Annotated in this window: 51 protein-coding genes; 32 read left to right on the forward strand and 19 right to left on the reverse strand. The window is 64.4% G+C overall.

What is annotated here, in order from left to right; genetic code table 11:
* The 4 genes from GR328_RS20265 to GR328_RS20280 form a co-directional block, all read right to left on the reverse strand.
* A partial coding sequence (locus GR328_RS20265; protein WP_160886137.1) for a single-stranded DNA-binding protein occupies nt 1-110 on the reverse strand: 110 nt, incomplete at its 3' end.
* 232 nt (nt 111-342) lie between these two features.
* Nucleotides 343-618, reverse strand: coding sequence for a hypothetical protein (locus tag GR328_RS20270; RefSeq protein WP_160887056.1), 276 nt, complete (start codon nt 616-618; stop codon nt 343-345).
* Between the two features lie 32 nt (nt 619-650).
* Complete coding sequence (locus GR328_RS20275; RefSeq protein ID WP_160887058.1) at nt 651-1,064, reverse strand: hypothetical protein; 414 nt, start codon at nt 1,062-1,064, stop codon at nt 651-653.
* Nucleotides 1,065-1,069: 5 nt separating this feature from the next.
* Nucleotides 1,070-1,687 (reverse strand): hypothetical protein, encoded by a 618-nt coding sequence (locus GR328_RS20280; RefSeq protein ID WP_160887060.1) that lies wholly within the window; start codon nt 1,685-1,687, stop codon nt 1,070-1,072.
* A 289-nt stretch (nt 1,688-1,976) separates the two neighbouring features.
* On the opposite strand from GR328_RS20280, the gene GR328_RS20285 reads away from it, so the two are divergent.
* Genes GR328_RS20285 through GR328_RS20295 form a run of 3 tightly spaced genes read left to right on the forward strand, consistent with a single transcriptional unit; the run spans nt 1,977 to nt 5,097 of the window.
* Complete coding sequence (locus tag GR328_RS20285) at nt 1,977-2,273, forward strand: hypothetical protein (protein WP_160887062.1); 297 nt, start codon at nt 1,977-1,979, stop codon at nt 2,271-2,273.
* The gene (locus GR328_RS20290) at nt 2,270-4,102 is read left to right on the forward strand and encodes an AAA family ATPase (RefSeq protein ID WP_246216006.1); all 1,833 of its coding nucleotides are present in this window, start codon (nt 2,270-2,272) and stop codon (nt 4,100-4,102) included. Before GR328_RS20285 ends, GR328_RS20290 begins: the two co-directional genes overlap by 4 nt.
* On the forward strand, nt 4,099-5,097 hold the full coding sequence (locus GR328_RS20295; RefSeq protein ID WP_160887064.1) for a metallophosphoesterase: 999 nt from the start codon (nt 4,099-4,101) through the stop codon (nt 5,095-5,097). The genes GR328_RS20290 and GR328_RS20295 overlap by 4 nt, the downstream gene beginning before the upstream one ends.
* Before the next feature lie 187 nt (nt 5,098-5,284).
* On the opposite strand, the gene GR328_RS20300 is transcribed toward GR328_RS20295, so the two are convergent.
* Nucleotides 5,285-5,935: a hypothetical protein gene (locus GR328_RS20300; protein WP_160887066.1), complete on the reverse strand. Its 651-nt coding sequence runs from the start codon at nt 5,933-5,935 to the stop codon at nt 5,285-5,287.
* 359 nt (nt 5,936-6,294) lie between these two features.
* On the opposite strand from GR328_RS20300, the gene GR328_RS20305 reads away from it, so the two are divergent.
* Together GR328_RS20305 and GR328_RS26720 are read left to right on the forward strand one after the other, a co-directional pair.
* Nucleotides 6,295-6,963 (forward strand): trna delta -isopentenylpyrophosphate transferase, encoded by a 669-nt coding sequence (locus tag GR328_RS20305; protein WP_160887068.1) that lies wholly within the window; start codon nt 6,295-6,297, stop codon nt 6,961-6,963.
* A gap of 93 nt (nt 6,964-7,056) precedes the next feature.
* Nucleotides 7,057-7,224, forward strand: a complete 168-nt coding sequence (locus GR328_RS26720; RefSeq protein ID WP_170304147.1) for a hypothetical protein — start codon at nt 7,057-7,059, stop codon at nt 7,222-7,224.
* On the opposite strand, the gene GR328_RS20310 is transcribed toward GR328_RS26720, so the two are convergent.
* Nucleotides 7,184-9,043 (reverse strand): glycosyltransferase, encoded by a 1,860-nt coding sequence (locus GR328_RS20310; RefSeq protein ID WP_160887070.1) that lies wholly within the window; start codon nt 9,041-9,043, stop codon nt 7,184-7,186. The genes GR328_RS26720 and GR328_RS20310 overlap by 41 nt on opposite strands.
* A 68-nt stretch (nt 9,044-9,111) precedes the next feature.
* Here GR328_RS20310 and GR328_RS20315 point away from each other — a divergent pair, with 68 nt between their 5' ends.
* Together GR328_RS20315 and GR328_RS20320 are read left to right on the forward strand one after the other, a co-directional pair.
* On the forward strand, nt 9,112-9,996 hold the full coding sequence (locus GR328_RS20315) for a transporter substrate-binding domain-containing protein (RefSeq protein WP_160887072.1): 885 nt from the start codon (nt 9,112-9,114) through the stop codon (nt 9,994-9,996).
* A 118-nt stretch (nt 9,997-10,114) separates the two neighbouring features.
* Nucleotides 10,115-11,836: a lysine--tRNA ligase gene (locus GR328_RS20320; protein WP_160887074.1), complete on the forward strand. Its 1,722-nt coding sequence runs from the start codon at nt 10,115-10,117 to the stop codon at nt 11,834-11,836.
* A gap of 51 nt (nt 11,837-11,887) precedes the next feature.
* Here the strand turns inward: GR328_RS20320 and GR328_RS20325 are convergent, their stop codons facing one another.
* Nucleotides 11,888-12,520 (reverse strand): S24 family peptidase, encoded by a 633-nt coding sequence (locus GR328_RS20325; RefSeq protein WP_160887076.1) that lies wholly within the window; start codon nt 12,518-12,520, stop codon nt 11,888-11,890.
* A gap of 154 nt (nt 12,521-12,674) precedes the next feature.
* On the opposite strand from GR328_RS20325, the gene GR328_RS20330 reads away from it, so the two are divergent.
* On the forward strand, nt 12,675-13,019 hold the full coding sequence (locus GR328_RS20330; protein WP_160887078.1) for a DUF952 domain-containing protein: 345 nt from the start codon (nt 12,675-12,677) through the stop codon (nt 13,017-13,019).
* Complete coding sequence (locus GR328_RS20335) at nt 13,016-14,101, forward strand: quinone-dependent dihydroorotate dehydrogenase (protein WP_160887080.1); 1,086 nt, start codon at nt 13,016-13,018, stop codon at nt 14,099-14,101. Before GR328_RS20330 ends, GR328_RS20335 begins: the two co-directional genes overlap by 4 nt.
* Before the next feature lie 11 nt (nt 14,102-14,112).
* On the opposite strand, the gene GR328_RS20340 is transcribed toward GR328_RS20335, so the two are convergent.
* Nucleotides 14,113-15,450 carry an MATE family efflux transporter gene (locus GR328_RS20340; RefSeq protein ID WP_160887082.1) on the reverse strand — a complete coding sequence of 446 codons (1,338 nt, stop codon included), beginning with the start codon at nt 15,448-15,450 and terminating at the stop codon, nt 14,113-14,115.
* 4 nt (nt 15,451-15,454) lie between these two features.
* Nucleotides 15,455-15,715, reverse strand: a complete 261-nt coding sequence (locus GR328_RS20345) for a DUF6460 domain-containing protein (protein ID WP_160887084.1) — start codon at nt 15,713-15,715, stop codon at nt 15,455-15,457.
* Nucleotides 15,716-15,810: 95 nt separating this feature from the next.
* On the opposite strand from GR328_RS20345, the gene GR328_RS20350 reads away from it, so the two are divergent.
* Nucleotides 15,811-16,752, forward strand: a complete 942-nt coding sequence (locus tag GR328_RS20350) for an alpha/beta hydrolase (protein WP_160887175.1) — start codon at nt 15,811-15,813, stop codon at nt 16,750-16,752.
* A 74-nt stretch (nt 16,753-16,826) separates the two neighbouring features.
* Here GR328_RS20350 and GR328_RS20355 read toward each other — a convergent pair whose 3' ends face one another.
* The 4 genes from GR328_RS20355 to GR328_RS20370 form a co-directional block, all read right to left on the reverse strand.
* Entirely contained in the window at nt 16,827-17,498 is a 672-nt protein-coding gene (locus GR328_RS20355; RefSeq protein WP_160887086.1) for a response regulator, read from the reverse strand.
* Between the two features lie 135 nt (nt 17,499-17,633).
* On the reverse strand, nt 17,634-18,086 hold the full coding sequence (locus tag GR328_RS20360) for a secondary thiamine-phosphate synthase enzyme YjbQ (RefSeq protein WP_160887088.1): 453 nt from the start codon (nt 18,084-18,086) through the stop codon (nt 17,634-17,636).
* Between the two features lie 2 nt (nt 18,087-18,088).
* Nucleotides 18,089-19,810 (reverse strand): cisplatin damage response ATP-dependent DNA ligase, encoded by a 1,722-nt coding sequence (locus tag GR328_RS20365; RefSeq protein WP_160887089.1) that lies wholly within the window; start codon nt 19,808-19,810, stop codon nt 18,089-18,091.
* The gene (locus tag GR328_RS20370; RefSeq protein WP_160887091.1) at nt 19,807-20,850 is read right to left on the reverse strand and encodes a ligase-associated DNA damage response exonuclease; all 1,044 of its coding nucleotides are present in this window, start codon (nt 20,848-20,850) and stop codon (nt 19,807-19,809) included. The genes GR328_RS20365 and GR328_RS20370 overlap by 4 nt, the downstream gene beginning before the upstream one ends.
* 138 nt (nt 20,851-20,988) lie before the next feature.
* Here GR328_RS20370 and GR328_RS20375 point away from each other — a divergent pair, with 138 nt between their 5' ends.
* Together GR328_RS20375 and GR328_RS20380 are read left to right on the forward strand one after the other, a co-directional pair.
* Nucleotides 20,989-21,939 carry a zinc-dependent alcohol dehydrogenase family protein gene (locus GR328_RS20375; protein ID WP_160887093.1) on the forward strand — a complete coding sequence of 317 codons (951 nt, stop codon included), beginning with the start codon at nt 20,989-20,991 and terminating at the stop codon, nt 21,937-21,939.
* Nucleotides 21,940-22,014: 75 nt separating this feature from the next.
* Entirely contained in the window at nt 22,015-22,938 is a 924-nt protein-coding gene (locus tag GR328_RS20380) for a class I SAM-dependent DNA methyltransferase (protein WP_425487058.1), read from the forward strand.
* Between the two features lie 4 nt (nt 22,939-22,942).
* Here the strand turns inward: GR328_RS20380 and GR328_RS20385 are convergent, their stop codons facing one another.
* A complete protein-coding gene (locus tag GR328_RS20385; protein WP_160887097.1) occupies nt 22,943-23,761 on the reverse strand; it encodes an SDR family oxidoreductase in 819 nt (272 codons plus the stop codon).
* Nucleotides 23,762-23,900: 139 nt separating this feature from the next.
* On the opposite strand from GR328_RS20385, the gene GR328_RS20390 reads away from it, so the two are divergent.
* A complete protein-coding gene (locus GR328_RS20390) occupies nt 23,901-26,414 on the forward strand; it encodes a ligase-associated DNA damage response DEXH box helicase (RefSeq protein ID WP_160887099.1) in 2,514 nt (837 codons plus the stop codon).
* Nucleotides 26,411-27,112, forward strand: a complete 702-nt coding sequence (gene pdeM / locus GR328_RS20395) for a ligase-associated DNA damage response endonuclease PdeM (protein ID WP_160887101.1) — start codon at nt 26,411-26,413, stop codon at nt 27,110-27,112. Before GR328_RS20390 ends, pdeM begins: the two co-directional genes overlap by 4 nt.
* 4 nt (nt 27,113-27,116) lie before the next feature.
* Here pdeM and GR328_RS20400 read toward each other — a convergent pair whose 3' ends face one another.
* The 3 genes from GR328_RS20400 to GR328_RS20410 all read right to left on the reverse strand — a co-directional run bounded on the left by GR328_RS20400 (nt 27,117) and on the right by GR328_RS20410 (nt 32,015).
* Nucleotides 27,117-27,881 (reverse strand): TIGR02186 family protein, encoded by a 765-nt coding sequence (locus tag GR328_RS20400; protein WP_160887103.1) that lies wholly within the window; start codon nt 27,879-27,881, stop codon nt 27,117-27,119.
* Entirely contained in the window at nt 27,878-28,807 is a 930-nt protein-coding gene (locus GR328_RS20405; protein ID WP_160887105.1) for a sulfite exporter TauE/SafE family protein, read from the reverse strand. Before GR328_RS20405 ends, GR328_RS20400 begins: the two co-directional genes overlap by 4 nt.
* 97 nt (nt 28,808-28,904) lie before the next feature.
* Nucleotides 28,905-32,015: a tetratricopeptide repeat protein gene (locus GR328_RS20410; protein ID WP_160887107.1), complete on the reverse strand. Its 3,111-nt coding sequence runs from the start codon at nt 32,013-32,015 to the stop codon at nt 28,905-28,907.
* A 356-nt stretch (nt 32,016-32,371) separates the two neighbouring features.
* Between GR328_RS20410 and GR328_RS20415 the strand changes: the two genes are divergently transcribed.
* The 7 genes from GR328_RS20415 to GR328_RS20440 all read left to right on the forward strand — a co-directional run bounded on the left by GR328_RS20415 (nt 32,372) and on the right by GR328_RS20440 (nt 39,828).
* Nucleotides 32,372-32,785 carry a MerR family transcriptional regulator gene (locus GR328_RS20415; RefSeq protein WP_160887109.1) on the forward strand — a complete coding sequence of 138 codons (414 nt, stop codon included), beginning with the start codon at nt 32,372-32,374 and terminating at the stop codon, nt 32,783-32,785.
* Between the two features lie 315 nt (nt 32,786-33,100).
* Complete coding sequence (locus GR328_RS20420; protein WP_160887111.1) at nt 33,101-34,894, forward strand: acyl-CoA dehydrogenase C-terminal domain-containing protein; 1,794 nt, start codon at nt 33,101-33,103, stop codon at nt 34,892-34,894.
* 135 nt (nt 34,895-35,029) lie between these two features.
* Nucleotides 35,030-36,238, forward strand: a complete 1,209-nt coding sequence (locus tag GR328_RS20425) for an acetyl-CoA C-acetyltransferase (RefSeq protein WP_160887113.1) — start codon at nt 35,030-35,032, stop codon at nt 36,236-36,238.
* 25 nt (nt 36,239-36,263) lie between these two features.
* The gene (locus tag GR328_RS20430) at nt 36,264-38,471 is read left to right on the forward strand and encodes an FAD-dependent oxidoreductase (protein ID WP_160887115.1); all 2,208 of its coding nucleotides are present in this window, start codon (nt 36,264-36,266) and stop codon (nt 38,469-38,471) included.
* A 132-nt stretch (nt 38,472-38,603) separates the two neighbouring features.
* The gene (locus tag GR328_RS27615) at nt 38,604-38,828 is read left to right on the forward strand and encodes an acyl-CoA thioesterase family protein (protein ID WP_246216007.1); all 225 of its coding nucleotides are present in this window, start codon (nt 38,604-38,606) and stop codon (nt 38,826-38,828) included.
* Nucleotides 38,829-39,152, forward strand: a complete 324-nt coding sequence (locus GR328_RS27620) for a thioesterase family protein (protein ID WP_343039438.1) — start codon at nt 38,829-38,831, stop codon at nt 39,150-39,152.
* 52 nt (nt 39,153-39,204) lie between these two features.
* On the forward strand, nt 39,205-39,828 hold the full coding sequence (locus GR328_RS20440) for a 2-hydroxychromene-2-carboxylate isomerase (protein ID WP_160887117.1): 624 nt from the start codon (nt 39,205-39,207) through the stop codon (nt 39,826-39,828).
* Between the two features lie 166 nt (nt 39,829-39,994).
* On the opposite strand, the gene GR328_RS20445 is transcribed toward GR328_RS20440, so the two are convergent.
* On the reverse strand, nt 39,995-43,504 hold the full coding sequence (locus GR328_RS20445; protein WP_160887119.1) for a PAS domain-containing hybrid sensor histidine kinase/response regulator: 3,510 nt from the start codon (nt 43,502-43,504) through the stop codon (nt 39,995-39,997).
* Nucleotides 43,505-43,890: 386 nt separating this feature from the next.
* On the opposite strand from GR328_RS20445, the gene GR328_RS20450 reads away from it, so the two are divergent.
* The 5 genes from GR328_RS20450 (at nt 43,891) to GR328_RS20470 (ending at nt 47,824) form a co-directional block, all read left to right on the forward strand.
* A complete protein-coding gene (locus tag GR328_RS20450) occupies nt 43,891-44,325 on the forward strand; it encodes a DoxX family protein (protein WP_160887121.1) in 435 nt (144 codons plus the stop codon).
* A gap of 11 nt (nt 44,326-44,336) precedes the next feature.
* Nucleotides 44,337-44,864, forward strand: a complete 528-nt coding sequence (locus tag GR328_RS20455) for a VOC family protein (protein ID WP_160887123.1) — start codon at nt 44,337-44,339, stop codon at nt 44,862-44,864.
* Nucleotides 44,865-44,925: 61 nt separating this feature from the next.
* Nucleotides 44,926-45,360 carry a large conductance mechanosensitive channel protein MscL gene (gene mscL, locus GR328_RS20460; RefSeq protein WP_160887125.1) on the forward strand — a complete coding sequence of 145 codons (435 nt, stop codon included), beginning with the start codon at nt 44,926-44,928 and terminating at the stop codon, nt 45,358-45,360.
* 117 nt (nt 45,361-45,477) lie between these two features.
* Nucleotides 45,478-46,680, forward strand: a complete 1,203-nt coding sequence (locus tag GR328_RS20465) for a pyridoxal phosphate-dependent aminotransferase (protein WP_160887127.1) — start codon at nt 45,478-45,480, stop codon at nt 46,678-46,680.
* A 109-nt stretch (nt 46,681-46,789) separates the two neighbouring features.
* Nucleotides 46,790-47,824 carry an AbrB family transcriptional regulator gene (locus tag GR328_RS20470; protein WP_160887129.1) on the forward strand — a complete coding sequence of 345 codons (1,035 nt, stop codon included), beginning with the start codon at nt 46,790-46,792 and terminating at the stop codon, nt 47,822-47,824.
* A gap of 105 nt (nt 47,825-47,929) precedes the next feature.
* Here the strand turns inward: GR328_RS20470 and GR328_RS20475 are convergent, their stop codons facing one another.
* On the reverse strand, nt 47,930-48,802 hold the full coding sequence (locus tag GR328_RS20475; RefSeq protein ID WP_160887131.1) for a MurR/RpiR family transcriptional regulator: 873 nt from the start codon (nt 48,800-48,802) through the stop codon (nt 47,930-47,932).
* 136 nt (nt 48,803-48,938) lie between these two features.
* On the opposite strand from GR328_RS20475, the gene GR328_RS20480 reads away from it, so the two are divergent.
* The 6 genes from GR328_RS20480 (at nt 48,939) to GR328_RS20505 (ending at nt 56,015) form a co-directional block, all read left to right on the forward strand.
* On the forward strand, nt 48,939-49,742 hold the full coding sequence (locus GR328_RS20480) for an N-formylglutamate amidohydrolase (protein ID WP_160887133.1): 804 nt from the start codon (nt 48,939-48,941) through the stop codon (nt 49,740-49,742).
* 64 nt (nt 49,743-49,806) lie between these two features.
* A complete protein-coding gene (locus GR328_RS20485; RefSeq protein WP_160887135.1) occupies nt 49,807-51,342 on the forward strand; it encodes an amino acid permease in 1,536 nt (511 codons plus the stop codon).
* A 63-nt stretch (nt 51,343-51,405) separates the two neighbouring features.
* A complete protein-coding gene (locus GR328_RS20490; protein WP_160887137.1) occupies nt 51,406-52,776 on the forward strand; it encodes a glutamine synthetase family protein in 1,371 nt (456 codons plus the stop codon).
* Between the two features lie 291 nt (nt 52,777-53,067).
* A complete protein-coding gene (locus tag GR328_RS20495) occupies nt 53,068-54,459 on the forward strand; it encodes an aldehyde dehydrogenase family protein (RefSeq protein WP_160887139.1) in 1,392 nt (463 codons plus the stop codon).
* 11 nt (nt 54,460-54,470) lie between these two features.
* Nucleotides 54,471-55,634, forward strand: coding sequence for an iron-containing alcohol dehydrogenase (locus GR328_RS20500; RefSeq protein WP_160887141.1), 1,164 nt, complete (start codon nt 54,471-54,473; stop codon nt 55,632-55,634).
* A 39-nt stretch (nt 55,635-55,673) separates the two neighbouring features.
* The gene (locus GR328_RS20505) at nt 55,674-56,015 is read left to right on the forward strand and encodes a cupin domain-containing protein (RefSeq protein ID WP_205790178.1); all 342 of its coding nucleotides are present in this window, start codon (nt 55,674-55,676) and stop codon (nt 56,013-56,015) included.
* Nucleotides 56,016-56,191 lie beyond the last annotated feature (176 nt).

The following is a 56,191-nucleotide window of genomic DNA, read 5'->3' on the forward strand; positions in this document are numbered from 1 at the left end:
GAGGTCGCCAGCCGCAGGTTCACCACCGGCTCGCCGTTGTTGAGGCGGCGCACCTCCGGGTCGCGCCCCAGATTGCCCACCAAAATCACCTTGTTCACGCTGCCCGCCATCGGACCATCTCCTGTTCGTCTCTCCCGAACCTGGTTCGGGTCTGCTGCGCTCTCCTGCCCGGACGGGCATCACCTTATGTTCTATATTTGTTCCGAGAAAAATTCAAGAGCGAAGGGGGGCGGCCGTGGCGGTCGGGCGCATCGCCAATCGAGAGGCTCCGAATGCGCGGAAAGGGCGATGCAGCCCATACGAAAAGAGCGGCGATGAAACGCCGCTCGTCGGGTCTTGCCGTCACTCGGCGGCCTGGAGATAGACCACCTTGGATTGCTCGCTCTGAACCTCCCGCAGGGTGCGGGCCATATAGATCAGCTGCTCAATGGCCTTGTCGAGATCGGCCCTCGTGCCCTGACTGAGATCATAAGCCTGGCGTCCGCGGTAGAGGCGGTTGACTTGGCTTTCCATATCGACGGCGGCTTCGCGGATGCGATGGACGAGATTATCGGCGATTAGGTTCGCATTGCCGTCGACAACGCAGAAGCCGACATCGCTTGCACGGACCTTGGACATGGGGTGAACCTCTTCTTCTTGTTGTTTCTTTCTCAAGCAACGGCCTTGTCGCGAGGCTCGCCGTACAGGCCGAGACGGCGCGCCAGGGAATGTTTCGTCACCGGCCCGATCCAGGGAAGCGTGCTCAAGAAACGCAGCTTGTCGGAGCTTGCCGTGTAGTCTCGAAAGAGCTGTTCGCGCTCCCGCCAGATCTGATCGATGGCGGCAGCCTTGGCCGGATGGCGAAAGCCGGAGCGAGATGCCGAGCCGAGCATGAGCGCGCGCATGCAGCGCTCGAATGTGCGGCGGCCGACACTCGGCGCGACACTCGCGTGGCAGATGGCGGCGATCACGATCTCCGCGAACTCATCCGCCGTTCCGGGCGCCGAGACATCCAGGCTGGACGCATTGCCGTGCAGAGCGCTCCAACCAGAAAAGGATCTCTCATCGTGCCCTATGCTTGGCATTCACATCACCGTATGTTCCAAGCTGCCTGCAGCAGCCGAACGAGCTTCGTTCCGGTCCTGCGAATTCGATACGGCGCCTGCCATGCGAGAGCCGGAGCCTTCTCCATGGTGTAGCGTGCAGAACGGATACGTGTGGTTGTCGAAAAGGGGCGCGCGCTCGGTTGACTGCGCATGCGCGAGCTATTGTCAGGCTTGCGAAAACCCTCGTCCAGCAAGGATTTCTCCGAAAAACCCGACTCCACGAAGATGGGTGTTCGAGCCTCGTTTCGCAAGGTCGGCGACATCGCGGGAGCGGGATTTCGCGAGGTCCGGCCGAGGGGTTGATTTACCTGCGGCCAAGCTGCGATCTCGCGGCGCGCCACCTTGAACGTCTGTGCGAGTTCCGCGCCCGCTTCGACGTCGTAGACGGAGACCGCGCAGGAGAACGCTTCAGCAAACGGCGTCATTGCGCACCAGCTTTTCTCGGCCATGTGCAGCGGCCAAGCCCATAGACCGTCGCCGCGACGTTGGCCGAGACTCTCGCGCTCGATGAAATAGCCGTTCGTCTTGTGCTCGAGCCCTTCCTCCGTCACGAGCCATTCCTCGTTCTCGAAGATCGGGCGAACATCCGTCATGGCGCTCATACCATCATCCTTCCGACGCGGGGGCGCTTGGCCCAGGGGCAGCACGCACGAGACAGCATGTGCTTGATGCGCGAACAAAACAAGAACATAATGCCGCCCGACACGGTGTCAAGCAAAGTTCGTTGTCTGGGACTGTAATCTTGGAGTAACAGGCATTATGTGGTGGTTCGGGCGGCAGGATTGGAGAGATCGTCCTCAATCCAGGGCGAAATAAGGCAAAGAAGATGCGACGAAATATCGCCGTTCTAAACTGAAGCTCGACCATTCATCTGCAGCGGAGCCATTCCCCATGACGAGCCAGACACGCCTGGAAACGGACAGCCTCAGGCGTCTCGAAGAGCTGCGCAGGACATTCGACAAGCTCCGCGCAGAGCGGATCCGTGCGGAAGGCGAGGTCGAACGTCTGGCGCGCGAGCTCGAGGAGGCGAAGGCGCTCGCCAAGGCTGAGCTCGGCACCGACGATGAGGCGGAGATCCGCGCCCTCATCGAGGCTGCCACTGCGCAGAATGCAAAGCTCGTCGAGGAGTTCGACGCCGCGCTGCGCGATGTGGAGACGAACCTGCGGCAGCTCGGAGAAGAGCGTTGACGGACCGATCCATCGCGCACGATCTCGCCCGGGTCGAATCTTCTCTCGCGCGGCTGGAGGGGCGGCGCGATGCAATGGCGCTGCGCCTCGCGGAGTTGACGCGCGAGATCGAGCTCGCGAAGGGGCGGCTTGCGGTCAAGGATCAGGTCGAGGCCTTCATCGAGGCGGTGCACGGCAGCGCCAGCCGCCGCAACCTTGCCGCCTTCGAGACGCTGCTGACGGCGCTCGTGCAGGAAGTGCTGCCGGGCGAGAAGCCCGTCGCCTTGGAACTTTCGACCGAGCGCGGCTTGGCCTCTCTGGACATCTGCGTGCGCCGTCCGGATGGAACGCTCGAGGACGTGCTGGAGGACAATGGCGGCGCGCTCACCAACGTGATCGGCATGGCGCTGCGGCTCATCGCCGTCGTCAAGGCGGATGTCGCGCGCTTTCTTGCCCTGGACGAGGCCGATTGCTGGATCGCGCCGGATCGGGTCTCCTCCTTCTACAGAGTTCTGGAGGACGGAGCGGCCCGCCTCGGCGTGCAGTGCTTCGTCGTATCCCACCACGACCTGTCCCAGTTCTCGGACAAATTCCACGTTGCCCGTATCGTCGGCGAGCCCGTCGACGGCGTCGACGTGCAATCCGCCGACTGCAGTGGGGTATGGGACGACACGCGGCCGGGCCTGCGCTTCATTCGCCTCGTCAACGTTCAGGCCTACAGGGATGCAACGCTTTCCTTGAGCCCCGGCGTCAACGCGCTGATCGGACCCAACAACCGCGGCAAATCCACCTTCATCCGCGCGCTGCGGGCTGTCTTCTATGGCGAGGCGCGCGACAGCTTGGTGCGCGCCGGGGCGAAATCCGCCATTGTCGAGATCGGCGTTGCGGGCAAGAGGACCTTGCGTTTCACACGTCAGCCACGGCGTTCGCCGGTCAACATCTGGTCTCTGCACGAGGCGGATGGATCCGTCGCGGAAGAGAAGGGCATGCGCTACGAAACCGGCGGGCGCAGCGTGCCCGACTGGGTCGGCGATCTCATGCGCATCACCAAGGTGGAGGACCTCGACGTCCATATCGCGCATCAGAAATTTCCGGTGTTCCTGCTGGGCGAAACCGCTTCCCGTCGCTCTGCCGTCCTCTCCATCGGGCAGGAGGCGAGCTATATCCGCGACATGCTTGTGATCCACCGCGAGCGATGCACCCGCGACAACGCGACCGTCCGCAATGGCGAGCGGGAACTGGCCTCTCTGCAGGAGACCCTCGCGAGGTTCGGGGCGCTCGGCGCTCTGAAGGATCGATTGAGTGCTCTTCTCCAGCAGGCGCGGCAGATCGAGGCCACATCCAGCCGCCTGCAGAGCCTGCAGGAGCATGCGTTGCGCCTGGCGCATCTCACGCGACAGCTCGGAACGGCCCAGGCCCGTGTGCGGGCGACTCGTGCTCTGCCTCCGCCGGAGCGGATCGCGGATCTCACGCGCAGGATCGAGCATGCGCGCGAGCGGGAGCGCATCGGACGCCAGGTTCTTCAACTTGGCGAGCGGCTGGCATCCGGCAAGGTGCGTCTCGCGGCGCTCCGGTCCTTGCCCGTCGACGTGCCTACTCTTCAAAACACGGCTCATGCGCAGAGCATGACGAAGCGCCTTGCCGATCTTCGCAGTGCCGCTCTCATTGCTAGACGCCGTGTGGCCCAGATAGACGAAGGCATCAAGTCCATGCAGGCCGAGATGGCGCGCTTCATGGAGGAGACCGGAGGGCTCTGCCCGACCTGCGGCTCCCCCGCCAGCGCGGAGAGCCTCCTGGACCACCACGCCCATTCCTCTCATTCCTTGCCGTCGGAGCGGCTAATCGCATGATCCTGTCCGGAGATCGTCTTCCACCCGTTTCCTGCAACGGGCTTCTCGTGATCGGTGACCCCCATGTGGGGTCGAGGCGTCCGGGGCGGCGCAAGGATGCGGTGTGGCCCCAGGCCGTGCTCACAAAGCTCGACCGTTGCGCGGCAATCGCGAACGAGCGCGGTCTCGCGCCCGTCATCCTGGGCGATCTCTTCGACCGGCCCGTGGAGCCCGACGAGGCGCTAAAGAACCAGCTCATCCGCATTCTCAAGAGCTTTCGTCACCGGCCGCTCGTGAACGTGGGCAACCACGACATCCAGCACACGACGCTGACGGACGGCGATACTCTGTCCCTGCTGGGCATTTGCGATGTGGTCGATGTGGTGGCCACGTCCGCCCCCGTGGCCGAGTTCCATATCGGCGGACGGCGTTTGGGCGTAGGCATGACACCCTACGGCCAAGCGATCCCCACGGATACGCGCGGCTCCTTCACCGGGGCGGATCTGCATGCCTGGTTCACCCATCACGACATCGCCTTCGACGGCGGCTATCCGGGAGCGGTGCCGCCCTTCGCGGTGGAAGGCTGCGACGTGCTTGTCAACGGGCACATTCACAAGACGCAGAAATCCGTGCTGGCCGGGCGCACGCGCTGGCTCAATCCCGGCAACATCAACCGTCAGTCGGTGGATCTCGCCGACCATGTTCCGCGGGCCTGGATCCTCGAGGGGAGCGGGGAGCTGGAAGCCCAGGAGCTGCCGCACGAGCGCGACGTGTTCGATCTCACGGGGCGCATCGTGGAGGCGGCCGACGGCGGCGTCGTGGCGCGGGAGGTGGAGAGTGCCTTCGTTACGCTGCTGCAGGCGGAATCCTCGACGGAGCTGAAGCGCAGCGGCGACGGCTCTATCGTACGGGATGAAATCGAATCGAAGTTCGCGGAGGACAACACGCCGGATGCCGTGCGCGCCATCGTGCGCTCGCTCCTGAGCGAGGCGGTGGAGCGGCATGCAGACTCTTAAGACTCCCTCATAAGGCTTCCTGCCGCCTCACAGTACGCTCTCGTCAGCGCACCCTGTCATGGCCGTGACGAGCACGGCCATCGATGTCCTGGCAAACGCCACGGTCGGAATTTGAAGAGCGCGTCCTTCCCTGCGGAAAATCGGGGCCCCTTTTCGCTGACGCGGCCCTCTTGGTCCGCACGATGCTCTAGAACGCGAAAGGGTCCGCGTAAGGCAGGCGCCGCCTGCGGACCTGTGTTTCGGGCAGGATCGGGCGGCTGATATCGACCGCGATCAACCCCTCGCACGCCAGGGCCAGAACGGCCGCGACTCCGTCCTGCGTGTTCATGACCGCGCCTGCGCAATCCACCAGCCGCATGGCGCCGACTTCGTCGAGCTGATGGAGAACCCGGACCCGGTCACCAGCCGTCACGGGCGTACGCTTGCAGGCCGTGATGAGACGCACGGTCGTGAAGCGCGGCTCGGCACGGATACTGGCAGCTGTCTCGATGGAAAAGTGGCGCCCGTCCTCGGAGGAGAGGCCGTGGATCGCCGCTGTGCGAAGCGGGTGGGTGAGGAGATCCTCTTCCGTCAGGACATCGACGAGAAAGGACTGCCCGTCCCGGACGATCTCGAAATCCGCGATATGCTCAATGGTGCGCTCTCCGATCCTGAACTCCGCAGGATCGGCCGGCGCGCGCAAGGCCTCGATCTCGGAATCGAGCTCGCAGATCGCGAGAAAATCGACAATGAGGCTGTTGCGGGTAAGCGGCGCCGTGGGGCGCTTCTGCGCGCGGCGAGCCCCCTGGCGCCGTTCGGAACGGCGGTCGGACAAGTCGAGGATCGCTGGCGCGGACATCGGGCCTCCTGGTGAATGACGGCGCGGCAGGAGAGTGGGTACGCCATTTGCGCCCTGTCAAATCCTGCCCCTTGATATGGAACAAATAAGGAACAAAGACTCGCAAGTCAAATTATGAGGGGGCGGTCCGATCCATCAAAAGCCGTACCGCAAAGGTCGAACAGCGAGATACTGGGACAAAATGACGCTTTGGGTAAGTTGCTGACGATGAAAGCACTTTTTTCCCTCAGCAGAGCCCGTGCATTGGACCTGCAGGGCATAATCTGGTATAGAACAAATAACGAACGAAGCAGCCTTTCGAGGGTGGCCTCAAGAAGAGTGCGAAACTGGTTTGCGGGCATGTGAGAGATAGGAACGAGATGAATACAGCAGATAAAAAGATTGCCGAGGTGCTTGCAAAATTCGACGAGCCGATAGCCGGCAATGTCTGGCGCGTCCAGGGCACGGCAGTGATCTATCACAAGACCCTCGAGCGCATTGCCGCCCAAGCCAAGATCAGCTTCGAGGAACCGAAGATCATCCGCGCCGAGCGCGACGAGGCCGTCATCCAGGTGACCGGCCGCATGGGCGAACGCGTGGAATGGTCGATCGGCGAGGCCCTGGTCGGCGTGAACTATCGCGTGTCCGGCAAGCAGGCGGCCTATGTCTATGCCATGGCCGAGAAGCGCGCGAAGGACCGCGTCATTCTCAAGCTCATCGAACTCCATGGCTTCGTCTATTCGGAGGAGGAAGCCGACGAGTTCAAGCAGAGCCGTCCCGGTTATGCCGAGCAGCCTGCCGAGATCGAGCGCTCTGAGACCGAGAAGACCAAGGTCGAGGTCACGGCCGACGGCCGTGCGGAGGACGAGCTGAAGCAGAAGATCAAGAAGGCGAAAACGATCAACGCCGTGACCGATCTCATGCTCCATGCAGACACGCAGAAGCTGCTGTCGGGTCTGCCCGAAGGCATTCGCGACGAAATCCGCGATTTCGCCAAGGCGCGCCTCGTGGAACTCGGCTGGCCGACCAAGAAGGCGGCTGCGGCTTAAATCTGTCCATCCAGTGAGGCGGCATCGTCCGCCTCGCCTTTGATGCGCATTCGGCTTATGATCACGGTCCTGACAAGTGAGGGCGGATCCCGAATGAGCATTGGCACGGAGCAACCCACCACCTCGGAACGGCGCGCGGGCGTTGCTCTCGTCGCAGTCGCGATCATCTGCCTCGCGGCGTCGGGCGGTCTGCTCTGGTGGCGTTACGGCGGCGTCATCTTCAACGATATGGTCTCGGCCGCACTGGCTTGGTGTTTCTGAACGCGCCGGACCGAGACGTGCGCGCAAGGCCATGGCTCGTCTTGTTCCATCGAAAAGGTGCAATGCCGAGCTCCCATAAGCCGCGCCAGGCCGCGAGGCTGACGAGGCCGTAATAGAGCGGCAGGAGGGCGACCCAGGGAAGGAGCCGCCACAGGCCGCGGCGGTGCAGCGCTACGCATGCCGGAATGAAGATGGACGCCAGGCCCGCGAGGAACAGCGTCAGGCTTCCCGCATACCAGATCTCCTCCAATTGGGAGCGCGGTCCGTCGGACAGCCACAGCACCACGAAGAGCCCGGTGCAAAAAGGATAGACGAGCGCGCTCAGCACCCCCCCGGCGGTCAAGGACATTCCGGCATAAAACCTCCAGAAGCCGAATTGCGAAAGGCCTGACCGAAGATTGCGTGAATGGCTGATGCCGGTCTGCAGAAAGCCCTTCATCCAACGGGTGCGCTGCCGCAGCCAAGCTCTTGTGGTGCTCGGCGCCTCCTCGAGTGTCGAGGAAGGAAGATCGGCGACGCGATAACCGAAGCGTGCCAGACGGATGCCGAGATCCGCATCTTCCGTTACGTTCCAGGCATCCCATCCGCACAAACTTCTGAGAACCGTCGTGCGGAAGTGATTGGACGTGCCGCCAAGCGGGATCGGACTTCCGATCTCCGCTAGGCCCGGATTCAACACATCGAACAAAGCCGCGTATTCGATGGTGAAAAGGCGCGTGAGCCAGGAATCGTCCGTGTTGTCGATGGTCAGGCGTGCCTGAAGGCAGGCTACGTCCGCAGGCATGCGCGCGAATGCGGAAACCGCCATCCGCAGCTGCTCGCGATCCGGCACGTCCTCCGCGTCGTAGACGACGGTGAAGCGGCCGCGGGCGAGCGGCAGGGCAACGTTGAGAGCGCGAGGCTTGGTGCGGGGGTGCCCCGGGGGAGCGATGATGATCTCGATATTTCCCGGTAGCCTTATCCCCGCGAGGGCCGCCATGGTCTCGCGATCGTCCGCTTCAAGCACGAGTTTGATGTCGAGCTTGGCGGCAGGGTAATCCAGCCGGTCGAGCGCTGCGACAAGGCGTGAGGCGACACGCTTCTCCCGGTAGAGTGCGACGATGACCGTATAGACCGGCAGTGACGCGTCATCCGCTCGTTCGGGGGACAGGGGCGGATGCAAGGGATTGCGAAGAAGCGAAGCCGCCAAGCGCAGCACAACGATGCAGAGAAACAGCGGACTTGCGAGCGAAGCGAACAGGGCAACGGCCTTGGAGGGGCTCACGACGATGCCGAAAGAGGCGATCAGTGCAAAGAGGAAGCCTGTCGCCATCTGCGGAACGCTCGCCCCGCCATAAATGGACAGGCCCGGCGCCCCATGGGGCAGATCGAGGGCCGCGCGATGGGCGATCAGACGGCCTTGAGCCTGCAGGACGGATCGTCTCAAGGAGGATGGCGTGGTAATCGCAAGGGCGCGCGGCGGCCGGAGGTCCTTGAGAAGCCGAACCAGCTTCTCCCCTTGAGGTGCCGCCACGAAGCCCCCGCCTCGGGCCAGCGGGGCAAGGCCCGCCAGGATGCTCTCCGGAAAAGGGGCGCCCGGCGACAGGCGAGGGGCGGCAAGGAAGGGGAGGCGCAACTCTGCGGCAAGAGCCCGGTAGAAGACCGGCTCCTCGACGAGACCATGTTTGAGAAGCGCCTCGTCGGCCGTAACTCCCGTCAGATCGGCGACCATGACGGCGTCGCGTAAGGCGGCGGGTGGGAGGCCGTAGCGGGCCAGAAAACCGATCTCGACCGGAAGCGCGGTTGACTGGCGGGTTTGCTCCGCTAGACCCTGCCTCATGCGCGACGAACGTCTCTGCGGCGTTTTCGTGAGAGTGGCGAAGCGAAAAACAAGAGAGTATCGTCTTCATGATGCGTTATTTCATATCAATGATGACCCGCTTCCTGCGCAAGATCAAGGCTGCCTCATGGGCATGGGGTCCGGCCCTCCTGCTGTGTCTCGGCGGGGGGGGTCAAGCCCAGACCGTCAGGGTGCCCAATTTCTGGGATTCGAAAGCGCAACTTGAGCGCCCCGACATCCCAGCGACCCGGACGGTCCGCTTCCTCGTGGACGATGACTTTCCTCCCCTGCATTTTCCGGGCCTCGACGGCACGCCTACGGGTTTTTCGGTAGAGCTCGCACGGGCGGCATGCGAACGGCTGACCCTGCCCTGCACCGTCCAAGTCCGCCGGTTCGACACCCTGCTCGACGCCTTGGCCGACAGGCAGGGGGACGTGGTTGCGGCCGCGATCCCGATCACCGCGGATCTGCGCAGACGCTTCGCGGTCACGGCTCCTTATTTCAAGATCCCGGCGCGGCTCGCCGTGAAGCCGGCCCAGATCAGCGACATGCCGGTGTTCTCGCCCAAGGCTCTCCAGGGCAAAACCATCGGCGTCGTCGAAGGGACGGCGCACGAGGCCTTCGCCAAGGCCTTCATGCAATCCTCCACCCTCAAGCCCTATCCGGAACTCACGGCCGCCCAGACGGACCTCAAGGCGGGAGGGATCGATTACGTCTTTGCCGACGGGCTCGGCCTTGCCCTCTGGATCGGCGGGCAGGAGGCGGATGGGTGCTGCGTCTTCGCAGGCGGGCCTTATCTCGAGAGCCGGTTCTTCGGAGAAGGCATCGGCTTCGTACTGCGCAGCGAAGACGACAATCTGCGCCGCGCCCTGGACTATGCCCTGCAGCAGCTCTGGAGGGAGGGCAAATACGCCGAGCTCTACCTGCGGTTCTTCCCGATCAGCCCATTCTAGAGGCGCGGCTCCGCTCCCGGAGCCTTCGGTCGGATGAGCCCCGAAAGTGCATTCCACTTTCGGGTCCGATGCTCTAGTGTGCCGCGCTTCTGGAAGCGTTTTCCTCAAAGCAAGGCCCATGTCCCGACCTGTTTCTCTCGATCCCGCCCTTATTGAAGCCGCTCAGACTGCGACCGCCTGGCCTTTCGAAGAGGCCCGCAAACTCGTGGAGCGTCTCAAACGGACGGGCAAGACGGAGGCGCTGTTCGAGACGGGGTACGGTCCCTCGGGGTTGCCGCATATCGGCACGTTCGGTGAGGTAGCCCGTACCACTATGGTGCGCCATGCCTTCCGTGTGCTGACGGGAGACAGCATTCCGACCCGCCTCGTCGCCTTCTCGGACGACATGGACGGTCTGCGCAAGGTTCCGGACAACATCCCGAACAAGGAGCTGGTGGCGTCCGCCCTCGGCAAGCCTCTGACCCAGGTGCCGGATCCGTTCGGCACGCATGAGAGCTTCGCCCATCACAACAACGCGCGCCTGCGCGAATTCCTCGATGCCTTCGGATTCGACTATGAGTTCAAGTCGGCCACCGAGTGCTACAAGTCCGGCGTTTTCGACAAGACGCTGCTCACGGTGCTTGAGCGCTACGAGGCGGTGATGGCCATCATGCTGCCGTCGCTGCGGGAGGAGCGCCAGCAATCCTACTCGCCGTTCCTGCCGATCCATCCGAAGACCGGCATCGTGATGCAGGTGGCGATCGACGAGTGCAAGCGCGATGCCGGCACCATCGTCTGGCGCGATCCGGAAACGGGCGAGCGTTTCGAGACGCCGGTCACGGGCGGCCACGTCAAGCTGCAGTGGAAGCCCGATTGGGCCATGCGCTGGGTCGCGCTCGGGGTCGATTACGAGATGGCCGGCAAGGATCTCATTGACAGCGTGAAGCTCTCGGGCGAGATCGCCAAGGCGCTCGGCGGGCAGCCGCCGGAGGGCTTCAACTACGAGCTTTTCCTCGACGAGAAGGGCCAGAAGATCTCGAAGTCCAAGGGTAATGGCCTGACCATCGACGAGTGGCTGACCTATGGTACACCGGACAGTCTCGCGCTCTTCATGTTCAACAAGCCGCGCGAGGCGAAGAAGCTCTATTTCGACGTGATCCCGCGTCAGGTGGACGATTACCTGACCTTCCTCGAGAAGTATCCGGCGCAGGATTCCAAGGCGCGTCTGATGAATCCGGTCTGGCATATCCACACGGGCGAGCCCCCGGCGCCGGAGCTGGTGTCGTCCGGCGGGGCCAATCAGCCCGGCACGACGATTTCGTTTTCGATGCTCCTCAACCTCGTGGCGGTGGCGAATTCGGAAGACCCGGCGGTGCTCTGGGGCTTCATTCGTCGCTATGCGCCGGGCGTGTCTCCCGAGACGCATCCGCGCCTCGACAGCCTCGTGAAGCGTGCCGTGCGCTACTTCGAGGATTTCGTGAAGCCGCAGAAGACCTATCGCCTGCCCGACGAGGTGGAGGCCGCTTCCCTGCAGCGTCTGAGCGTTGTGCTGGCCTCGTTCGAAAGCGGGGAGCGTCCCGCGACCGCGGAGGCGATCCAGGACGAAATCTACAACGTGGGCCGCGCCGAGCCTCGCTATCAGGACCTCAAGGCCAAGGGAGCCACGCCTGAGCGCCCGGGCGTGTCCATCGAGTGGTTCAACACGATTTATCAGGTGCTGCTCGGCGAGCCGCGCGGCCCTCGCTTCGGCTCTTTCGTGGCGCTCTACGGCGTGAAGGAAACGCGTGCGCTCATCGCAAGGGCGCTGGCGGGCGACCTCGTGCGCGAGCACGAGGCCTTCCTGAAATCCCGCGCGGCTTGAGGGATCGGTCGCGAGGAAGAGGGAGCCGGACCGATCCGTCGGAAGGGAGCCTCATTGGCGGGCCCACATGATGCGTGCGATCCAGGCGATCTCCTCCATGGGGATCACCCGATCTTCACTGTCCTTCGTCAACGACGACAGCTCCAGAGTCTTGGCGGAGCGGCGTTTGAGCTCCTGAGCGACGATTTCGCCGCCGTTGGTGCACACCACCACACGGTCGCCTTTGCGCAGGCTCGCGGTCGGTGAGACGATGAGCACATCGCCGTCGCGATAGAGCGGCGCCATCGTGTCGCCCGTTACCTCGAGGGCAAACACTTTCTCCTGGCCGAAATCCGGGAATTCGATCTCGTCCCAGCCCGGCCCACCCGTGGGAAGGCCCTCATCCGTGAGGATCTTGCCGGTGCTGGCCTGCGTCATGCCGATCATCGGGAGCATGGAGCGGCGCAGCGATCCGGAAGGCTCGACGAGGCGCAGGAAATCCTCCAGCGTCGCTCCCGTGGCGCGGAGGATCTTGGAAATGGATTCAGTTGACGGCCAGCGCTCCCGGCCCTCAGGGCTGACCCGTTTCGACTTGTTGAAACTGGTGGCATCGAGGCCGGCTTTGCGCGCCAGCCCGGATGCAGTCATTCCATGGCGGGCGGCAAGTGCATCGATGGCAGCCCAGACGCGCTCGTGAGATAACATCGTACAAACCTTCGCGAGGAAGCGAAAAAGCTTAAAGCGAACTTATGCCTAGGAATTAAGGTTGTTCTATGGCCCTTGCAACCTGCAAGACACGAGCGGGACACAATGTCTAATAAGGGTTGCTCCCGAAGCGGAGTCGAGGCACAGGAATCCCATGCACATCATCTACAAAATTTGCCCCGAAAGCCTCTGGCATGAAGCGGAAGCTGCCGATTCCTTCAAGGGAGCGCCCATCGATAGACAGGATGGATACCTCCATTTTTCCACGGCAAAGCAGGTCAAGGAAACTGCGGATAGGCACTTCGCAGGACAACGCGATCTTCTGTTGATTGCCGTAGACGCCGACAGACTCGGTCCGGCTCTGCGATACGAGCCATCCCGGGGGGGCGATCTTTTCCCGCATCTTTATGCATCGCTTGCCTTAACCGATGTCCTGTGGGTAAAGCCGCTGCCGATCGGCCCCGATGGCCGCCATGTTTTTCCGGACCTCGATTCATGATTGGTGCGCTCTTCTCTTTGGCAAAACCCGCATTGCATGCCCTTGATGCGGAGACGGCGCACCAGCTGACGATCCGCTCACTCTCCGTCATGCCCACAGCGCCCGCACCGAAGGACGATCCGCGATTGGCGGTCGACGTGTTCGGTCGCCGCTTCCCCAATCCCGTGGGACTGGCGGCAGGCTTCGACAAGCAATGCGAGGTGCCCGATCAGCTTCTGTCCCTCGGATTCGGTTTCGTGGAGCTCGGCGGCGTCGTGCCGAAGCCTCAGGAGGGCAATCCACGCCCGCGCGTTTTCCGGCTCGTGCAGGACGAGGCCGTCATCAACCGCTTCGGGTTGAACAGTGATGGGCTGGAGGCTGTGCGCGGGCGTCTGTCCCGCCGTCTCGGACGTCCCGGCGTGGTGGGCGTGAATATCGGCGCCAACAAGGATTCGACGGATCGCATCGCCGATTACGTCACCTGCATCGAGGCACTCTGCGGCCTCGTCGACTTCCTCACCATCAACGTGTCCTCGCCCAATACGCCCGGCCTGCGTGACCTGCAGGGAGAAGCGTTTCTCGACGATCTGCTCGCCCGTAGCGTCGAGGCGCGCGGCAAGGCCGATGAGGGGCGCAAGAAGACGACCATTCTCCTCAAGATCGCGCCGGATATCTCGCTCGAGACACTCGATGCCATCGTGGCGACGGCGCTCAAGCGCGGCATCGACGGGCTCACGGTTTCCAACACCACGATCGCACGTCCCGGGTCCCTGAAGGAAAAGGCCCTTGCCGCCGAATCCGGAGGTCTGTCCGGCAAGCCGCTCTTCGTGCCTTCCACCAGGATTCTCGCGGAAGCCTTCTTGCGGGTCGAGCGCAGAATCCCCCTCATCGGCGTCGGCGGCGTGGATTCCGCCGAGGCGGCATGGGCCAAGATCCGCGCGGGCGCGAGCCTCGTTCAGCTCTACTCCGCGATGGTCTATAAGGGTCCGGGTCTGATCGGCGACATCAAGCGTGGGCTTGTGCAAAAGCTCGCGCAGGAGCATATCACGCTGGCAGACGTCACCGGCCGCGACGCGTCTGCGATCGCGCAGGGACGCTTCTGAGCCCTCTTGTCTTAAGGGAAGGCGTCAAAGGTCCTCCTCGCCAGCTTCGGATAGAGTGCGGCTTGTCCGATGCTGCGCGTACCCAGGAAGATGAGCAGCGCAATCCAGAGTGCGGTGTTGCCGAGGCTTTCCGCGGCCAGCAGGATGGCTCCATAGAAAGCGAAGGCAATCACCATGAGATCGCGCATCGCCTTGGTCCATGTGGCCCCGGTATAGATGCCGTCGAACGCAAAGGCCGCGGCGCCGACGAAAGGCGTAAGGGCGGCGAAGACCAGATACTCGCGAGCATAGGCGCGCACATCCGCATTGGTCGAGACGAAGTCGATGAACAATCCGCCGCCGATCAGGAAGAGCGCCGAGACGGCAAGGCCAAACCCGAGGCTCCAGCCGAGGCTGAGTTGAATGGCGCGGCGGAAACCGCGTTCGTCCCGGGCACCGATGCTCTGGCCGCAGAGGGTCTCGGCGGCGGTGGCGAAGCCGTCGAGGAAATACCCCCCGATCAGGAACATGTTGTAGAGCACCGCATTCGCGGCGAGCGTCACGTCGCCGGAGCGGGCGCCCAGGGCGCTGAAGATCGAGAAGGCCAGGATCAGCGCCACGTTGCGGATCATGATGTCCCGGTTCATGGCGAGGGTCTCAAGGATCGCGGAGCGGTTCAGTACCTCGGTCCATGTCACCGCCAGCGGGTTCGAGCCGAGGCGGCGCAGCACCAGGATGCCGAGGCCCGCGCCCAGCACTTCCGATACCGCCGTCCCAATGGCGGCGCCCGCGATGCTCAGGTCGAGGACCAGCACCAATCCGGCCGTGAGCAGGATATTGACGGCATTGATCGCCACCTGCAGGAGCAGGCCGAGATCGGTCCGTCCGCGCCCCAGGGTCGAGCCGAGAATGACGTAGTTCGCCAGCGTGAACGGCGCTGCCCAAATACGGATGAAGAAATAGGTGGAGAGGGCGCCCGTCGCCGCTTCGCTCGCCCCCGCGAACGAAAAGGCGATCGCCGCGATGGGCCATTGCAGCAGGATCAGCAGGAGGCCCGTGATGCCTGCGACCAGGAGTGCGCGGGCGAGCGTCAGATCGACCTCATGCCGGTTGCCGGCGCCGGTGGCCTGCGCGGTGAGGCCTGCGGTCGCCATGCGCAAGGAGCCGAAGCTCCAGAATACGAAGTCGAAGATCACGGCGCCTAAGGCCACCGCTCCTAGAAGGTGGGCTTCGCCGAGCCGCCCGATCACCGTCGCATCGACGAGCCCCAGCAGAGGCGTCGTCACGTGCGACAGGGTCATGGGCAGGGCGAGCGCCAGGATCCGCCGGTGGGAGATCTCAGGGCGCCGGGCGTTCAGGGAGCCGTCCATCCGATCAGCGCTGGCCGAAAATCCGGGTCAGGATCCAGAGGGGCACCACGATCACGGCTCCGTAGACGATCCAGAGGCCCACCTCCTTCACCGTGTCCAGGCTCAGGTCGAGAACGGAACTGATCCAGTCGAACAGGCCCTCGATCAGCCCGAGCGGCGTGATGTCGAGGTAGTGCATGAAGGCGCCGACGAGGAGCGACAGGAAAATGAGCTTGGCCAGTACGGAGCCGGGCGAGCCGCCAAGAAACCGGGTCAGGTTGGACATATCGTCAATCTCGTCAGAAAGCGTCACTGGACGCGGAAAGTCGCGTGTGCTTCATCGCAAGGGCCGATGATGAACGCAACCCTGTCGAGCAGCCCATGATCGATCCCGCTCTCTTCGACCCCGCCGTCGTCAGCAACGAGATCCGCGCCCAGAACGCGGATATCGTTGCCAAGCTCGCGGATCTTCCCGATCCCATGTCCGTGCCTCCGTCCGTCGTGCGGGAGCGCCGCCGGCAGGGGCTCGGGCCATTTCCGCTGATGCCGTCGAGCCCTAAGGCGAGGGTGATCGAGATCGACGGTCCCGGGGGGGCGATTCCCCTGCGGATCATCGCGCCCGAGAAGCCGCGGGGCGTCTATCTCCATATCCATGGCGGCGGCTGGACCTGGGGCGCCGCCGACGAGCAGGATCCCTGGCTCGACCGTTTGGCGGATCGCTGCGGTCTGGCCGTCGTGTCCGTCGAATACAGGCTCGCGCCCGAGAATCCTTATCCCGCCGGGCCGGACGATTGCGAGGCGGCCGCCCTGTGGGTCGTCCGCGAAGCGGAGAGCCGCTTCGGCACATCCCGCCTGTTCATCGGCGGTGAATCGGCCGGGGGCCATCTCGCCGCGGTGACTCTCCTGCGCCTGCGCGACAGGCATGGCCTCAGGCCTTTCCGCGGCGCGAACCTGTTCGCCGGCTGCTACGACCTGAACCTCACGCCGAGCGTGCGGCAATGGGGGGGCGAGCGGCTGATCCTTAACACCAACGATGTGCGGGTCTTCGCCGACAATTTCGTCAGTCACATGAGCGACCGGACCGATCCGGACATCTCGCCTCTCCATGCGGACCTGAGCGGCCTTCCGCCGGCCCTGTTCTCCGTAGGCACGAAGGACATACTGCTCGACGACACGCTCTTCATGGCATCCCGCTATGCGGCGGCGGGCAATGGAACCGATCTCGCCCTCTGGCCGGGTGGATGCCACGTATTCATCCGCTTCGACAGCGTCCTGAGCGAACAGGCCCTGTCCCGGATCGACGCCTTCATCGAGACGCTTTGAGCCGGGCCTGAAACATTGCCCTCGTCCTGCCTGTCGGGATGAGGGTTGCGGGGTTCGAGCCGGAGCTCACCGCCTCAATCCGCCCCGGCCGGGGAGGGGCGCTGGGTCACGCCGATCTTGGAGGCCGCGATCACGGCCTGGGTGCGGCTGTCGACGCCGAGCTTGTCGAGAATGGCGGAAACGTGGGCCTTCACGGTCGCTTCGGACACGCCGAGCTCGTAGGCGATCTGCTTGTTGAGAAGGCCTTCCGACAGCATGGTGAGCACGCGCACTTGCTGCGGGGTCAAGGTGCCCAGACGCCGGACCAGATCGGCGGTTTCCACGTCCTCCGTGGCGGAGAGGTCCACATCCGGCGGAGTCCAGGTGTCGCCCGCCAGCACCGCCTGGATCGCGCCGCCGATATTGTCGATGTCGATGGATTTCGGAATGAACCCCGAGGCGCCGAAATCCATGGCCCGGCGGATCACGTTGGGCTCCTCCGTGGCGGAGACGATGACGACCGGCAATTCGGGATACTGGGCCCTCAGGGACATGAGGCCGGAAAAGCCCTGAACACCCGGCATCGTCAGATCGAGCAGGATCAGGTCGACGTCCCGCTCCTGGGCCAGGGAAGCATTGAGGTCATCCATGCCGCTGGCCTCGATCACCCGGGCCTCGGGCATGATGGATGCGACGGCCTGTCTCAGCGCGCCGCGAAACAGCGGGTGGTCATCGGCGATGATGATCGTGGTGTTTTGACCCTGCACTGCTGCCTTCTCCCACGAGAGCTTTTGTGAGCCTTAGCCGCATCTTTCATGAAATAGCAAGGCGGCAATCGGAGGCCGCGTCCATTCTACCGGGAAAGAGCAGCGGATAATATATGGAAACATAGAGCAGGCGGGTTATGCTCCGATGAGATGGAGAATGATATCCCGCCGGTGGGGCCTGTCCCGGTGTTCGGCAAGGTACAGCCCCTGCCAGGTGCCGAGGGTCATCTGCCCCTCCATGACGGGAATGCTCAGGGAAACACCCGAGAGAATGGTGCGAATATGGGCGGGCATGTCGTCCGGGCCCTCGGTCGAGTGGATGTAGGCCGCATCCCGTGGCGCAAGCCGGTCGAATGCCGCCATCAGGTCGAGGCGCACATCCGGATCGGCGTTCTCCTGGATGAGCAGGGAGGCCGAGGTATGGCGGCAGAACACGGTCAGCAGGCCGTGAAGAATGCCGGTGCCGAAGATCCAACGGGAGACCGCGTCGGTGATTTCGATCAATCCCTGTCCTTCGGTCTCGACCAGGAGCCGCCCGTTGACCTGCTGGGTCACGCTGCCTTCGGAAAGGGTTTCCACGTTCAGCATCGTCAGGTCTCCTGCTCCTTGAGAGGGTGAATCTCCCTTTCGCCCCGTTCCAGGATCTTTTCCAGGGTCTCGATCCGGTCGGCTTCGGCCGCGGGCTTGTCCCAGCGGATGCGGCTGATGCGGGGAAAGCGCATGGCCAAGCCCGACTTGTGCCGCGTCGAACGCTGCAGGCCCTCGAAGGCGACCTCGAGCACGAGCCCGCGATCCTTACCGTATTCCACCTCCCGCACGGGGCCGAAGCGCTTGACCGTATGGTTGCGGACATAGCGGTCGAGCCTCACCAGTTCCTCGTCGGTGAAGCCGTGATAGGCCTTGCCCACGGGCACCAGCTCCTCCCCGTTTGGCCCGTCTCGCCAGACGCCAAAGGTATAGTCGGAATAGAAGGAGGAGCGCTTTCCGTGCCCGCGCTGACCGTACATCATCACTGCGTCGACGAGGTAGGGATCCCGCTTCCACTTGTACCAATAGCCCTTGGGACGCCCGGGAAGATAGGGGCTGTTCGCCCGCTTCACCATGCAGCCCTCGATCGCGTCCGCGTCGGGGCCCGCGCCGACGGAGGCCGGATCCGCGCGGGCGGCGGCCAGATCCTCCCAGGTTTCGAACGGCACCATGGGGGACAGTTCGATGCGGGGATCGCCGATGCGGGCGACGAGCGCCTCCAGACGCTTGCGCCGCTCGGTAAACGGCAGATCGCGCAGATCCTCGTCGCCTTCCGTGAGAATGTCGTAGACGCGCAGGTGCACCGGAAAATCGGCGACGAGCCTCGGCGTCACGGCCTTACGGTTGAGGCGCTGCTGCAGCACGTTGAAGCTCTGCACCAGGCCCTCGCGCACGATCAGCAGCTCGCCGTCGATGGCGCCCTCGAAGTCCAAGGCTTCCAGCAGATCGGGAAAGGCGCGCGAGACATCCTCGCCCGTGCGCGAATAGATGCGCCGCACCGGGCGTCCGTGGCTGTCATGCCCTGAAACCGCCTGCAGGCGAATGCCGTCCCATTTCCATTCGGCAAGGAAATCGCCGGCGTCGAGTTTTTCGAAATCCTCCTCCTCCAAAGGATGGGACAGCATCGGGGGACGGAACGGCGCGGGATTGCCGGATTCCGGCTTGGGACCGCGGCCTTCGACCCAGGCGAAGAGGCTTTCATAGGGCGCCTCCAGGCCGTGCCAGATCAGCTCGATCTCGTCCGGTTCGATGCCGCCGAGCTGCGCCACGGCGGTTTTCGCCAGCCGGGCCGAAACCCCCACGCGAAGCTCCCGCGTGATGAGTTTCAACAGCGCCCAGCGCCCCGTTTCGTCGAGGGCATCGAGCCAGCCCGCGACTTTCGCAGGCAGATCGCTCTTGCCCGCGGTGGCGAGCGTCTCGACGACTTCGGTGAGGGAGGGCACATGAGGTGGCGGGTTGTTGTGGCCGATAGCGGGTATGCCGGAGGCGACGGGCGCCACGCTCTCGTGCCCGGGCGCCGGCCAGATGAGGGCCACCGTTTCGGCGAGATCGCCCACATAGTGATAGGACATGCGGAAGAGTTCGGGATCCGTGCGCTCTTCCACGAGGCCGCGGATCAGGCCGGGCTTCGCTTCCTTGAACATCAGCGCATTGGTCATGGCGGCGAGCGCATAGCCGCGCTCGGGATCGGGCGCATGGCGGAAGTAATCCATGATCAGCCGCAGCTTCGCGTTGCGGCGCGGCTCATAGGCCAACCGGTCGAGGAGGGCGGCGAAGCGGTTCATGCCTCACCTCCCGAACGTGGGGCTTCTTCCGCTTCGCCTTCGTCGCCATAGCCGAGCATGTGGAGCGGGCGCGCCCTGATGCCGTGGGTGGCGCACCAATGGACGAGGGCGTCCTCCTGGCCGTGCGTGACCCAGACTTCACCTGCGCCGGTCTCCCGGATCGTCCGGCACAGATCGTCCCAATCGGCATGATCGGAGATCACGAGCGGCAGCTCCACGCCCTTCTGGCGCGCCCGCGCCCGCACGCGCATCCAGCCCGAAGCGAAACAGGTCACGGGATCGGGAAAGCGGCGGGACCAGAGGTCCTGGATGGAGGAGGGCGGACAGATGACGATGGCGCCCGCGAGTTTCGACCGCTCGGAAGCCACGACCTTCGGCGTCTCCCCGAGAGAGATGCCTTCCGACTTGTAGAGTTCCGTCAGGCGCTCCATGGCCCCGTGCAGATGGATCGGTTGGTCGTAGCCTTCCTCCCGCAGCAGCGCCATGACACGCTGCGCCTTGCCCAGCGCATAGGCGCCGACGATGTGGGTGCGCTCGGGAAAGAGCGCGACGGAGTCGAGGAGCTTGCGCACCTCGGCCCTCGTGTCGGGATGGCGGAAGACGGGAAGGCCGAAGGTGGCCTCCGTGATGAAGACGTCACAGGGCACGAGCTCGTAGGGGAGGCAGGTGGGGTCCTCGGCGCGCTTGTAGTCGCCCGACACCACCACACGGGTGCCGCCCGCTTCGATGGCGATCTGCGCGGAGCCGAGCACGTGTCCGGCCGGGGTGAAGCGCACGGTCGCGTCGCCGAGCCGCATGCTCTCGCCGAGCGGGGCTTCCTGCGAGCTTCCGGCAAAATCCTCGCCGTAGCGCACCCCCATGATGCGCAGGGTTTCGCCGGTCGCCAGCACGGCACTGTGCCCGGAGCGGGCATGGTCGGAATGGCCATGGGTGATGAGCGCCCGTTTCACGGGCCGGACCGGATCGATGTGAAAGTCGCCGAGGGGGCAGTAGAGCCCTTGCGGGGTCTGGGTGAGGATATCGGTGGAGCGCAGAGCCATGGATGAGAATATAGTGTTCGATCCACTGTTGTCAGGTTGAATGCCGGTCAGAGGTCCTCCCGCGCTTCGCAGCCGAGCGTGCCTTGATCGACGCCTGTCGGAAACCCACATGGCAGGCGCTGCAAAGAGGAGCGAGGCATGCGCGCGATGGTGATCACACGGTTCGGCGGCCCCGATGTCCTCGAGCTCCAGGATCGGGCGCGCCCCGAACCAGGCCCCGGCCAGGTGCTGGTGCGGGTTGTCGCCTCCGGAACCAATCCGGTCGATGCCAAGGTCCGGCAGGCCGGGTCCTGGGCGCAGATCCCTTTCCCGGCCGTTCTCGGCTATGACGTTTCCGGTGTCGTCGAGGCGCTCGGTCCCGGCGTGACCGAGTTCAACATAGGCGACGAGGTGTTCTACACGCCGGAGATCTTTGGCAATCCGCACGGCAGTTATGCGGAATATACCGTCGCCTTCGCCGGCATCGTCGCCCGCAAGCCGGCGAATCTGAGCCATGTCGAGGCCGCCGGGATCCCGTTGGCCGGCGGTACGGCCTGGGAGGCGGTCATACGCCGTCTGAACATCAGGCCGGGCGAGACGATCCTCATTCACGGCGGCGCCGGCGGAGTCGGCTCCTTCGCCATCCAGTTCGCCAAGGCTGCGGGGGCGCATGTGATCGCGACTGCCAGCAGAGCCAACCATTCCGCTCTGCAGGAGTTGGGAGCGGACGTTGCCATCGATCACCGCGACCCCGATGCGGCCGACCGGATCGTGACGGAGACCGGCGGTCGGGGCGTCGACGCGTCGTTCGACACGTCTGGCGGCAACGTCCCCATGAGCACCCTGGTGACACGGCCCTTCGGGCGGATCGCCACCATTCTTCCGCCCAATGGGGAGCTCGACGCCCTCTATACGAAGAACCAGACTCTCTTCGGCACCTTCCTGACGCGCGAGGGCGCGCGGCTGCGCGAGATGACGCCGCTGTTCGAGCGTGGGCATGCCAGAGTCGTCGTGGACTCCGTCCTTCCCCTCGAGGAGGTGGCGAAGGCCCATGAACGGCTGGATTCGGGCCATGGCAGGGGCAAAGTGATCCTCCAGGTCGGGCCGTAGGGAAGCTGGCGAGGGAAGGGCCCAAGCATCGGCATTGACAGTCCCTCGTCTCTCCCCCATGGCAAGGCAATGCTGTTGCCTCCTTCTTTCCGCTCCTCCGGCGATGTCTTGGCCGACCGCCGCTACGAATATGCCAGCGCCGCTTTCGATGAGCGCGATTTCGAGGCTGCCGCGGATCTGGCCCGGCAGGTGCTGGAGCTTGCGCCGCGCTTCGCCCCGGCTCATGCCCTCCTGGGGCGAGCACTGGCCGAGCTTGGATCGAAGGGTGAGGCGGTGGAGGCCCTGTGCCGGGCTCTCGATCTCGAGCCGGAGGACGTTCTTGGCGTGCGCCTCGACCTCGCCCGCCTGGGCGCGCTCCCGGCGGACGAGGCGATGTCAGGCGGTTACGTGCGGGCGTTGTTCGATGAATACGCCCCTAAATTCGAGCGGCATCTCACGAAGAGCCTGGCCTATTGCGGACCGGAGCTCATCGCCGATGGGCTGCGTCGCGCCTGCTCCAGGCGGGTCAGGGATTACCGGTTCGGGCCGACATTGGATCTCGGCTGCGGCACGGGGCTGATGGGTCAGGCACTCGATGGATTGTGCGCGTCGCTCGTGGGGGTCGATCTCTCGCCGCGCATGCTCGAGAAAGCGGAAAGGACGAAGCTTTACGAAAGCCTCCACGAAACGGATCTCGTCTCGTTCCTCAAGCGGTGTGCGGATGCCGAGGCCGACCTCGTCGTGGCGGCTGACGTGTTCGTCTATATGGCGGCGCTCGACGATGTCTTCCGCGAGACCCATCGCGTATTGAGGCGCGAGGGTCTCTTCGCCTTCACGGTGCAGGCGCATGAAGGCGAAGGATTCGTTCTCGGCGCGGATGCGCGCTATGCGCATGGCGAGCGCTATCTGCGCGAGCTCGCCGACGCGAATGCGTTCACGACGGTGATCCTGGAGGGGGTTTCGACCCGGGAGGATCGCGGCGTTCCAGTACCCGGATTCCTGGCGGTGATGCAGCGCTGATCGTCTATGCCGCCGGCATAGACGGGTGGGGGGCGGCTTCCCAGCAGCCCAGGACCGATTGGTCGAAGTCGATGATCGAGCCCGTCATCATGCCGGATTCGGCGCTGGCGAGGAACGCGACGGCCCGCGCCACTTCCGCCGGATCGAGCAGGCGGCCGAAGGGCTGTTCCTGCGCGGCCTTGTCGAGCCAGCCGTCCTGCGCGCCGTGATAGGTGCGCATGACACGATCCTCTCCCGGCGTATTCATCCAGCCAATATTGAGGCCGTTCACGCGGATGCGCCAGGGCATGAGGCTGAAGGCGGCGTTCTTGGTAAGCGTCGCGAGTGCCCCCTTCGAGCCGCAATAGGCGGAGATGAAAGGCTGGCCGCCATGGGCCGACATGGAGAGGATGTTGACCATCGCGCCTTCGATTTTCTCGCGGCGCATGATCTTGGCGGCCTCCTGCATGAGGAAGAAGGGCGCTCGCACGTTCACGGCGAACATGCGATCAAAGAGTTCGGGCGACGTGTCGAAGATCGTGCCGCGGTCGGTCATGCCCGCCGCGTTCACCAGCACGTCCATCCGTCCGAAGACGCTGTCCGCCCGCGCCGTCACGGCACGGGCCTCGTCGACGCTGGCGAGATCCGCCTTCACGAATTCCGTGCGGCAGCCCTGAGCCGCGATCTCCCTTGCGACGGCCTCTCCCCGTTCGGCATTGCGCCCGCAGATGACGAGACCCGCGACACCCCGCGCGGCGAGCGTTCGAGCGATCGTTTCCCCGACGCCCTGCGTGCCGCCGGTCACGACGGCGATGGCGTTTCTGAACTGGGTTGAGCTGATCATGGCATTCCCTTTTTGAGGTTCCCGGTTGACCCGAGCTGAGATCATCCTGGAAAGCTTGGCAAGCGGCTCACGAAAGGGTTCACATGGGAAATGGGCCTGCCGTAGCGAAAATCTCCACTGGCGCCTATCTTGTCAGGGCATGTCCAAAGCGTCCCCATCCCTTCTCCCCGAGATCTTCCGGGACTGGTTCAGGAGCCGAGGCTGGGAGCCCCGGGAGCACCAGCTGCAGCTTCTCGCCAAGGCAAAAGCCGGCCGCTCCGTGCTGCTCGTGGCGCCGACAGGAGCGGGCAAGACGCTGGCGGGCTTTCTGCCCAGCCTGGCCGAGCTTTCGGAGCGGGGGGCAGGCCGGGGCACGGCCAAGGGCGAGCGGGGTCTTCACACCCTCTACATTTCACCCCTGAAGGCGCTGGCGACTGATATCGCCCGCAATCTCGAAGCGCCGGTGCAGGAGATGGGCCTCCCGATCCGGATCGAGACCCGGACCGGCGATACGCCGTCCCACAAGCGCGCGCGCCAGATCGAGCGGCCGCCGGACATTCTGCTGACGACCCCGGAGCAGCTCGCTCTGCTTCTCGCCCATCGCGAGGCCGGGAAGTTTTTCAAGGACCTGCGCCGTGTCGTGCTCGACGAACTGCATTCTCTCGTGACTTCGAAGCGCGGAGATCTGTTGTCCCTCGGGCTTGCGCGCCTCTTGAGCCTCGCTCCCCAAGCCACGACCGTGGGCCTGTCGGCTACGGTGCGGGAACCGGACGATCTGCGACGCTATCTGGTGCCGCAGAGCGAGCACGAGAAGGCCTTCGCCGACCTCGTGGTGGTAAAGGGCGGTGCGCAGCCCGACATCCGCATGCTGGAACTCGACGAGCATCTGCCTCTGGCGGGTCACACGGCCTCCCTCTCGATGCCGGCGATCTACGGGTTGATCAAACAGCACAAGACGACGCTGGTCTTCGTCAACACGCGCCTGCAGGCGGAGTATACCTTTCAGGAGCTCTGGAAACTCAACGACGACGGTCTCGCGATCGCGCTCCACCACGGCTCGCTCGATGTGGCGCAGCGCCGCCGCGTCGAAGAGGCGATGGCGGCGGGACGGCTCAAGGCGGTCGTGTGTACGGCGACCCTCGATCTCGGCATCGACTGGGGCGACGTGGATCTCGTGGTCAATGTGGGCGCGCCGAAGGGCGCGTCCCGCATCATGCAGCGCATCGGCCGCTCGAACCATCGCATGGACGAGCCCTCGCAGGCCTACCTCGTGCCGGCCAATCGTTTCGAGATCCTGGAATGCCGTGCCGCGCTGGATGCCGTGCACGAGGCCGCGCAGGACACGCCCGACGCCCGGACAGGTGCGCTCGACGTTCTCTGTCAGCACATTCTCGGCATGGCTTGCGCCGATCCGTTCAGGCTCGAGGACCTTTACGAGGAAGTGCGCTCGGCCGCGCCCTATGCGGCTCTGACATGGGAGGATTTCGAGGCCTGCGTGGCCTTCGTGGCGACCGGCGGATATGCCCTTCGCGCCTATGAGCGCTTCGCCAAGATCGTGAAGGGCAACGACGGCCTCTGGCGCGTGCGTGACGGCAGGGTCGCGCAGCAATACCGGCTGAACGTCGGCACCATCGTGGAATCGACCATGATCAAGGTCCGTCTCGGCAAGACGTCGCGCGCGCGGCCCGGGACGGTGCTGCCGCGCGGGCGCATCCTCGGGGAGATCGAGGAATATTTCGCCGAGACTCTGACACCCGGCGACACCTTTCTTTTCGCGGGCGAGGTGCTGCGCTTCGAGGGGATTGCCGAGGACGAGGTTCTGGTCACGCGCGCTGCTTCGGGAACGGACCCGATGATCCCGTCCTATGAAGGGGGCAAGTTTCCGCTCTCCACCTTTCTTGCCGCGCGTGTGCGTGAGATCCTGGCCGACCCCTTCGAGTGGGATCGGCTCCCGCCGCAGATGACCGAATGGCTCTTGCAGCAGCGCCGCCGCTCCATCGTGCCCGGACCGCGCGATCTTCTGGTCGAGACCTTTCCCCGAGGCAACCGCTTCTACATGACCTGCTTCCCGTTCGAGGGACGGCTCGCACATCAGACCCTCGGCATGCTGCTCACCCGGCGTCTGGAGCGCGCGCGGCTGAAGCCTCTCGGCTTCGTCGCGAACGATTACGGCATCGCCGTCTATGCCTCGAGCGACATCGCCGCACGGGCTGCGCGGGAGCCCGGCTTCATGGACGAGTTGTTCGCTGAGGACATGCTGGGTGACGACCTGGAGGACTGGCTGGCGGAATCCTCCCTCATGAAGCGCACCTTCCGCCAATGCGCGGTCATTGCGGGCCTCATCGAGCGCCGCTTCCCGGGGGAGCAGAAGACCGGTCGGCAGGTCACGATCTCCACGGATCTCGTCTACGACGTTCTGCGCAAGCACGAGCCCGATCATGTGCTGCTGCGCGCCGCACGGGCGGATGCGGCAACGGGACTCCTGGACGTGAAGCGCCTCGGCATGATGCTTCAGCGCATCCGGGGGCGAATCATCCACAAACCGCTCGACCGGGTTTCTCCTTTGAGCGTGTCCGTCATGCTGGAGATCGGCCGTGAGCGCGTCTATAGCGACAATGCGGACGAGATCCTGGCCGAGGCGGAAGCGGCGCTTCTCGACGAGGCTTTGGCGTGACGGCTTTGCGAAAGAACAAACAGACAACCCACGAAATCGAGTTGGCGGGGCAGTTGGCCCTCCTCGACCTCTCCGGAGGCCTGTATCTGCCGGCGCATGACGCTCTGCTCGTGGCTGACCTGCATTTCGAGAAGGGCTCCTCCTTCGCGCGCCGGGGCATGATGCTGCCGCCCTATGACACGCGCGAGACCCTTGACGCCTTGGTCGATGTGGTGGCGCGCTTCAATCCGCGCGCCGTCGTCGCCCTCGGCGACAGCTTTCACGATGTCGGCGGGCCTGATCGGCTCGGCGACGAGGAGCGCTCGACCCTGAGCGGGGTTCAGTCCGGGCGCGACTGGGTCTGGGTGACGGGCAATCACGACCGTATCCTGCCCGAGAGCATCGGCGGGCAGGTCGTGGAGCAGATGAGGCTGGGATCCCTCATCCTGCGCCACGAACCGGCGGCGGGAGAACAGGCAGAGGTCGCGGGACATCTGCACCCCGTCGGCAAGGTGGTGATGCGCGGGCGCGCGACGCGCCGCCGCTGCTTCCTGACCGACGGCAAGCGCTGCATCATGCCGGCGCTCGGAGCCTATGCGGGCGGGCTCAATGCGTGCGACGCCGCCTTCAAGCCGCTCTTCCCGAGCGGTTTCACCGCCCATCTCATTGGCACCGAACGCATCTTCGCCATTGCGAAATCGATGCTGTGCCGGGACTGAGGCATCAGTCCCGCCTGAAGATCACGTTGGCGAGCCAGCCGAAGGCGATCGCGAGCAAGGCGGTGGCAAGCCCGTAGAGAAGCGACAAGTCCCGGGCGATGGAACCGATCTGCTCCTCGAAACCGGTCTTGACCAGTTCGAAATGGGTCATTGTGCTCGCCAGGACCACCGTGTCGGCAAAGAGGACGACCTGCACGTCGTATTCGCCCGGCGGGGCCGTCGCGGGAAGCGGGATGCTGGCCCTGAAGATATCAGGAGTCAGGAATGTCACTCCGCGTTCGTCCTCCAGGTACAGTCCCTCCTGCGCCTTGAGACGATAGAGCGCCTCGCGGAACTCCCTGTCGGCGCCCCCGCCGCGCTCATTGGTGAAATCCGGTGCGTTGATGATGGCTCTCAGACCGATCTTCTGGCGCTGGCGCAGCTGAACGCTGGTGATCTCCTCGATTGGCTTCGACGTCAGGACGCTCAAGTAAGCCGGCGCTGCCGGAAACTTCTGCTGCTCCCGGTTGATCCAGATCGGCCCGATCTGCTCCTTCTCGCGCACGGTGAGCAACTGCCGGGGCCCGCGAACCGTGACGACCACGTCGTATGCCGTAGCGCGGGCGATGGTTTGCGCATCCCGCTCGATGGCGCCGAACACGGCAATGGATGTGCCCGTGTAGTTCGAGTTGATGAGAACGCGGTGGTTTGACAGGGACGTGATCAAGGTCTCCGCGGCGGCCGAGGTCGCGCAGGCGAATGCAAGCAGGACGATGGCGAGCCGTTTCACTGGCGTACCTCCTGCGTGGTAAGCGAGAACGGCTCTTCGGGCTGGACCACGAGTTCGAGCGCAAAGCGAAGGCCTACGGCCAGCAGCAGGATGGCCAGGAGAAAGCGGAACAGCTCCGCTCTCAGGTTCCGGCCCATGCGGGCACCGAACTGGGCTCCGAACACACCGCCGATGATCAGCAGGATCGCGAGCACCATGTCCACGGCCTGGTTCATCACCGCATGAAGGATGAGGGCGACGACGGTCGTGCAGACGATCTGGAATTGCGAGGTCCCGATGACGACGTTGGTGGGGACCCGAAAGATATAGAGGAGTGCCGGCACCACGATGAACCCACCGCCGATTCCGAGAAGGGCGCCTGCGAAGCCGATGAAAAGCGAGAGCAGCAGAATCGGGATCACGCTCACATAGAGCTTGGAGCGATAGAAGCGCATCCGCAGTGGCCAGCCCAGATAGGAGGCATGCTCGCCGGCCTGTCGGCGCGGGCGGACCGTGCCGCCGCGCCGCTTCGTCCAGAATTCCCGGATGCTCTCCTTGAGCATCAGGCTTCCGACGACGGTAAAGAGCGTCACGTAAGACACGACGATGACGAGATCGAGTTGTCCCGCCCGTCTCGCCGCGGCGAAGAACCAGACGCCGAGTACCGATCCGATGAAGCCTCCGACGACGAGGATCGCGCCAAGCTTGTGATCGAGCGATTTACGCCGAAGCGCGCCTAGCACGCTCGTGGTCGAGGAAGCGACGATCTGGGCCGATTGCGTGGCCACGGCCACGGCCGGAGGGATGCCGAGGAAAATCAGGAGCGGGGTCATCAGAAACCCGCCGCCGATGCCGAAAAGGCCGGAGATGAACCCGACCGCAGCGCCCATCCCGAGGATGAGAAGAACACTTACGGGCATTTCAGCGATCGGCAGATAGATTTGCAATCCGGATCCCCTTGGCCGGTGCAGCCACGGCTTGGTTACATTGATGCGCGGAGCGATTTAAAGGACAAGCGATGAACGTAAGCTGACCGCTTTGGGTTCAACCATCAACTCCCGCGTCTCGGGTTATGTCCAAGGCCGTCGTGTGCCCGCTCGCAGGGGTGGGGGCCTCGTTGGCGACGGGATCGGCGGGTCGGGGACGCCATTGCTTGATGGAGGCCTGAGCCGCCTTCAGCTCGGCGGCGCTCAGACGCCCGGCGAGTTCTTCGCGCTTCTTGGCGGCATCGTCGTCTCCCTGGGTGGCGGCGAGGGCAAGCCATTGGTAGGCTTTGACGAGGTCCTGCCTGGTTCCGATGCCCCGGGCGAGGAGAACGCCCGCATTGAACTGGCTGTCCTTGAGACCGGCCTCGGCGGCCTCGCTGTACCACCGGAAAGCGGACGCATAGTCCGGCTTGCCGTTCAGGCCCGATGCGAGGAGGGTGGCGAGGTTGTGCATGGCGCGGATATTGCCGCTCTGCGCCGCTCGCTCGTACCAGGCGACCGCCTGTTTCGTATCGCGTCCGGTGCCGATCCCCTTTTCCAGCAGCATGGCGAGCCTTTCCTGCGCCGGAGGAAGGCCGGCCTGGGCCGCGCGCTCAAACAGATGGGCGGCCAAGGCCATGTCCTGCGGAATGCCGCGCCCTTCGGAAGCTCGGGATGCGATTTCGTAGATCGCCGCCGCATCGCCCGCCGACGCTGCCTCCCGCAGCGCGGCCGGAACAAGGGCCGGAATTCTGCCAACGGTCGCGGGATCGACGAGAAACTTGGGTGCTGCGGCCGCAGCGGGCCTGGAAGCGGCGGGGTCAGCCCTTGTGGCCAGGCTCGACGGCTGGAAGAGGCGCGCTCCGTCTGCGGGGGCGGTGATGCTTCCCGTTTCGGTGGCTTCCGCGAGAGGGTGTGCCTCCACAACGAAGCTTTGTTGCGGAGCCCCGCCCGATCCGATCAGCGGGAGCGGAGAGGGGACAAGGCCGCTCGACAGGACGTGCGCCGCCCCCGTCGCCAGGATCGCAAGTCCGAGGCCGAACAGAAGCGAGCGGCGATGCGCGTCGAGCGTGCGGCGGATGCGCTCCATGAGCGGGACCGAAGAGGCGGGCGAGACTTCGTCCTCATCATACGCCTCGAACATGCCGGCAAGCTCTTGCTCTTCCACCACGGCGTTGGGTGAGGATGCGATCTGATCCGCCTGCGCTGCGCGACGGGCGGCCGCGATGAAGCTGGCGCGCACTTGGCCGAGATCCGCCTCGTCGGCGGTATCCATCACGGGCCCGGGCGATCCCGGTTCTGCATTCGGGCCGTGACGCGTCGCGGCAACCTCCTCGGTCTGGGACAGGGTGACCGCGTGGAGACGGCGCACGGCTGCTTCCAGGCGATCGGCAGGTGCCATCTGCTCAGGGGGCCTGTCGCGAAGAGCGTGGGAGATCGAGCCGGGCCGATGTGCGGGCACCCCCTGTTCCGTGAGCCGGGAAGCGAGCGTCTCCAGGGCACCGTTTACGGCACGCAGCGTCTCCTGCGTTTTCCTGTCGGCACGGATCTGCAAAGCCTTCAGTTCGACGAAGCCCTGTTTCAGAGCGTCGAGACCGGCGGCATCGGGGAAGTTCCCCTGGAAACTTTGCAGTGCGGCCTTTGCGGCGCGTTCGGCAATACCGGCCGCGTCGTTGTGGAGATTGCGGAGATGGCCCGTAGTCTCATCGAGGATCTTCTGCAGGGGCTCGTCCGATTTCTGCGCCAGCCTTTCCGCAATGGAGGCGATCTGCTCCTCGAGCAGGTCGAGGCTCAAGGGCTTGAGCGGAACCCGATCGAGTTTCTCGTCGATGCTGCGCAGCATCTGCTCCATCGACGCATTGTCCACTTGCTGGCCGACCTGTTGAAGTTCCTCCTCGATCCGGTCGAACCGCTTCATCAGCGAATCCTGCGAGCGAGCCTCCTTATCGGCTACGGCCTGAATCTGGGAGGAGAGGCGCTCGATCATGTCGTTGAGCGCCTCGCTGGGCTGAAAGCGGCTTTCGGAAAATCCTTCCATGCGTTCGGTCAGAAGCGCCAGCTGATCCGTGATCGGATCGAGATTCAAGGGTGCGGGCGCGGAGCGGCTTGCGAGCTCCGCGAGATCGCGGCTCATGCTGTCGAGCTGCGAGGGGACATCGCTCGCTTCCTGAACGGCAATGGTCCGGTTCAGGGCTGCGCAGACGTTCTCCAGGGAGGCCTTGAGGGCGGAAAAGTCGTTGCGCCCTACTTGATGAAGGCGCAGATCGGCGAGCTGACGGCCGAGTGTGTTCACCTCCTCCGACAGCCGCTCGATCTGGCGAGGCTCCGCGCGCTGGGAGAGGTCGTGGCGCATGTCCACGATCTGACTGCCGAGAAACTCGATCACGCTGCGGTCGATGCCGGTCTCTGCAATCCGGTCGATCTTGCCTTTCAGGTGTTCGATCTCGCTTTCGATGCGCCCATGCAGTCCATGGTCGATGTTCTCGGAAAGGGTCTGGACCTCGCGATACACGGCGGCCGTCGCCTGCGCCAGGATCAGGAGGTCCTTGTCGGGCGCGCCGTGCTCCATTCCCTCGGCAATGCCCCTGAGAGCACGGTCGAGGATGACGACTTGCTCCCGCGTGGCGAGATGATCCATGCTCTCGCGAAGCCGTTCGATCTCGCCGCGGATTGCGCCGATGGCAGCCGTGCATGTCTTGTCGGATTGCATGTGCCGCTCGGCCGTCGCCTGCCGCTCGACGGAGTCGAGGCGGCTCCTCAAGCCGGAAAGGGCCTGCGAGAGTGCGGTGGCGATACGGTCCTGGTGGTCCGCCGAGGCGCGGGCCGTCTCGTTCAGACGCTCCTCGGTCTGCTCGATCCAGCTCGCCATGGACTCGAGAGCGATCGCCGTGCGCGAGGCGTGATCGCGGGTCTGGCGCTCGCTCTCGGCCGAAACAGCCTTCATGAGCGCCTCGAAGGTCCGTTCCAGCTCGGGCCGAACTGGTCCGGGATGGCGCGACGTGGTGCCTATCGGCTCGGGGCCTGTGGGGTTTCGCTCCCGGGCCGGAGACAGGCGTCTCGCCTCCTTCGCCGAAAGAACGGCTGCCGTCCATTCCTCGGCGCTCAGTCCCGCCCGGCGGACGGCGGCTTGGGCCAGCTCCCGGGCCTCGAGGTCCGGCTCGTCGCGATTGGAAGGGACGTGTTGACTCATGGCCGCGCTCGCGGGGGAACTATGAACTCTCGGACGGCCATAAGCCCCCCTGCTTATGCCTGTCGTGGCGGTCGTGAAACCTGGGATTGGGGCGAATCACTTGGCCGCCAGGTCACCCGATCGTGGGCGTAGCTTTCGGCGAACGTAGTAAAAAACCCGTTAAGCGCCGGGATCTTAGCCCGGGCGATCCTCCCCGACCGGACAGCTTACGCTTGGGTAGGACGCAAGGAAAATCCGCTCGCGTTGCCATAGACGCAGCGTGCTCGGGAGCACTTGCAATCGACGCGGCTTGCGTATTATCATAACGTTACCAAGAGATATGCTGATTCACAGCAATGATAACGACGGGGCGTTCCATGAACCAAACGAGTGCTGTTTCCAACCTCTCCGACGACAGGGGTGAGGGCGCAAAATTCTACACGATCGGGGATCTGGCCCGTGAGTTCGGCGTTACGTTGCGCACCCTGCGCTTCTACGAGGACCGTGGCCTTCTTTCTCCTCGCCGTGACGGAACCGCCCGGATCTACGATGCCCGCGATCGTGAGCGCCTGTCCGTGATCCTGAAGGGCAAGCAGCTCGGCTTCACCCTGACCGAGATCCGCGCCATGTTGGCTGAGGAGCGCTCGGCTGACGGCCCGGCCATGAACCTCAAGCTCTCTCTGGATCAGATCGAGGATCAGATCCGCCATCTCGAGCAGCAGAAGGCCGAGATCGAGGAGGCACTCGAGGAACTCAAGACTCGTCGCTCCAGCCTTGCGGTCGCAGCCTGAGATCCGCAATCGTCTCATGTCTTCCTTTTCAAATCAGATCTCGTGCAACGCGCCTGGGCGGTCGAAGGCCATCCTCACTGACGCCTTCCGGGCGCTCTGCTGTCCGGGCGGTCGCCACCAGGGGCGACGTCGAGAATGAAGGCCGGATCCTTGCGGAGGGGCCCGTTCGAGCTCTGAACGTTCGTCTGTGTTCCGGTAGATTTTGCGCCCTACCTCTTCCCAAAAGGCATAGATAGTTTATATATGAACTATCTACTGGGCCGGCTCGTTCGCCCGAAGGGCTGTGGCGGGCTGCCGATTCTGGAGGAAGAGCGAATGCCGGTTTACAAGGCCCCCGTCGAAGACGTCATGTTCCTCTTGAACGACGTCTTCCTGATCGAGCGTCACAACAATCTGCCGGGTTTCGCCGATGCTACCCCGGACGTGGTCGAGGCGATCCTCAAGGAGGGCGCCAAGCTCTGCGAGGAGGTCTTCGCTCCCTTGAACCGCACGGGCGATCTCGATGGCTGCACCCGCAACCCTGACGGCTCGGTGACCACGCCGAAGGGCTTCAAGGAGGCCTACGAGGCCTATACGGCTGGGGGCTGGATGGGCCTGTCGGTGCCGGAGGAATTCGGCGGGCAGGGGCTTCCTTCGGTTCTCAACACCATCATGCAGGAGTTCGTCTCCTCGGCGAACCTGGCGCTCGGCATGTATCCAGGCCTGACCCAAGGTGCGATCGCCGCGCTCCTGGTACATGGCACCGAAGAGCAGAAGCACACCTATCTGCCGAAGATGGTGGAGGGCACCTGGACCGGCACCATGAACCTTACCGAGCCCCATTGCGGCACCGATCTGGGCCTGCTCAAGACCAAGGCCGTTCCGAACGGCGACGGCTCCTATGCCATCTCCGGCACCAAGATCTTCATCTCCGCCGGCGAGCACGACATGGCGGACAACATCGTGCACCTCGTTTTGGCCCGGATCGAAGGCGCACCCGGGGGCACCAAGGGCATCTCGCTCTTCGTGGTGCCCAAGTTCCTCGTCAACGCGGACGGATCCCTGGGCGAGAGGAACGGCGTCGCCTGCGGCTCCCTGGAGCACAAGATGGGCATTCACGGCAATGCCACCTGCGTCATGAATTACGACGGCGCGAAAGGCTGGCTCGTGGGGCAGGAGAACCGGGGCCTCAACGCCATGTTCGTGATGATGAACGAGGCGCGTCTCGCGGTCGGCGTGCAGGGGCTCTCGCAATCCGAGGTCGCCTACCAGAACGCGGTGGCCTATGCGAAGGACCGTCTGCAGGGGCGCTCGCTCACCGGACCGAAATTCCCGGACAGGCCAGCAGATCCGATCATCGTCCATCCGGACGTGCGGCGCACGCTTCTGTCCGTCAAATCCTTCAACGAGGCGGCGCGCGCGCTCATCGTCTGGACCGGGCTTAACAGCGACATCGCGCATCGCTCCTCGGATGAGGCGCAGCGGCAGATCGCCGAGGACTACATGGGGCTCATGACGCCCGTGGTGAAGGGCGTGCTCACCGATCTCGGGTTCGAGAACGCCGTGAAGGCGCAGCAGGTGTTCGGCGGCCACGGCTATATCGAGGAATGGGGCATGTCGCAGTTCGTGCGCGATGCCCGCATCACCATGATCTACGAGGGCGCGAACGGCATCCAGGCGATGGATCTCGTCGGGCGCAAGCTTGGCAAGGACGGCGGGCGCGCTATCATGAGCTTCTTCAATGAGGTGGGGGCATTCTGCCAAGACAATGCAAACGACGAGAACCTGAGAGGCTTTGTCGCTCCCCTGCAGCAGGGGTTGGGGCACCTGCAGCAGGCCACCATGTGGTTCATGCAGAATGCCATGGCGCGACCTGACAACGCCGGCGCCGGCGCTACGGACTACATGCACCTCTTCGGCACGGTCGCCATGGGCTATATGTGGGCCAAGATGGCCAAGGCGGCCGATGCCAGGAAGGCTGAAGGAAACGGGATCGCCGCGAAGATGGATGCGAAACTGATGACGGGCCGCTTCTTCATGGAGCGCATGATGCCGGAAACCGGCGTGCGGTTGGCTCGCATTACATCCGGCGCGGACGTCACGATGGCCATGCCGGTGGAAGCCTTTTGATCGGCCAGCTTCGTCCCGGCCGGAGCATCGCGAAGAGCCGGGGAGCGGATTGAGTCAAGTGCCTGTTCTTGAAAAACGATCCCGGGGCGCGCTTCGCCGGCCCGGGATGACGCCAAACACATCTGGGAGGCCCTCATGGCCGATGCATTTATCTATGACGCTGTTCGCACGCCGCGCGGGCGTGGCAAGCCGGACGGCTCCCTTTACGAGGTGCCGTCCGTCGATCTCGCCGTCACGGCCCTCGACGCGATCCGCAGCCGCAACGATCTCGACCCGCTACTGGTGGAGGACGTGGTGCTTGGCTGCGTCGATCCCGTCGGCGAGGCGGGCGGCGACATCGCGCGCGCGGCGGCATTGAAGGCCGGGTTCGGCAAGGAAGTGCCGGGCGTGCAGATCAACCGCTTCTGCGCCTCCGGCCTCGACGCGGTGAATTTCGCTGCCGCGCAGGTGATGTCCGGCATGAAGGACGTCGTCATCGGCGGGGGCGTCGAATCCATGAGTCGCGTCGGCATGGGCGCCTCGGGTGGCGCATGGCCGGTCGATCCTGGCATCGCGATTCCCAACTACTTCCTGCCGCAGGGAATCTCGGCGGACCTCATTGCCACCAAATACGGTTTCACGCGCGACGACGTCGACGCCTACGCGGTCGAGTCGCAGAAGCGCGCAGCGAGGGCCTGGGACGAGGGCCGCTTCGCCAAGTCCGTGGTGCCGGTCAAGGACGTGAACGGCCTGACCATCCTGGCCAAGGACGAGCACATGCGCCCAAGCACCGATATGCAATCGCTGGGTCAGCTCAAGGCCGCCTTCGTGCAGATGGGCGAGATGGGCGGCTTCGATGCGGTGGCGGTCGCCGCGCATCCGGATGTGGAGTTCATCGATCATGTGCATCATGCGGGGAATTCCTCCGGCATCGTGGATGGAGCCGCCGCCGTGCTCGTCGGCTCGAAGGAGGGCGGCGCGAAGATCGGGGCCAGGCCCCGCGCGCGCATCAAGGGTTTCGCGTCCATCGGCTCGGATCTCGCTCTCATGCTCACCGGCCCCGTCGACGTGTCGGAGCTGGCGCTCAGGAAGGCTGGCATGACGAAGGCCGACATCGATCTCTTCGAGATCAACGAGGCGTTCTCGGCGGTGGTGCTGCGCTATATCCAGGCGCTCGAGCTCGATCCGGCAAAGGTCAACGTGAACGGCGGCGCCATCGCCATGGGCCACCCTCTCGGAGCCACCGGCGCAATGATCCTCGGCACGGTTCTCGACGAACTGGAGCGCACGAACAAGCAGACGGCGCTCGTCACCCTCTGCGTGGCCGCTGGCATGGGTACGGCAGCGATCATCGAGCGCGTCTAAGAGTGGCGGATAGGGGAGACAGTCCATGACGAACTACACCAATTTCCGCTTCGAAGTCGATGCGGACGGCATTGCGCTCGCGACCTGGGACATGCCCGGGCGCTCCATGAACGTGATCACCGGTCAGGTGATGGACGAGCTGTCCCGGATCATCGAGACGGTCGCGTCCGACGAGGCCATCAAGGGCTGCGTCATCACGTCGGGCAAGGAATCATTCTCCGGCGGCGCGGATCTCACCATGCTCCAGGCATCCAATGCGGAATACATGCGCTTGGCCAAGGAGAAGGGTGAGGAGGCCGCGACCACCTTCCTGTTCGAGGAGTCGCGCAAGCTCTCGCTGCTCTATCGCCGTCTCGAAACCAGCGGAAAGCCTTTCGCGGCCGCCGTTCACGGCGTGTGTCTGGGCGGCGCTTTCGAGCTGGCGCTCGCGTGCCACTTCCGCGTCCTGTCGGATGTGGATTCCACACGCGTCGGTCTGCCCGAGGTGAAGGTCGGCCTCTTTCCGGGCGGGGGCGGCACGCAGCGCGTCGCGCGGCTGATGCAGACGGGCGATGCGCTGCAGATGCTCTTCAAGGGCGAGCAGATCCGTCCGCTCATGGCGCGCAACATGGGCCTCGTCCACTCGGTCGCTCCGCGCGACGAGATCGTGCAGACGGCGAAGGATTGGATCAAACAAGGCGGTTCGGCTGTCGCGCCGTGGGATCAGAAGGGCTTCAAGCTGCCCTCGAACAAGGTCTATTCCGCGGCCGGCATGCAGATCTGGCCCCCGGCCAATGCCATCTACCGCCGTGAGACGCAGGATAACTACCCGGCGATCCGCGCGATCCTGGAGGCGGTTTATCAGGGACTCCAGCTCCCGATGGATCTTGCGCTCAGGGTAGAGTCGCGCTGGTTCGCCAAGATCCTGCGCTCGAAGGAAGCGGCAGCCATGATCCGCACGCTCTTCATTTCCATGCAGGATCTCAACAAGGGCGCGCGCCGTCCGAAGGACGTTCCGTCGATCACAATCAGGAAGGTCGGCGTGGTCGGCGCGGGCTTCATGGGCGCGAGCGTGGCCTACGTCACCGCCAATGCCGGTCTCGAGGTCGTGCTGATCGACCGCGACATGGAGGCAGCCGAGAAGGGCAAGGCCCATTCCCACAAGCTCATGTCCGACCAGATCATGAAGGGCCGTGCCAAGACGGCGGATCGCGACGCGCTGCTCGCGCGGATCACGGCGAGCGCAGACTACAAGGATCTGGCCGATTGCGATCTCGTGATCGAGGCCGTGTTCGAGGACCCGACCGTGAAGGCCGAGGTGATCCAAAAGATCGAAGCCGCGATCCGCCCGGACTGCATTCTCGCTTCCAACACCTCGACCTTGCCGATCACGGGCCTGGCCCGGAGCTCGAGGAGCGCTGACCAGTTCATCGGCATCCATTTCTTCTCGCCGGTCGAGAAGATGATGCTGGTCGAGATCATCCTCGGCAAGGAGACCGGAGACAGGGCGCTCGCAACCGCGCTCGACTATGTGCGCCTCATCAAGAAGACGCCCATCGTCGTCAATGATTCCCGCGGCTTCTTCGCGAATCGCTGCGTGCTGGCCTACATCCTCGAAGGCCATCTCATGTTCGCGGAAGGCCTGCCCGCGCCCATGATCGAGCAGGCGGGCAAGCAGGCCGGCATGCCGGTGGGACCGCTCTCGCTGAATGACGAAGTGGGCGTCGATCTCGGGCTCAAGATCCTCAAAGCCACGAAGGCGCAGCTCGGAGAAGCGGCGATCGTTCCCCAGCAGGAGGAACTGCTCACCCGTCTCGTAGAGAAGGAGGGGCGCCTCGGCCGCAAGAACCGGAAAGGTTTCTACGATTACCCGGAAGCGGGCCAGAAACGCCTCTGGCCTGGCCTCAAGGATCTGCAGACGAAGCGCGTGGAACCCGAATTCGTGGACATGCAGGAGCTGAAAGAACGTCTCCTGGTCACACAGGCTCTCGAGGCGGCTCGCACGGTCGAGGAAGGCGTGATCACCGATCCGCGCGAGGCGGATGTGGGTTCCATTCTCGGCTTCGGCTTCGCGCCCTATACGGGCGGCACTTTGTCCTACATCGACTTCATGGGCGCCAAATCGTTCGTGGAGCTGTGCCGTAAGCTGCAGGCCAAGCACGGCGATCGCTTTGCGCCGCCGAAGCTGCTCCTCGACATGGCGGCCTCAGGGGAGACCTTCTATGGCCGCGCCGAGGCGAAGAGAGCCGCTTGAACATTCTTCACGACGTCATCACCGGCCTCGTGCCGGTGATTTCGTTCGGGGAGGTCCGTTGCCTTTCCTACCTGGGATGGCCGGCACGAGCCCGGTCATGACCTTGGTCGCTTCCGGCGAAAGAACCGGCTCATGTACCTCTGGCTGCGTGTTCTCCATCTCATGGTCGGATCGTTCTTCAGGCCGAAGATCGATCCGGTGAGGGACGTCTCCCGCTTGAACTTTCGCGTATGGCCGCACGATCTCGATGCATCGCTGCATATGAACAACGGGCGCTACTGGACTCTCATGGATCTGGGACGCACCGACATCATGATCCGGTCCGGGCTGTGGCGGCCCATTCTCAAGCACGGCTGAGTGCCGGTGGTGAACGCAGGGCAGATCCGCTTCCGGCGTGAGATGCGGCCGTTTCAACCCTTCCATCTGGAAACCCGCATTCTCACCTGGTCCGAAACGCATGTGGTGATGAAGCACAGGCTGGCTTCGCGCACGAGGGACGGGAGCCCGATCGTCAACGCCATCGCCCTGGTCAAAGCAGGCCTCTACGACCGGGCCGCGAAGAGCTATGTGCCCATGGGCCGCCTGTTGGACGAGAACGGCCTTGCGGCGGAGCCGCCGGAGGCGACCCCTGAAGTGCAGGCCTTCCTCCATGCGGAAGAGGCGTTGAAGAGAGCGGCATGATGGTCCAAGGTGAGGCCACCATCTACCAATACAAACGGGAAGCCTGAGACCTATGCCTCGTGTCGTCGATTACTACTTCTCGCTCGTGAGCCCCTGGGCCTATATCGGCCATGCGTCCTTCATGGATATCGTGCAGCGGCATGGGGCCGAGGTGAACTTCAAGCCCGTGTTCCTGGGCCGCGTCTTTTCCGAGACAGGCGGCCTGCCGTTAGCGCAGCGCCATCCGGCGCGGCAGCGCTACCGGCTCGTGGAGCTTCAGCGCTGGCGCGAAAAGCGCGGCCTGTCCTTCAACATCAATCCGAAGCACTGGCCCTTCGACGTGAACCTCGCCGACCGCTATGTGATCGCGATCACGACGGCGGGCAAGAGCCCGGATCCCTTCCTGCGCCGCGCTTTCGCCGCCGTCTGGGAGGAGGAGCGCAACCTCGCCGATCCGCTGGTGCTCTCGGAACTGGCCGAGCAGGCCGGCCTCGATTCCTCCGCCCTCATGGACATCGCCACCGGCACCACGACCGAGGCGATCTACGCGCTCAATCTCGAGAATGCCGTGGCCGGGGACGTGTTCGGCTCACCGGCTTACGTTCTTGACGGCGAGGTGTTCTGGGGGCAGGACCGCCTTGAACTGCTCGACGACGCCCTGGCCAGCGGCCGCGCGCCATATACGCCCTTAGTCTGACCGGGATCGTGCCGTTGGCGTTCGAAGAGCACCGCCGCCGGTCCTGCTTTGGAGCCTGATGGATGCTCGTCATGGCCGTTCCGAATGAATGAGCGCAGCACTTGACGCAATCGGGGTCACCGGCACAGGGCCGGTGATGACAGGGAGGGGGACGGCCTACCGATCTTCACTCCGCCGCCACGCGCGTGGCGCGCCATTGCGTGAGCAATGCGCGCAGCGCCGCGGGCTTCAGCGGCTTGTTGAGCACATGAACGTGCATGGCGGCGGCGGCATCGCGGACTACGGGCGTTCGGTCGGCCGTCACGAGAACGGCAGGCGTGTTGACCTGCGTCTTCCACCGCAGCGCCTTGATGAGTTCGAGACCGTCCGTGTCGTCCAGATGGTAGTCGGCAATGATCACCTCGGGCGGAGCCTTGTTGCTTCGAAGAGCCTGGTGGGCCGTTTCGAGGTCTGAGGCCGTCCATACCTCGCAGCTCCAGCCTGAGAGCAGCAATCGCATGCCCTCCAGAATCGCCGGCTCGTTGTCGATCACGAGCACGCGCAGCCCCGAGAGAACGGTTGTCATGGTCTTCGGAGGCTCAGGGGCGGCAACGGTCTCGGGCAGCGCCGCGACGATCGGCACCTCCACGCGGAATACCGAGCCGCGGCCGACCTCCGACTTGAGGCTGATCGGGTGCTTGAGCACGCGCCCGAGGCGCTCCACGATGGAAAGACCCAGGCCCAGGCCCCGTGCCGCCTTCGCACCCTGGTCGAGACGCTGGAACTCGCGGAAGACGATCCGCTGCTTGGAGGGAGGAATGCCGAGGCCCGTATCCCACACCTCCAGGACGAGATGGGAGCCGCGCCGTCGTGCGCCGACGAGGACCCGTCCTGACGGCGTATACTTGATGGCGTTGGAGATGAGGTTCTGTAGCAGGCGGCGCAGCAGGCGCCGGTCGGAACGGACCGTGAGCGACGTGGGCACGAAGGTGAGGTTCAGGCCCTTCTCCTTCGCGACCGGATCGAACTCGCGCTGGAGCTGACGGAGCAGCTCGTCCATGCGGAAGCTCGACCATTGCGGCTTCATGGCGCCCGTGTCGAGGCGCGAGATGTCGAGGATCGCCGTGAGGATTTCCTCCACCGCGTCGAGCGAGGCGTCGATGTTCTCGGCAAGCGAGGCGTCGCCGGCATCGCGGTCGCGCTCCACGAGGGAGGTCGCATAGAGGCGCGCCGCGTTGAGCGGCTGCAGGATGTCGTGCGAGGCCGCGGCGAGGAAGCGCGTCTTAGAAATATTCGCCTCGTCGGCCTCCGCCTTCGCGCTGCGCAGCGCCTCGTTGAGGCGTGTCAGCTCCTCCGTGCGCTCGCGCACGCGCTGCTCGAGCGTCTCGTTGGCACGACGGCTTTCCTCTTCCGCCAGAACCGCATCGGTGACGTCCGTATAGGTGGTGACGTGACCGCCATCGGGCAGAGGGTTGGAGCGGATCTCGATGACCTTGCCCGACGGGTAGAGTTTCAGGCGCACCGGTTCCACATCGTGCTGGAACGAGTGCAGACGCGCGGCCACCTGCTCGTCGATCTTCCCGGGTCCATAGGAGCCGCGTGCGGCGTTGTACCGGACGATGCGCTCCATGCCGATTCCGACCTGAACGAAGTTGGGCGGCATGTCATAAAGGTCGATGAAGGCCTGGTTCCAAGCCAGCAGCCGCAGATCGCGGTCGATCACCGTGATGCCCTGCTTGGCATAGTTGAGCGCGTGCTGAAGAAGGTCGCGGCTGTGCTGGATCGCGGCGGACGCATCGTCGAGCAGCTTGAGCGCGGCTTCGGTCGAAACGGTGCGGCGGCGCAGGAGCAGCGAGAGCGCGAGGCGCGAGGATGCCGTGCCGATGGCCGACGCCAGCAGGTGCTCGGCATAGCGCAGGAGATGGATGTCGGCCTCGGCCCGGGGCTCGAGGGCTTGCCCCCGGCTGTGGCTGAACCCTTCGAAGGAACGCGCGGTGCGCTCCTCGCCAAGATAGCGCGAGACGGTCGCGCGCAGTTCCTCAACGGTCACGCTGGCACGGAAGAGACGGAAGCTCGGAGTGGCGGACGCATGGGGTTCGCCGACGAAGACGTTCGCCTGAATCTGCTCCATTGCCGTCACCGGGCGCCAGAGTGAGAAGCCGACATAACAGAGGATATTGAGCGTCAGGCTCCAGACGACGCCATGGGTGAGCTGGGGCAGATCCACGCCGAAAAGGGCGGTCGGTTTCAAGGCCTCGATACCGAACGGTCCAGACACCACCACGTCCGACCAGAACACTCCGTCCCAGACGAGGCTCGGCAGCAGGAGCGTGTAGAGCCAAGCGAAGAAGCCCACGACGAGTCCCACGCTCGCGCCGAGCGCCGTGCCGCGCGACCAGATGAGGCCCCCGAGAAAGGCAGGGGCCACCTGTGCGACGGCAGCGAAGGAGAGAAGGCCGATGGCCGCGAGCGCCGCCTCGCCGGATGCGCGGTAATAGGCGTAGCCGAGCAGGATCACGAGCACGATCGAGATGCGTCGCACCGCAATGACGAAGTTGCCCGGATCGACGCCGGCGAAAGCCCGTCGGCGTAGAACGATGGGCATGACGAGGTGATTGGAGATCATCACGGCGACCGCAACGGAATCGACGATCACCATGGCGGTCGCCGCGGAGAACCCTCCAAGGAAGGTAAGAACGGCGATCGTGCCGGCCTGGTCGGCGAGCGGCAGCGCCAGCACGGTCATGTCCCGGTCAATCCCGCCGCTCGGAAACGTCGCAATGCCGGCAAGCGCAATCGGAATGACGAACAGATTGATGAGGATGAGATAGAGCGGGAACATCCAGGCCGCGCGCTTCAGGTCCCGGATGGAGTGGTTTTCCACCACGGTTACATGGAACTGGCGCGGCAGCAGCAGGGCGGCGCAGCTCGAGAGAAGAACGAGCGTGATGTAGCTGCCGAAGCCCGAGGTCCGCTCGATCAGGCTGTCGGTCGTGCCGAGGGAGATCAGGCGCTCCGTGATGTCGGCGTAGCCATCGAACATCACAAAGGTCACATAGCCGCCGACGACCAGAAACGCCACGAGCTTCACGATGGACTCGACCGAGATCGCCATGATGAGCCCGTCCTGATGCTCGGTGGCATCCGGGTGGCGCGTGCCGAAAGCGACGGCGAAGCCCGCGAGGACGAGGGCGACGACGAGCGCGAGATCCCCGATGAAGGGCAGATTCGGCGGCGGCATGCCGTCGGCTTTCGTGATGAACACGTCGAGGGAGGCGGAAACCGCCTTCAGCTGAAGGGCGATGTAGGGAATGGATCCTACGAGCGCGATCAGGCTGACGATGGCGGCGACGCGTTCGCTCTTGCCGTAGCGGGCCGCGACGAAGTCGGCGATCGAGGAGATGTTCTGCGTCTTGGCGATCTGGATCACCCGCCCGACGAGAGCGTGGCCCAAGGTGATTACGAGGATCGGGCCGATATAGATCGCCAGGAAATCGAGACCCGAGCGGCTGGCGAGACCGACCGAACCGAAGAAGGTCCAGGAGGTGCAGTAAACCGCCAGGGCCAGTGCGGAAATGGTGGAACGCCATGGTCCCTGAACGAAACGCCTGCCCGCATTGTCGCCCCAATAGGCGACGGTGAACAGGAAGCAGAGATAGACAAGCGCCGATAAGACAACTGCCCAGGTGGCGACCATGTGCCCTGAACCCTTACAAGAAAGCCGAAACCAGCTTTACCCCCTGAAAGAGCGTAGCGCCACTGGCAGGACAGCGCAGGCGACCGGGACCCGGATCAAGAGCGGAGCGCTGATTTCTATCCCCCAGAGGGAAGAGGTTCGGAGCCTCTCCTCCACCGACCACCGTCACCGGGCCCGTGATCCCGACTGCGTGATACAGACCCTTGAGCGTCCCCTTGGAGCGTCCCCCTGGAACGTTGCGCCTTTCCGGTCGGGCCGGGCATGACGAGAGAGGGCTGCAATCGGGGGGCATCTCACTCAAAGGGTGTGATTTGATATTCCAGGGTGAAGATTATCATTCCTCCAGGATGAGGTCATAAAGGGTCATCGCAATTCAGGAGATCCTCATGATTGATACCCGTACCGCCCCCTATGCCGCGCTGATCCTGCGCGTCTCTCTCGGTATTCTCTTCCTGGCTCATGCCGGTCTGAAGATAATCGTCTTCACCCCGGCTGGAACGGCTCAGTTCTTCGGCAGCCTCGGTCTGCCCGGCTTCATGGCCTATCTTGTGATCGCAGCCGAGGTCGCCGGCGGCCTTGCCCTGATCCTCGGCTTCCATGTCCGATGGGCCGCGCTCGCCCTGATCCCGATCCTGATCGGCGCCATCGTCACCGTCCACGGCCCGGCGGGCTTCTTCTTCTCCAACCCGAATGGCGGTTGGGAATTCCTGGCCTTCTGGATTCTGGCGCTCGTGGCCCAGGCCCTGTTGGGAGAGGGCGCCTATGCGCTCAGGCCCGGATCGGCGAAGGCCGCCCCCGCGTTGTCCCTTCGTAGGCTTTGAGGCAAACAGCTATGACTGAATCCATCTCCCGTGAGACGACCGGGGATGGGACGCCCCGTCCCATTCATCCCGGCGTCCGGATCGGCCATGTCCACCTGAAGGTCGCGGATCTCGAGCGGGCCCTTGCATTCTACTGCGGCGTGCTCGGCTTCACGCTCATGCAGCGCTACGGCAGCCAGGCCGCCTTCGTCTCGGCGGGCGGCTATCACCATCATATCGGCCTGAACACCTGGGAGAGCAAAGGAGGCTCGCCGCCGCCACCCGGGTCCACAGGGCTCTACCACGTCGCGATCCTCTACCCCACGCGGGCAGCCCTGGCGGACGCTCTCCATCGACTGATCGAGGCGGGAGTCCCCCTCGAGGGCGCGAGCGACCATGGCGTGAGCGAGGCCCTCTATCTGAGTGATCCGGACGGGAACGGCCTCGAACTTTACGTGGACCGCCCCGAGGATCAGTGGCCGCGCACGCCGGCGGGCGAGCTGCAGATGGTCACCCGCCGCCTGGACCTGCAGGATCTCGTCGCCGCTAGGGAACCTTGACGACTCATGGTCGACGGACACCTATCTTGAGCTCAGCAGTCAAGCTCTGGAGGGGCCGGCCATGTGGAACGAGTTCAAGCAATTCGCCTTGCGCGGCAATGTGGTCGATCTGGCCATCGGGATCATCATCGGTGCCGCGTTCAGTAAGATCGTCGATTCCCTCGTCGGCGATATCTTCATGCCGATCATCGGGGCCGTCACGGGGGGCCTCGATTTCTCCAACTACTTCACGCCTCTCTCCGGCGCCGTCACCGCGACGGCCTTGAGCGAAGCCAAGAACCAGGGGGCCGTGCTCGCCTGGGGCAACTTCGTCACGGTCGCGATCAACTTCCTCATCATCGCGTGGATCCTGTTCCTGCTCGTGAAGGGAATGAACCGCCTGCGCCGCACGGAGGACGCAAAGACCGGCACGGCCGAGAAGCCGCCGGAAATCCCGGCCGACGTGAAGCTGCTCACGGAAATCCGGGATCTGATGAAAACCGGCCGCACCCTGTGATCCATCACAGGTTTCGATGGCATTCTTCGCTTCTTGTCATGGATGCCCCTTGAAGGCTTGCCTTCGGCTGGTGGACAGGCCATCCCTGTTAACCTGTCTGGCAAGGAATGGCCTTCGATGAATGCATCCGTTTCGATTCCCTCGACCTTCAACCTGCGGCCGGAAGCGCAGCAGGCTCCCACCAGCGGCATCGTGGATGTGTTCTCGTACGGGCGAGGGCGCCCCGGCATCATCCCGCTCTGGGTCGGCGAGGGCGATCTGGCGACCCCGTCCTTCATCTGCGATGCGGCGGCCCGCTCCTTGAAGGACGGCGAAACCTTCTACACGTACCAGCGCGGCATCCCGGAACTGCGCCAGGCCATCGCAGGGTATCACGAGACGGTCTACCGCAAGGCATTCGACCCGGAGCGCTTCTTCGTGACGTCCGGCGGCATGCCGGCCATGCAGATCGCCTTCCGCATGGTGTGCGGCACCGGTGACGAGGTGCTGATCCCGACCCCCGCCTGGCCGAATTTCGCAGGCGCCATCACGGTTGCGGGAGCACGCCCGGTTCCTGTGCCCATGACGATCGACGCCAAAGGCTGGCACCTCGATTTCGAGCGGCTGGAGCAGGCCATCACGCCGCGCACCCGCGTCGTCGTTCTGAACTCTCCCTCGAACCCCACCGGATGGACGGCGAGCCACGACGATCTGCGCGCCGTGCTCGACATGGCGCGCCGCCACGGGCTGTGGATCGTGGCGGATGAGATCTACGGCCGTTTCATCCACGACCCGGCGCTGACGATCGACGGACGCGCGCCGTCCTTCCGCGATGTGATGGCGCCGGAGGATCGCATTCTGTTCGTCCAGACCTTCTCGAAGAACTGGGCCATGACCGGCTGGCGGCTCGGCTGGCTCGAAGCGCCGCCCGCGCTGGGGCAGGTGATCGAGAACCTCGTTCAGTACCAGACCTCCGGCACGCCCACCTTCATCCAGCGCGCCGGCGTCGCCGCCATCGAACAGGGCGAGAGCTTCCTCGAGGAGCAGATCACACGCGCCAAGCGGGGCCGGGACCTCGTCGGGCGGCTCGCGGAGACGGGCCTCGTCGATCTGCCGCCGCCGAGCGGCGCATTCTACGCCTTCCTGAAGATCAAGGGAGCGACCAGCTCCAAGGACATCGCCTTCCGTCTGATCGATGAAGCGAATGTCGGCCTTGCGCCAGGAAACGCTTTCGGCGAGGCGGGCGAGGGATATCTGCGTCTCTGCTATCTTCGCAAGGCGGAGGATCTGGAGGAGGCGGTGGAGCGCATCGGCACTGCCCTGCCGAGGCTCGTCGGTTGAGAGACGGCGTCCCGCAACGCATACCCCGTCCGCGAATCTGACGATTGACCTGAACGCCGGGGGGCTTCATTGAGCAGACGGGCCTTCAAGGCTTCCGTCCGTTCCCGATATGCCTCTCATTATCGCTCACATCGTTCAGATCCTGATTGCCGGTCTCGGCGGGCTTGCATTCTACTGGCTCGGCGTTCCGGCCGCATGGCTCTCGGGCGCCGCCATCGCGGCGACCCTGTGGGGCCTGTCGGGATATTCCCTGCCCATGCCGCGGGCGCTCGCCGATGCGGCGATGCTCATCTCGGGGGCGGCCATGGGAGCCGGGGTCACTCCGGCCGCCATCGACGCCATGGGGCGCTATCCGGGCAGCCTCGTGCTGCTGGTTGTCGGCGTAGGGGCGATCTCGTTGACATCCACGCTGTGGCTGACGCGTGTTTCAGGCTGGCGCACGGCCGATGCCGTGCTGGCCTCCGTGCCCGGCGCGCTCTCGACGGTGCTCGCCGTTGCCGCGGATCGCAAGGCGGATGTTCCTTCAGTCGCGATCGTGCAGAATTTCCGCCTTTTCGTGCTGATCGCGCTTCTGCCGAGCGCCGTGGTGATGATCGGGGGCGGGGGCAACACGAATGCCCTGATCGGCCAGGGCATGCCCATCGCAAGTCCCGCAGGTTTGGCGACCGTCCTGCTCGGCGGGCTTGGACTGGGCCTTGTCTTCAAAAGCCTCAAGGTGGCCGCCCCTGTTCTCCTGGGATCGACCATCGTCAGCGCCGTCAGTCACGGCACCGAACTCGTCACCGGTGTGATTCCGCCGGTGATCGCGACCGGCGGCCTCGTGCTGATCGGCCTCTTCATTGCGGAGCGCTTCCGCAACGTTCAGCGCTCTACGTTGAGGCGCGCGATTGTCGCGGCCGCGGGCTCGTTCTCGGTCGGCATGGCCACTGCCGTGGTCTTTTCCGCTCTCGCGGCCTGGATCGCAGGCGTGAGCTTCGCCAATAGCCTCGTCGCCTTTGCGCCCGGCGGCTTGGAGGCCATGACGGTGCTCGCGCTCGTTCTGGGTCTCGATCCGCTTTATGTCGGGACTCACCACCTCGTCCGCTTTCTCGGCATCGGGTTGGTTCTGCCGTTCCTGATCGGTTGGCTGCAGAAGCGCTTCTGATCCATCGTGGTCAGGATGCGGCTGGGAGCCGGAATGCCCGTGAGCGGAGCGTTCGCCCGAAGGTCTCGTGGCATAGGAGCCTCCGGGGTAGAGATCGGCTGAGCCTTACGGCTTCTCGTTGCGGAGCCGCTCGACGGCTTCCATTCGCGGCTTCGCGGTTTCCCACAGGCGCTTCGTCACGGCGGCCACGAGAGCTTCGGTGATCAGCAGCAAACCGGCGGACGAATCCCAGTTCGAGGGGGCCACGATATGCGCCGGCAGGACATGGCGGGCCACGCGCGCGATCGGCGAGAGCCAGGGATCCGTCAGGAGGACGACCGTTGCGCCCTGCCGGGCCGCCGTCTCGCACAGGGCGGTCACATCCTCCTGGTAGCGGCGGATGTCGAAGGCGACGATCACGTCCTTCCTGCCGATCTCGATCATGCGGTCGCGCCAGAGCGCAGGCTGGCCTTCGATGTAATCCACGTGGCTGCGTACGATGCGAAGATGGCTTTCCGCGTAGCGCGCCAGGGCTCCCGTGAAGCGGCCGCCGGTGAAGTGAACGGGGCGGCGTTGATCGCTCAGGAGCTCCACCACCGCTTCGAACTCGGCGGGGGCGATGTTCTCCACGGTCGCCCGCAGATTGCCGATCACGGATTCGGCGAAGGATGCCAGTGCCGGAGCGCCGTGGCTCCTGTCCGAGGGGCTCGACTTGGCCAGCGGCGAGAGGAGCTGCGCCTCCAGTTCCTCGCGAAGGTGCCTCTGGAACTCCGGAAAGCCGCCGAAGCCGAGCCGGGTCACGAAGCGCAGGACCGACGGTGCGGAAATACCCGCCCGGGAGGCGAATTCCGCCACTGTGTCGAGCCCGGCGAAGGGATAGTGGCTGAGCAGCATGTGGGCCGCCCGCTTCTCGGTCGGGGTGAAGGAGTCCATCTCGAGGCGAATGCGCTCGGCAAGGCTCGGCGGGTCGATGGGGGGAACGGCGCTGTCGCTTTTCATGATGGATTGTTACGACTCGCTCCTTGACGAGCTTGAAAAGCTGTACCAAAAATTTCAGCCAAGACAAACCTGTAAGAAACGTACCAAACGTCGGAATGGGGACGCCGGCCTGCTGCGGCAGGCAAGGGAGAGCCGCATGATATATGCGAGTCGCATGGTCGCCGTTCAGGAGACGGCCGCCCAGAATTCTGCCGCTCAGGCGGCAGAGCCGGTCGCCCTCATGGAGAACTCCAAGGGGCGTTCGCCCATCCTCCTCATCTGCGAACACGCCTCCAGCTACCTTCCGGGCCGTTACGGCACCCTCGGCCTCAGCCCTGAACAGCTCGACAGCCACATCGCCTGGGATCCCGGCGCGCTCGGAGTCGCCAAGGGACTGTCCGAACTTCTCGATGCGCCGCTGATCCATGCGGGTGTCTCGCGGCTGGTGCTCGATCTCAATCGCGATCCCTCCGCCCCCGATTCCATCTGGACCCTGAGCGAGCGCACAACCATTCCAGGAAACCAGAGCCTCGACGCGGCCGAGCGCGCCTATCGGGTTCGGGAGGTCTACGAGGTGTTTCACGGGACCGTCGACCGCTTCATCGAGCCTCGCGCGAAAACAGGGCAGACGGGCTGCGTGGTCACCATTCATTCGTTCACGCCGGTTTACCGCGATGTGCCGCGCCCTTGGCATGTCAGCCTCATCTACGATCGCGACGAACGCTTCGCGCGCAAAGTGGAGGCCGGTTTGCGCCGGGATCCGACGCTCGTCGTGGGCATGAACCAACCTTATTCGCCAGCGGACCGGGTGTTCCACACCCTCGAGCGCCATGCCGAGAGGCGCGGACTCGCGCCGCTGATGATCGAAATCCGCAATGATCTGATCCGCACGGAAGACGGACAGGCGTCGTGGGCTCGCCGTCTCGCGCCGCTTTTGAGGGAGGGGGCGCGGACGCTGTGATGAACTGCCATGGCGCATGAGGCGCCGTGGTTCGAGAGGCAGACTATTCGTGGAGGAAGAGTCGATGTCAGTCGGACAAGGAAGCCCTGGGGTTCATGCCCCACCGGCCGGAGCGCAGAACGCTGCCGGCGTTACCTACACAACCGTGGACGAGAGTTACTTCGAAGCACGGCGCCTCAAGCGTCATGCGCGGGTCTGGTCGCTCTGGGCGCTCGGCGTCGGCGCCGTGATCTCGGGCCATTACTCGGGCTGGAACCTGGGCTTGGCCAATGGCTTCGGCTCGATGTTCTTCGCCACAATCATCATCGCCATTATGTATCTGGGCCTGACCTTCTCGATCGCCGAGATGTCGCCGGCCCTGCCGCATACGGGCGGCGCCTATTCCTTCGCCCGCACCTCCATGGGACCGTGGGCGGGATACATCACGGGAATCGCCGAGAACATAGAGTTCGTGCTCACCCCTGCAGTGATCGTGTTCTTCATCAGCTCGTACCTGTCGGCGATCTTCGAGACGGCACCGGCGTTCCAGCCCGTCTACTGGATCCTGTGCTACGCTCTTTTCGTGGGCCTCAACGTCGTCGGCGTAGAGCTGTCGTTCAAGGTCACCGTCGGCGTGACGCTGGCGGCCTTGGCGGTGCTCGGCTTCTTCTATGTCTCGGTGCTGCTCTCAGGCCAGTTCGACTTCTCCCGCTGGGCGTTGAACATCGGCGCGGACGGCGCCGAACTTCAGACCGGAGGCGGACCGTTCCTGCCTAATGGCGTTATCGGCATTCTGGCATCGCTCCCCTTTGCGGTCTGGCTATTCCTCGCCATAGAGCAGTTGCCGCTGGCGGCGGAGGAGTCGCACGATCCGCAACGTGACATGCCAAAGGGCATCATCGCTGGCATCCTGACGCTGATCGCTTCCGCCTTCCTCGTGCTCTTCCTGAACACGAGCATCGCGCCGGGCGCAGCGGGTCTGGGCAAGTCGGGCGAGCCGCTTCTCGATGGATTCCGCACCCTGTTCGGGACGGATATCGCGAAGATCCTCGCGGCCATCGCGGTGATCGGGCTCATCGCATCCTTCCACACCATCATCTTCGCCTTCGGCCGGCAGATCTACTCGCTCTCGCGGGCAGGTTACTTCCCGAGCGCGCTGTCGGTGACCCATGGCGAGCGCAAGACCCCCTACGTGGCCCTGATCACGGGCGCGGTGGCCGGTCTTCTGGTGATGATGATCATCTGGTTCTCGCTGGGAGCGGATGCGGGCGGTGCCCTGATCGGCGGCACGCTGCTCAACATGGCCGTGGCGGGCGCAATGCTGGCCTATTTCATGCAGGGTATGTCCTACGTCGTCCTGAAGACGAAGTTCCCGCACCTGCAACGGCCCTACAACAGCCCGTTCGGCGTCGCAGGGGCCGTGACCTGCATGATCATCGCAGCCGTGACGCTGGTCTTCCAGTTCACGGATGCGGCGTTCCGGGCAGCGGTCATCGGCGTTGCGATCTATTACGCCGTGATGATGGCCTACTTCCTGATCCATGGACGTCACAAGCTCATCCTCTCCCCGGAGGAGGAATTCGCGCTCACCAAGGGCGAGGCCGAGTACAAGTCCTATTGATTGTCATCAGGGAGCGCGCATGATGTGCGCTCCCTTCATCCTTCTCGTTGGGGTTTTTCGAGCATGACCGCTCCCATCATCAAGAACGCTGCCGACGCCGTGGAATATGTGCGCAGCCGCGACCTGCCGTTCGTGAAGATCGGGCTGACCGATATCGATGGCATCATGCGCGGCAAGTACATGGCCCGCGACAAGTTCGAATCCGCGCTCGAGAAGGGATTCGGCTTCTGCGACGTCGTTCTGGGCTGGGACTCCAACGATCAGCTCTACGACAACACGACCCTGACCGGCTGGCACACGGCCTACCCGGACGCGACCGCGCGGGTTCTGCCCGAAACCATGCGCCTCATCCCTTTCGAGAACGATCTGCCATTCTTTCTGGCGCAGTTCGAAGGCTATGCCGAGCCTGCCTGCCCGCGCGGCGTGCTGCGGCGCGTGCTGCAGAAGGCGGAGGACATGGGCTTTGCCGCATCCGCCGCCGCGGAATTCGAGTTCTTCCTCTTCGAGGAGACGCCCCATTCCGTGCGCGAGAAGGACTACCGGAACCTGAAGAACATCACGCCGGGATTCTTCGGCTACTCGGTCCTGCGCTCGGGCGTGCATGCGGACTTCTACCACGAGCTCCTCGACCTCGCGAACAGGATGGACTTCGAGATCGAGGGCCTGCACACGGAAACCGGCCCCGGCGTGCTGGAGGCCGCGATCCGCGTGGACGACGCGCTGCGCGCGGCCGACAAGGCGGTCCTGTTCAAGACCTACACCAAGATTCTCGCGCAGCGCCGCGGCTGGATGGCCACCTTCATGGCCAAATGGTCCGCCGACTGGCCCGGCCAGTCGGGCCACCTGCACTCGTCCCTGCGCCACCGCGAGACGGGCAAGGGCGCGTTCTACGACGCACAGGCCAAGCATGGCATGTCGGACATCATGCGCTGGTATGTGGGCGGTCAGCAGCAGCTGATGCCCGAGATCCTCGCCATGGTGGCGTCCACCGTAAACAGCTACACGCGCCTCATCCCGGGTTTCTGGGCGCCGACGGATTCCGCCTGGGGCATCGAGAACCGCACCACAGCGCTTCGCGTCATCCCCGGCTCCGAGAAATCGCAGCGCGTGGAGTACCGGGTCGCCGCCGCCGACATCAATCCCTATATCGCGCTTGCCGCCGCCATCGGCTCTGGCCTCTGGGGCATCGAGAACCGCATCGATCCGGGCGATCCGATCGAAGGAAACGCCTATACCGTGGAGCACCCGAAGGAGCGGGCCCTGCCGCGCTCGCTCGGCGAGGCGGCCGAGCGGCTGAGGAACTCGCAAGCCGCGCGCCAGCTCTTCGGCGACGTCTTCGTGGACCATTACGCGGCAACGCGGGAATGGGAGGAGAGGGAGGCGCGTAAGGCGATCACTGATTGGCAGCTCGCTCGGTACTTCGAAATCATCTAGGAGTTTTCGTAGGGTCCTCAGGGGAAGGTGCCTCTTCCCTGGCCCCATTTCGGCCTGCCTGGGATGAGCCTGTTCGGAAGCGGGTCGGGACACCCGACTTGCGGCGGAGAGGGTCAGCAAGGCGATCGGCCAAGTTTTGAAATCATCGAAACCGTCATCACCGGCACAGAGCCGGCCGTGACATGATAGTAGCCATCCACTCTCGGGATGAGACGCAGCGTTCCGACTTTGCGTTCCTATTCCCAATCCCTCCGTCATCCCGGAGGGGTCCTTGCTGAAGGAGCCGGCCTTATGGCTGATACCGACATCGTCTGCATTTCGCCCGTCGACGGGCGCGAACTGGTCCGCCGTCCCATCATGTCCGATGCCGCCATCGGGGCGGCAATTGCGGCTGCCCGTGAAGCGCAGAAGGCGTGGCGCCACGTGCCCCTTTCCGAGCGCGCGGGTAAGGTTTCGGCCTTCCTTGATGAGCTGCTCGCCATGAACCAGGAGGTCGTGCCGGAGATTGCCCAGATGATGGGACGTCCCGTGCGCTACGGCGGCGAGTTCCGCGGCGTGGAGGAGCGCGCCCGCTACATGATCCGCATTGCGGAAAAGAGCCTGCAGAACATTCCCGCCGATGACGAGAAGCCGGGCTTTCGCCGCATGATCAAGCGCGAGCCCGTGGGCCTCGTCCTCGTCATCGCGCCGTGGAATTATCCGTATCTGACGGCGATCAACACCATCGTGCCCGCTCTCATGGCGGGCAACGCGGTGCTTCTGAAGCATGCCTCGCAGACGGTTCTCGCGGGCGAGCGGTTTCAGATGGCGATGGATCGCGCCGGGGTGCCGAAGGGACTGTTCCAGAATCTGCATCTCAGTCACGACCAGACAGGCCGCATCCTGAGCGGCGGTCTCGTCGATCATTGCAACTTCACGGGCTCGGTATCCGGCGGCCGCGCTATCGAGCGCGCCGCAGCGGGCACGTTCACATCGCTCGGTCTCGAACTCGGCGGCAAGGACCCGGCCTATGTGCGCGAGGATGCCAATATCGACCACGCTGTCGAGAATCTCGTCGACGGAGCATTCTTCAATTCGGGCCAGTGCTGCTGCGGCATCGAACGCATTTATGTGCACGAGAGGCATTACGATCGGTTCGTGGAAGGGGCCGTCGATCTCGTGAACAAATACGTGCTCGGCAACCCGCTGGAGGAGGCGACGACCCTCGGACCGATGGCGCACAAGCGCTTCGCTGACCTCGTGCGCCAGCAGAACGCGGAAGCGGTGGCGAAGGGCGCGAAGGCGCATATCGACCCCAAGAGCTTCCCGGCGGATGTGGGCGGCACCGCCTACCTCGCGCCGCAGGTGCTGACCAGCGTCGATCACACCATGAGCGTCATGCGTGATGAGAGCTTCGGTCCCACCGTCGGCATCATGAGGGTGAAGGGCGACGAGGAGGCGATCCGCCTCATGAACGATTCGCCTTACGGCCTCTCCGCCGCGATCTGGACCTCCGACGTGGACGCGGCCGAGGCCATCGGCGAGAGGCTGGAGACGGGCACCGTGTTCATGAACCGCTGCGATTATCTCGATCCCGCTCTCGCCTGGACCGGCGTGAAGGATACGGGCCGCGGCGCGAGCCTGTCGCGCCTGGCCTACGAGTCGCTCACCCGTCCTAAATCCTACCACCTCCGCCAGATCTGATCGAAGGCATCATGACCACCTCTCCCCGCTCCAACTGGAACTACCCCACCGCCATCCGCTTCGGCGCTGGCCGCATCGCCGAGCTCGCCGAGTCCTGCAAGGCAGCCGGCATATCCTCGCCGCTCATCGTCACGGACCCGTTCCTGGCAACGCAGCCGATGACGAAAGCCGCGCTCGACCAGCTCGTCACCGCAGGTCTGAAGGCCGCCGTGTTCTCGGACATCAAGCCGAACCCGATCGAAACGAACGTGTACCAGGGCCTCGAAGTCCTTCGCCGCGGCAAGCATGACGGCGTCGTCGCCTTCGGCGGCGGCTCGGCGCTCGATGCGGGCAAGGTCATCGCCTTCATGGCGGGCCAGACGCACCCCATGTGGGATTTCGAGGATATCGGCGATTGGTGGACCCGCGCGGACCCGAAAGGCATCCTGCCGATCATCGCCGTGCCGACGACCGCGGGCACAGGCTCGGAGGTGGGACGCGCCGGCGTGATCACGCAGGAGGCCACCCACACCAAGAAGGTGATCTTCCATCCGCTCATGATGCCGAAGATCGTGATCTGCGACCCGGAGCTGACAGTCGGAATGCCGCCGCACATCACCGCGGGCACGGGCCTCGATGCGCTCGCCCATTGCATCGAAGCCTATTGCGCGCCGGGCTATCACCCGATGGCCGACGGCATCGCGGTGGAGGGAATTCGCCTCGTGAAGGAATACCTGCCGCGTGCGTACAAGAACGGCACGGACATCGAGGCCCGTGCGCAGATGATGTCCGCCGCCGCCATGGGCGCCACCGCATTCCAGAAGGGCTTAGGCGCGATCCACGCGCTCTCCCATCCGACCGGCGCGCTCTACGACACCCATCACGGACTGACCAACGCGGTCTTCATGCCCTATGTGATGGTCTACAACCGCCAGGCCATCGAGACGAAGATCGAGCGGCTCGCCGCCTATATCGGCCTCGAAGCCTCGTTTCAGGCTTTCCTCGATTGGGTGCTGCAGCTGCGCAAGGATCTCGGCGTGCCCCACACGCTTGCCGGTCTCAAAGTCGACAGCGCGCGCTTCGACGAGATGTCCGAGATGGCTCCCAACGATCCCACCGCCGGCGGCAATCCGGTGCCGATCAGCAAGGAGAGTGCACGCAAGCTCTTCGAGGACGCGCTCGCCGGACGACTTTGATCGTCATCTCCCCCTTGGATGCGATCGCGGAGAAAGCATGTGGGAAAAGAAAGCGACATTCAGGTCACCCTTGCACGGGCAGCGGCGGATCTGTCGGCGGACAATCCGTTCAGGACCGTTTTCGAGCAGGGCGGGGAGATCAGCATCGAGCTCTACGCTCCGGTCGGCACCGACAGGCAGCTTCCGCATGAGCGGGATGAGCTTTACATCATCGCATCGGGTCACGGCACTTTCCGACGTGGCGGCGAGCTCGTCACCTTCGAGGCCGGGGATCTTCTCTATGTCCCGGCTTATGTCCCGCACCGCTTTGAAACCTTCTCCGAGGATTTCAAGACATGGGTGATCTTCTACGGCCCGAAGCGGGCGCGGCCCGCAATCTAAATGCATCTGACGAGGCCGTCTCTCAAACGCGAAGAGCCCTCTTCTCTCACAGGCTTCAGGCGCGCCTGAGATCGGCGAGGGAAGCGCAACCTTGCTCTTCTCCTCGTCATCACCGGCACAAGGCCGGTGGTGACGAGGGAGGGGAGAGGGTGCAGGGGCTATCTCGGAAACCTCCT

Origin of the sequence: Microvirga makkahensis (genome assembly GCF_009830105.1) — a bacterium.
In the GTDB taxonomy this organism is placed as follows: domain Bacteria; phylum Pseudomonadota; class Alphaproteobacteria; order Rhizobiales; family Beijerinckiaceae; genus Microvirga; species Microvirga makkahensis.

What these genes read in the sequence shown, in the direction of transcription:
- GR328_RS20270 (WP_160887056.1), bottom strand. Translation starts at nt 618, where the DNA reads ATGTCCAAGGTCCGTGCAAGCGATGTCGGCTTCTGCGTTGTCGACGGC.
- GR328_RS20275 (WP_160887058.1), bottom strand. Translation starts at nt 1,064, where the DNA reads ATGCCAAGCATAGGGCACGATGAGAGATCCTTTTCTGGTTGGAGCGCT.
- GR328_RS20280 (WP_160887060.1), bottom strand. Translation starts at nt 1,687, where the DNA reads ATGAGCGCCATGACGGATGTTCGCCCGATCTTCGAGAACGAGGAATGG.
- GR328_RS20285 (WP_160887062.1), top strand. Translation starts at nt 1,977, where the DNA reads ATGACGAGCCAGACACGCCTGGAAACGGACAGCCTCAGGCGTCTCGAA.
- GR328_RS20295 (WP_160887064.1), top strand. Translation starts at nt 4,099, where the DNA reads ATGATCCTGTCCGGAGATCGTCTTCCACCCGTTTCCTGCAACGGGCTT.
- GR328_RS20300 (WP_160887066.1), bottom strand. Translation starts at nt 5,935, where the DNA reads ATGTCCGCGCCAGCGATCCTCGACTTGTCCGACCGCCGTTCCGAACGG.
- GR328_RS20305 (WP_160887068.1), top strand. Translation starts at nt 6,295, where the DNA reads ATGAATACAGCAGATAAAAAGATTGCCGAGGTGCTTGCAAAATTCGAC.
- GR328_RS26720 (WP_170304147.1), top strand. Translation starts at nt 7,057, where the DNA reads ATGAGCATTGGCACGGAGCAACCCACCACCTCGGAACGGCGCGCGGGC.
- GR328_RS20310 (WP_160887070.1), bottom strand. Translation starts at nt 9,043, where the DNA reads ATGAGGCAGGGTCTAGCGGAGCAAACCCGCCAGTCAACCGCGCTTCCG.
- GR328_RS20315 (WP_160887072.1), top strand. Translation starts at nt 9,112, where the DNA reads ATGATGCGTTATTTCATATCAATGATGACCCGCTTCCTGCGCAAGATC.
- GR328_RS20320 (WP_160887074.1), top strand. Translation starts at nt 10,115, where the DNA reads ATGTCCCGACCTGTTTCTCTCGATCCCGCCCTTATTGAAGCCGCTCAG.
- GR328_RS20325 (WP_160887076.1), bottom strand. Translation starts at nt 12,520, where the DNA reads ATGTTATCTCACGAGCGCGTCTGGGCTGCCATCGATGCACTTGCCGCC.
- GR328_RS20330 (WP_160887078.1), top strand. Translation starts at nt 12,675, where the DNA reads ATGCACATCATCTACAAAATTTGCCCCGAAAGCCTCTGGCATGAAGCG.
- GR328_RS20335 (WP_160887080.1), top strand. Translation starts at nt 13,016, where the DNA reads ATGATTGGTGCGCTCTTCTCTTTGGCAAAACCCGCATTGCATGCCCTT.
- GR328_RS20340 (WP_160887082.1), bottom strand. Translation starts at nt 15,450, where the DNA reads ATGGACGGCTCCCTGAACGCCCGGCGCCCTGAGATCTCCCACCGGCGG.
- GR328_RS20345 (WP_160887084.1), bottom strand. Translation starts at nt 15,715, where the DNA reads ATGTCCAACCTGACCCGGTTTCTTGGCGGCTCGCCCGGCTCCGTACTG.
- GR328_RS20350 (WP_160887175.1), top strand. Translation starts at nt 15,811, where the DNA reads ATGATCGATCCCGCTCTCTTCGACCCCGCCGTCGTCAGCAACGAGATC.
- GR328_RS20360 (WP_160887088.1), bottom strand. Translation starts at nt 18,086, where the DNA reads ATGCTGAACGTGGAAACCCTTTCCGAAGGCAGCGTGACCCAGCAGGTC.
- GR328_RS20365 (WP_160887089.1), bottom strand. Translation starts at nt 19,810, where the DNA reads ATGAACCGCTTCGCCGCCCTCCTCGACCGGTTGGCCTATGAGCCGCGC.
- GR328_RS20370 (WP_160887091.1), bottom strand. Translation starts at nt 20,850, where the DNA reads ATGGCTCTGCGCTCCACCGATATCCTCACCCAGACCCCGCAAGGGCTC.
- GR328_RS20375 (WP_160887093.1), top strand. Translation starts at nt 20,989, where the DNA reads ATGCGCGCGATGGTGATCACACGGTTCGGCGGCCCCGATGTCCTCGAG.
- GR328_RS20385 (WP_160887097.1), bottom strand. Translation starts at nt 23,761, where the DNA reads ATGATCAGCTCAACCCAGTTCAGAAACGCCATCGCCGTCGTGACCGGC.
- GR328_RS20390 (WP_160887099.1), top strand. Translation starts at nt 23,901, where the DNA reads ATGTCCAAAGCGTCCCCATCCCTTCTCCCCGAGATCTTCCGGGACTGG.
- GR328_RS20410 (WP_160887107.1), bottom strand. Translation starts at nt 32,015, where the DNA reads ATGAGTCAACACGTCCCTTCCAATCGCGACGAGCCGGACCTCGAGGCC.
- GR328_RS20415 (WP_160887109.1), top strand. Translation starts at nt 32,372, where the DNA reads ATGAACCAAACGAGTGCTGTTTCCAACCTCTCCGACGACAGGGGTGAG.
- GR328_RS20420 (WP_160887111.1), top strand. Translation starts at nt 33,101, where the DNA reads ATGCCGGTTTACAAGGCCCCCGTCGAAGACGTCATGTTCCTCTTGAAC.
- GR328_RS20425 (WP_160887113.1), top strand. Translation starts at nt 35,030, where the DNA reads ATGGCCGATGCATTTATCTATGACGCTGTTCGCACGCCGCGCGGGCGT.
- GR328_RS20430 (WP_160887115.1), top strand. Translation starts at nt 36,264, where the DNA reads ATGACGAACTACACCAATTTCCGCTTCGAAGTCGATGCGGACGGCATT.
- GR328_RS27615 (WP_246216007.1), top strand. Translation starts at nt 38,604, where the DNA reads ATGTACCTCTGGCTGCGTGTTCTCCATCTCATGGTCGGATCGTTCTTC.
- GR328_RS20440 (WP_160887117.1), top strand. Translation starts at nt 39,205, where the DNA reads ATGCCTCGTGTCGTCGATTACTACTTCTCGCTCGTGAGCCCCTGGGCC.
- GR328_RS20445 (WP_160887119.1), bottom strand. Translation starts at nt 43,504, where the DNA reads ATGGTCGCCACCTGGGCAGTTGTCTTATCGGCGCTTGTCTATCTCTGC.
- GR328_RS20450 (WP_160887121.1), top strand. Translation starts at nt 43,891, where the DNA reads ATGATTGATACCCGTACCGCCCCCTATGCCGCGCTGATCCTGCGCGTC.
- GR328_RS20455 (WP_160887123.1), top strand. Translation starts at nt 44,337, where the DNA reads ATGACTGAATCCATCTCCCGTGAGACGACCGGGGATGGGACGCCCCGT.
- mscL (WP_160887125.1), top strand. Translation starts at nt 44,926, where the DNA reads ATGTGGAACGAGTTCAAGCAATTCGCCTTGCGCGGCAATGTGGTCGAT.
- GR328_RS20465 (WP_160887127.1), top strand. Translation starts at nt 45,478, where the DNA reads ATGAATGCATCCGTTTCGATTCCCTCGACCTTCAACCTGCGGCCGGAA.
- GR328_RS20470 (WP_160887129.1), top strand. Translation starts at nt 46,790, where the DNA reads ATGCCTCTCATTATCGCTCACATCGTTCAGATCCTGATTGCCGGTCTC.
- GR328_RS20475 (WP_160887131.1), bottom strand. Translation starts at nt 48,802, where the DNA reads ATGAAAAGCGACAGCGCCGTTCCCCCCATCGACCCGCCGAGCCTTGCC.
- GR328_RS20480 (WP_160887133.1), top strand. Translation starts at nt 48,939, where the DNA reads ATGATATATGCGAGTCGCATGGTCGCCGTTCAGGAGACGGCCGCCCAG.
- GR328_RS20485 (WP_160887135.1), top strand. Translation starts at nt 49,807, where the DNA reads ATGTCAGTCGGACAAGGAAGCCCTGGGGTTCATGCCCCACCGGCCGGA.
- GR328_RS20490 (WP_160887137.1), top strand. Translation starts at nt 51,406, where the DNA reads ATGACCGCTCCCATCATCAAGAACGCTGCCGACGCCGTGGAATATGTG.
- GR328_RS20495 (WP_160887139.1), top strand. Translation starts at nt 53,068, where the DNA reads ATGGCTGATACCGACATCGTCTGCATTTCGCCCGTCGACGGGCGCGAA.
- GR328_RS20500 (WP_160887141.1), top strand. Translation starts at nt 54,471, where the DNA reads ATGACCACCTCTCCCCGCTCCAACTGGAACTACCCCACCGCCATCCGC.